Genomic DNA, 51,940 nt, shown 5'->3' with positions numbered 1-51,940 from the left:
TGAAGAGTGGCACCGATGTCAGAGGTACGGGTCGTCGTCATCGACTGGACGGAAACAGGCGCGTCCCCGCCCACCGGGACCGACCCGACCTGGATCTGACGGCTCTTGCGGCGTTCGGCGAGCTTGATCGGAACATCTGGCATCCCGAGCGAAATCGCGGTCATTGCGTGGCATCCCCAAGGTGTGGATCGAGGTCCCGCGTGGGCGGGCTCCGATAACCGAGGTTACGGCACCCCGCCCACGACCCACACGCCCCTCATCCCATTACGAACTCAGTTTGACGGGGTTGACCACGTCGGCGATCAGGACAAGCAAGGTGAAGGACACAAAGATTCCGGCCACGACATAGGCGATCGGCATGAGCTTGGCGACGTCGAAGGGGCCGGGGTCCGGCTTGCGGAAGACCTTGGCGGCCTTGCGCCGGACGGACTCCCACAGCGCGCCCGCGATGTGGCCGCCGTCCAGCGGCAGCAGCGGGAGCATGTTGAACAGGAACAGCGAGAGGTTGAAGCCGCCGACGAGCATGACCATGGTCATGACGCGGTTGATGGCGGGCTCCTGGAGCGCGAAGACCTCGCCGCCGACGCGGGCGGCGCCGACGACGCCCATCGGGGAGTCCGGCTTGCGCTGCGCGCCGTTGAAGGCCGCGTTCCACAGGTCGGGAATCCGCTTGGGCAGGCTGATCAGAGAATTCACGCCCTGTTTGGCCATGTCGCCCATGTGGTTCACGGAATCGGTGAAGCCCAGCGGCTGGATGTGGCTGGCCGGGCTGAAGCCGAGGAAGCCCGCCTTGACCGTGCCGTCCACGTAGTTGCCGTCGCTGTCGGTCTTGGCGACGGTGTTGGTGGTGATCGTGGGGTGCAGGGTGAGCCGCTGTCCGTCGCGGACCACGATGACGCTGGCCGGGCCGATGCCGTCGCGGATGTCCTTGGACAGGGCGTTCCAGTCGCCGACCGGGTGGCCGTTGAACTCCACGATCTTGTCGCCGGCCTTGAAGCCCGCGGTCTTGGCGGGCGCGACCGGGTCGGAGGGCAGGCACGGGTTGTTCACGTCGCGCTTGGCGGTGTCCGCCTGCGAGATCACACAGTCGCTGACCTGGCTGACCACGGTGGTGCGCATGCTGATGCCGAAGCCCATGAACACGCCGAGGAACAGCGCGACGGCCAGGATCAGGTTCATGAACGGTCCGGCGAACATCACGATGACGCGCTTCCACGGCTTGCGCGTGTAGAACATCCGCGTCTCGTCGCCGGGCTGGAGCTCCTCGTACGCCGCCGAGCGGGCGTCCTCGATCATGCTGCGCCACGGCGAGGTCGACCGGGCGGAGACCTTGCCGTCCGCCCCCGGCGGGAACATCCCGATCATGCGGATGTAGCCGCCGAGCGGCACGGCCTTGAAGCCGTACTCGGTCTCGCCCTTGTGCCGGGACCAGATCGTCGGGCCGAAGCCGACCATGTACTGCGGCACGCGGATCTTGAAGAGCTTGGCCGTGGAGAGGTGGCCCAGCTCGTGCCAGGCGATGGAGACCATCAGGCCCACGGCGAAGACCACTATGCCGAGGACCGTCATGAGAGCGGTCATACGCCTGCTGCCTCCGATGTCGACGCGCTCGTGTTCACGTTCCCGTTCACGTCCGCACTCCCGTTGTTCCCGTTCACGTTCGCGAGTTCCCTGGCACGGGCACGGGCCCACGCCTCCGCTTCGAGGACGTCCTCGACGGTCAGTCGAGTTCCCGTCCCGGGCACGCCGTGTTCCTCGACGACCTTCGCGACGGTGTCCACGATCCCGGTGAACGGCAGCCGGCCGGCGAGGAAGGCGTCGACGCACTCCTCGTTGGCCGCGTTGAACACCGCGGGCGCGGTGCCTCCGAGGCTACCCACATGTCGCGCCAATGCGACGGACGGGAACGCGTCGTCGTCGAGCGGGAAGAATTCCCATGTCGAGGCTTTCGACCAGTCGAAGGCGGGCGCGGCGTCCGGGACCCGGTCCGGCCAGCCGAGACCCAGCGCGATCGGCATCCGCATGTCGGGCGGGCTGGCCTGGGCGAGCGTCGATCCGTCCACGAATTCCACCATCGAGTGAATGTAGGACTGGGGGTGGACGACGACCTCGATCCGCTCGAACGGGATGTCGTAGAGCAGGTGCGCCTCGATGACCTCAAGGCCCTTGTTGACCAGGGTCGCGGAGTTGATGGTGATCACCGGGCCCATGTCCCAGGTGGGGTGCGCGAGGGCGTCGGCGGGCTTGACGTCGGCCAGCTCCTCGCGGGTACGGCCGCGGAAGGGGCCGCCGGAGGCGGTGACGACGAGCTTGCGGACCTCGGCGCGGCTGCCGCCGAGCATCGCCTGGAAGAGCGCGGAGTGCTCGGAGTCGACGGGCACGATCTGGCCGGGCTTCGCGACGGCCTTCACCAGGGGGCCGCCGACGATCAGCGACTCCTTGTTGGCGAGGATCAGCACCCGGTCGGCCTCCAGCGCCGCCAGCGTGGGCCGCAGGCCGATCGAGCCGGTGATGCCGTTGAGCACCGCGTGGCACTCCAGGGTCGCGGCCTGGGTGGCGGCTTCCGGGCCGACCAGCAGCTCCGGCCCGTTGCCGGGGCCGAAGTGCCTGGTCAGGGCCTGTCGCAGCGGCTCCACGGCGGCCTCGTCCGCGACCGCGACCGTATGCACCTGAAGCTGGTGCGCCTGTTCGGCGAGCAGTTCCGCGCGGCTGCCCGCGGCGGAGATGGCCACGACGCGGAAGCGGTCCGGGTTGCGGAGCACCACGTCGATGGCCTGGGTGCCGACAGAGCCGGTCGAGCCGAGGATCACGATGTCCCGTCGGCCGCCGGCCGCCGCCTCTCCGGTCGTGTACGGGCGGTAGTGCGGGTCTGCGAGAGCGTCCGTCATGGGGCCATTCTGTCCTGCCGTGGCGGCTGTCAGTGCACCGGTCGGCGGACGTTGTCCGCCCGCGACGGGCCGGGCTCGGCCTCCGCGATCCACGGGCCCTCGCGGCTGGCGTCGACGATTCCGGCTTCCAGCCAGGTGAGGTCGCCGTTGAGCACGGAGCGGGTGAGGCGGCGGTCGGTGCTGTCGGTGTTGGTCCACAGCCGGGCGAACAGCTCCTCGGTGCGGATGCGCGACTGGTGGCAGAAGGCGTCGGCCAGACGGCGGGCCTCCCGGCCGTGGTCGCCGGTCGCGGCCAGGTGCTGGGCGCGGACGCAGGCGGCGCTCATCGCGAAGAGTTCCGCGCCGATGTCGACGATCCGGGCGAGGAAGTTCTGCTTGGTCTCCATCCGGCCCTGCCAGCGCGACATCGCGTAGAAGGTGCAGCGGGCCAGCTTGCGCGCGCTGCGCTCCACGTACCGCAGGTGTCCGGCGAGCGGCCCGAATTCGGCGTACGCGTGGGGGAGCTGGCCCGGGCCCGCGACCAGTTTGGGCAGCCAGCGGGCGTAGAAGCCGCCTGCCTTGGCGCCCGCCTTGGCCTTGTCGCCCAGGGTGGTGTCGGGGTCGATGAGGTCGCCCGCCACGGACAGGTGGGCGTCGACGGCCTCGCGGGCGATCAGCAGGTGCATGATCTCGGTGGAGCCCTCGAAGATCCGGTTGATCCGCAGGTCACGGAGCATCTGCTCGGCCGGGACGGCGCGCTCGCCGCGGGCGGCCAGCGAGTCGGCGGTCTCGAAGCCGCGCCCGCCGCGGATCTGCACCAGTTCGTCGGCCATCAGCCAGGCGGCCTCCGAGCCGAAGAGCTTGGCCAGCGCGGCCTCGATCCGGATGTCGTTGCGGTCCTCGTCCGCCATCTGGGACGACAGGTCCAGTACGGCTTCGAGCGCGAACGTGGTGGCGGCGATGTACGCGATCTTCGCGCCGACGGCCTCGTGCTCGGCGATCGGCTTGCCCCACTGCTCACGGGCGGCCGACCACTCGCGGGCGATCTTCAGGCACCACTTGCCCGCGCCCGCGCACATGGCGGGCAGCGACAGGCGGCCGGTGTTCAGGGTGGTCAGCGCGATCTTCAGGCCCGCGCCCTCGGTGCCGATCCGGTTCGCTGCCGGGACCCGGACCTGGTGGAAGCGGGTGACGCCGTTCTCCAGACCGCGCAGGCCCATGAAGGCGTTGCGGTTCTCCACGGTGATGCCCGCGGAGTCGGCCTCCACGACGAAGGCGGTGATGCCGCCCCTGTGGTCCTCGTAGGTGTCGGCGCCGCCGTCCGGCTTCGGCACCCGGGCCATGACGACGAGCAGGTCCGCGATGACGCCGTTGGTGGTCCACAGCTTCACGCCGTCGAGTACGTAGTCGTCGCCGTCGCGGACCGCGCTGGTGGCCAGCCGCGCCGGGTCGGAGCCGACATCGGGCTCGGTGAGCAGGAAGGCGCTGATGTCGGTACGGGCGCAGCGCGGCAGGAACTTCTCCTTCTGCTCCCGCGTGCCGAACATCTTCAGCGGCTGCGGTACGCCGATCGACTGATGGGCCGACAGCAGCGCGCCGATCGCGGGGCTCGCGGAACCGGCGAGGGCCAGCGCCTTGTTGTAGTACACCTGGGTGAGGCCGAGGCCGCCGTACGCGGTGTCGATCTTCATCCCGAAGGCGCCGATTTCCTTCAGGCCCGCGATCGTCTCGTCGGGAATCCGCGCCTCGCGCTCGATCCTGGCGCCGTCGACCTTCGTCTCGCAGAAGCCCTTGAGCAGGTCGAGGAACGCCTCGCCCTTCTCCACCGCCTCGGCCGCGGGCAGCGGGTGGGGGTGGATCAGGTCGAGGCGGAAGCGGCCGAGGAACAGTTCCTTGGCGAAGCTGGGCTTGCGCCAGTCCTGTTCTCTGGCGGCCTCCGCCACCTGACGTGCTTCGCGCTCCGAGACCTTGCGTGCGGTGGGTGCGGACACGGTTGCGTCACCTCCGGGTAGCCGGTTACCAACCGGTGCTACTTGTCCGTACTACCCGAATCCGGCCGACCCGACCATCCGCGGCGCGAGGTCGGCCGAATCCCTCGGGCCCCGGAGGCCGGTGCCTGGAGGTCCCGTGTCTGGAGGTCCCGTGCCTGGAGGTCCCGCGCCTGGAGGTCCCGTGCCTGGAGGTCCTGTGTTTAAAGGTCCAGGCCGGTGAGGACCAGCACGCGCTCGTACGTGTAGTCGTCCATCGCGTACTTGACGCCTTCGCGCCCGGTGCCGGAGTCCTTCACACCGCCGTACGGCATCTGGTCGGCGCGGTAGGAGGGCGCGTCGCCGATGATGACGCCGCCGACCTCCAGTTCGCGGTGGGCGCGGAAGGCGGCCTGGAGGTCGTGGGTGAACACGCCGCTCTGGAGGCCGAAGCGGGAGTCGTTGACGGCGGCGAAAGCCTCGTCGGTGCCGTTCACCCGGTGCAGCGACAGGACGGGGCCGAATGCCTCGGCCGAGGCGAGGACGGCGTCGGCGGGCAGGTCGGCCAGGACGGTCGGGGCGTAGCTCGCGCCGTCCCGCACCCCGCCGGTCAGCAGCTTGGCGCCCTTGCCGACGGCGTCGTCGACCCAGGAGGCGACGCGCTCGGCGGCGGCCTCGCTGACCAGCGGACCGACGTCGGTCGCGTCGTCGGCGGGGTCGCCGACCGCCTGCGCGCGCACCTTGGCGACGATCTTCTCGGCGAGCGCGTCGTAGACGGCGGTGTCGGCGATGACACGCTGCACCGAGATGCAGGACTGGCCCGCCTGGTAGTTGGCGAAGGTGGCGATCCGGCTCGCCGCCCAGTCCAGGTCGGCCTCGGACGACCAGTCGGCGAGGACGACGGCGGCGGCGTTGCCGCCGAGTTCGAGGGTGACGTGCTTGCGCGGCACGGAGTCCATGATCTGGTAGCCGACGGTGTCGGAGCCGGTGAAGGAGATCACCGGCAGCCGCGGGTCCTGGACCAGCGAGGACATCCGGTCGTTCGCCACCGGCAGCACGCTCCAGGCGCCCTCGGGCAGGCCGGTGGTCTCGGCGAGGAGTTCGCCGAGCAGCAGCGCGGACAGCGGGGTCGCGGGGGCGGGCTTGAGGATGATCGGCGTGCCGACCGCGATGGCCGGGGCGATCTTGTGGGCCACCAGGTTGAGCGGGAAGTTGAACGGCGCGATGCCGAGCACCGGGCCGCGGCTGAAGCGGCGGGTCAGCGCGAGCCGCCCGACGCCGCCGGCGTCGGTGTCCAGCCGCTGCGCCTCGCCGCTGTTGAAGCGGCGGGCCTCCTCCGCGGCCCAGCGGAAGACGGACACGGCGCGGCCGACCTCGCCGCGCGACCACTTCATCGGCTTGCCGTTCTCCGCCGTGATCAGCCGGGCGACCTCCTCCGACCGCTCCGCGAGCCGCTTCGACACGTGGTCGAGCGCCGCCGCGCGCACATGGGCGGGCGTCGCCGAGAACGCGTCCTGCGCCGCCGCTGCCGCCGCCACCGCCTCCTCGACCTGCGCGTCCGTCGGCACGCTCACCCGGCCGACCGCCGCGCCGTCCCACGGGCTGGTCACATCGAAGGTGTCCGTACCGGTGGCCTCACGGCCCGCCAGCCAGAACGCGTACGCGGCTGCGCCTGTCGTTGTCACGGTGAGTCCCGCCCTTCAGAGGTTCGATTGTGCTGCCGTCCCGTCTCTCACGGTAGGCGCGCCCGCGGACACCGCACGTTGTCCACGACGTAGTACGTGCCCACTGACGCGCGCCGTAATGGCCGGAATGGCCCGGCGCTGCGAGGGGGTCCGGGCTTACGTGGACCGCCGGGGGCCGGCGGCGGCGGTGCCGGGGACGGCAGGGGCCGGGCTTATGGGGACCGGCCGCGTTCGGCAGGGGCCCGGCGGGGCGACTGGAAGCCTTCCGACGGCGGCTGGCGAGCCTCCGGCCGGGGGCCGCGCGGGCGGACGGCGTCGGGTACGGCCCCAGGAGGGCCGGGGTACGGCCGGTCGGCGGCAGCGGCTTCGGCCGGGGGGGCAGGTGGGGAAAGCCGCACGGCGTGCCCTCGGGCGCCTCTATCCTGCTGGCGGGACGGGGAGGGAACGCCATGACGGAGACCGTGACGATCGACCTGGGCGACGGCTCGACGGTGGAGGCCGAGGTCATCGGCGACCTCACCTTCCGGCAGCCCGGTGAGGCCGCCTCCGGCGCGGGCGGCGCCGACGCGTACGGCGACGTCGGTGTCGACGTCGGCCGCCGCGCCGCCGCGCTGGGCTCGGCCGTCGCCCTGAGCCTCGGCCAGGTGCGCGACACCGTCCGCAGTGTCGGCCGCTGGGCGGCCGAAACGGTGACGGAGGGCGGCGCCGCCGGTTCCCCCGACGCCTTCGAGGTCGAATTCGGCCTCAATCTGGCCGTGAAGTCCGGCCAGCTCTTCGGGATCATCGCGGAGGCGGGCAGCGAGGCCAGCCTGACCGTACGGCTCTCCTGGGACCTGGCGGCGCGCAGAGCCCGCGCGGAAGCGGCCGAGGCGGCCGTGGCGGCTGAAGCGGCTGAAGCGGCTGAAGCGGCCGTCACGGCGGTGGTCGGAGCCGCCGCGGACGGGACCGGCCCGGCCGGGGACACGGGCTCCGGGTCCGGCGGACAGCCGTGAGCGCTGGGGCCGTCGCCTGGTGGGGCGCCGGGCCGCTGGGCGGCGAGGCGCACTTACGCGCGGTGTGGCTGGAGATCGGCGGGACCTTCCGGGGCAGCGGCTTCCTCGTACGGGACGGGCTCGTCGTCACCGCCGCGCACGTGGTGGCCGGAGCGGCCGGAATCGTCGTACGTCACCCGTCCGGCGGTGGTCCCGTGGCGGCGGACGGCGTACGGGCGGTGCCTCCGCACAGCGACGGCGGGCGCTTCCACCCGTATCCGGACCTGGCGCTGCTGACCGTGGCCGGGTGGTCCGGGCACCCCGTCGCGTCGCTCGCGGCCAGCGACCCCGAGCCGGGCACCGAGGTGACGGCGCTCGGCTACTCGGAGTTCACCCCCTCCCCCGGCGTCCAGCCGGACTCGCTCGCGCTGCGCACAGGAGCCAGGTCAGGCGACTTCTTCCGGGTGCTGGGCGACGGCGTCCGCGAGGGCTTCAGCGGCAGCATGCTGCTCGACCGGGCCGGTCTCGTGGTCGGTGTGGTGAAGGGCAGCCGCTCGTACCGGGACGACCGGGGCGGCTGGTGCACCCCGGTCTCGGCCCTGCGCGGCCTCCTCGGTATCGCCGACGCCCCGGCCGGCTCCGCCGCGACGGCCGCCGCGCCCGGCCCGCCGCCCACCGACATGGAACTGGTCGACGCCCTGCTGGCGTTCCCCTCTCTGGGACGCGCGGACAACCGCTACGACCTGCTCGACCGGATGGGCGACCACCTCGGCCTGCCGTACTCCTTCGAGGTGGAGGAGCGGCCGGGCCGCCGGGACCACCTCTTCCGGCTGGTGCTGAGCTGCCGCCGGTTCCGGGACGAGGGGGCCGCGTGGCGCGCCCTGTTCACGGCGATGGAGGAGATCGTGCCGGACGACCGGGCCCTGGAGCGGCTGCGCGACCTGGTCGGGCGGGCGATCGGCGGCTGGGGGGACGCGTAGCGCGATGGGTTCCGTGGAGGGGAAGTGGACGGCGAAGCGCCTGCTGGCCAAGGTCGGCAGGGCCGGGGACGGTCCCGGTCCGGCGGCCGACGGGGGTCCGTGGCCGGTCGGCGCGGCCGAGCTGCTGGGTGAACTGCTGGAGGACTTCCCGCAGTTGTCCCGGCACGGCGACCGGCTCGACCTGCTCCAGCGGATGGACGAGGCGGCGGAGCGCCACGAGCCGCGGCCGTACGGTCCGGGCGGCGTGCGGGGCGCGCGCCGGGCCCGCTTCCGGCTCGACGTCCGCGAGGAGTTCGTCGCCCGCGCCCACCTGCGCAATCTCGTCGGCGCGATCGAGACCCGCCCCGACCCCGACGCGGCACTGGACGCGCTGCGGGCGGCGCTGCGCGGTCAGGCGCCGTACGACAAGGCCCTGCCGTGGCTGGAGTTGGCCGTCCTGGGCCTGACCGGCGCGGCGCCCCTGCCGCCCGACGCCTCGCTCACCGTCCTCACCGCGCTGCGCGCGGACCTCCCGCATCTCCCCTCCCCCGCCCAGCTCGCGCGCCATGTCCCGCACGGCGCGCCCGGCACCGCGCTGCTCACCGGCCGCGAGACCCTGCCGGAGATCCTGGTGCGCCTGTCCGACCTGCGGGGCGGCGGCCCCGGCGGCGACGCGGGCCGGGCGGTACCGCTGCTGCGCTTCCTCGGCTCCGTCACGGCCGACACCGACCTTGCCGCGTACGCCCGTTGGGCGGCGCTGCGCGACCTGCTCGGCGCGCTGGGCGGCGGCCGGGCCGGGGACACCGGGACGGCCGGCGGCGGAGCGGAGAGCCCGGAGGCCGCCGACCGGCTGATCGTGCAGATCCGCGTCGAGGCCGCGGGCCCCGAGCATGTCGAGGACGGCAGCTACGAACTGCGCGGCGCCTACTACCGGCAGGCCGTGCACGGCGGCCCGCTGCGCCGGGTGGCGGCGCTGCCGCCCAGCGAGCCCTTCCGCCGCAGCGAGCTGACCGGCGCGGGCAGCGCCCGGATGTCGGCGTGGACGGAACTGGCCCGCGAGGTCCGCGGCGCGGGCGGCGGTGTACGGGTCGAATTCCTGCTGCCCGAGGCCCTGTTGGGCTACAGCGCCGAGCTGTGGTCGGCCGGGCCGACCCGTACCCCGCTCGGCCAGCACCACCCCGTCGTCGTACGGTCCCTGGAGCGGTACACCGACTCCTGGGTCATCGGCGCGTGGCGGCAGCGCTGGCAGCACCTGCGCCGGGACCCGCAGCGAGCGGCGGCGGCCCCGCTCGGCGGCGGGAACGGCGACACGGCCGGAACCGGGGCTCGGGAGCCGGACCCGGCGGACGACGCGCTCGGCAGGATCTCCTGGCCCCGGCTGCACGGGCGGTCCGCCGCGACTGAGCTGACCGAATCCCTCGTACGGCAGCCCGAGTTGGCCTGCCTCGGCCTGACCGTGCCGTACGACCGGCTCTCGGCGCACCTGCTCGCGGCCGTGAAGGACGCGCTGTACACCGAGGGCGTGCCCGTCATGCTGTGGCGGCGCGACCCCGGCGACCCGCGCGAGCTGGTGACGGCGCTGCGCGCCCACCCCCCGGCCCGGCTGCTCGACCTGCCGGAGACCGTGCACCGCTGCCGCAAGTACGGCAGGACGGCGGGCGCCGACGACGTGCGGAACAACATCACGCTGCTCTGGGACGACCCGGACAGCGTGGACGCCGACCAGGACACGCCGTACGCGGGGATGGCCTGACATGCGGACGACGCGCACAGGACGCACAGGACGCAGAGGACAAGGAGCGGTGCGGTGACGGCGAACGGCGACGACTGGTGGGTGTACCGGGGTACCGGCACCCCGCACGACGGCATCGACGGCCTGCCGGAGGCCCCCGCCTGGCGGGCCTTCGGCACCGAGTACGGCGACCCCGGCGAACTGCCCCCGCCGCCCGCCGACGGCACGGGACCGGGCGCGGACGGCGCGACCGCCCGGCGGCTCGGCCGCGACCGCCAGGCCGTCGCCTATCAGGCCGACCGGCGCGAGGTGCAGCTCGTCAACCTGGCCCTGCACCTGCGCCGCCCCCTGCTCATCACGGGCAAGCCGGGAGTCGGCAAGTCGACACTCGCCTACGCGGTCGCCCACGAACTGCGCCTCGGTCCCGTGCTGCGCTGGCCGATCACCAGCCGCGCCACCTTGCGCGACGGCCTGTACGCGTACGACGCGATCGGCCGTCTGCACGACGCGGGCTTGGGACGCGGTCCGGCGGGGAGCACGGGCGGCGCGGGGAGAGACGGCACCGGGGGCGGCACCGGCAGGGAGGAGCCGCCGCCCGTCGGCCGCTATCTGCGGCTCGGTCCCCTCGGCACGGCGCTGCTGCCCTGGCGGCACCCGCGGGTGCTGCTCATCGACGAGATCGACAAGAGTGATCTCGATCTGCCCAATGACCTGCTGAACGTCTTCGAGGAAGGCGAATTCGGGATTCCGGAACTCGCCCGGCTGGGGCCGGGTGATCAGGAAGTCATGACCGCGGACGGTGCGCGGACGGCCACCGTCACTGGCGGGACGGTGCGCTGTGCTCAGTTCCCCTTCACCGTCTTGACGAGCAACGCCGAGCGGGAGTTCCCGGCCGCGTTCCTGCGTCGCTGCGTCCGGCTGGAGATCCAGCCGCCGGACGCGGACCGGCTCGCCGCGATGGTCACCGCGCACCTGGGACCCGGCGCCCCCGGCGCGGCGGCCGAACGCGCCGCGGTCATCGCGGAGTTCCTGCGCCGCCAGCGCGAGGAGGGCGCGGAGCTCGCCAACGACCAGCTCCTGAACGCCCTGTTGATGGCCGACCGCGGCCTGTGGTCGGGCCGGCAGGACCGCGAGTTCATCGAGAGCGTCCTCCTCCGCCCCCTCAACGAGTCCTGACCCGCGCCCGCCATGCCCCCACCGCCACCGCCACCGCCGCGGCCACCCGAGCACTCCGACGGGCTCAGGGCCGTACTGGCCGGGCTCCTCGGCGGCCACGAGGACGGCCCCACGGCTGTCGAAATGGCCGATGTGGTGTGGCTGGCACGGCTGGCCGGACTGACGGCGGAAGACGGGGCCGACGAGGTGGACGGCAGCCCGGAGGAGCCGCCGCGGGCGGTCGCACCGGAACCGGAACCCGTACGGCCGGACCCCGAACCGGCGGAGCGGGAGCGCGCACCGGACCCCGTACCCGGACCGCGCCGCCCACCGGCCGCGCCCGCCACCCCCGCCCCGCGCGTCGGCCTGCACTCGCTCACCAAGGCCGCGCCCGCGCCCGGCGGCCCCGCCGCGCATGTCGTGCGGGTCACCCAGCCGCCCGCGCTCAGCGGTTCCCTGGACCTCGCCCGGGCCCTGCGCCCGCTGCGCCAGTCCGTGTCCGCGCCGGGACCCGCGGTCCTCGACGAGGAGGCCACCGCCCAGGCGACCGGCGAGGCGGAGTATCTGCTGCCGGTCTGGCGGCCGGCGAGCGAACGCCGGTTCTCCGTCGACCTGTTGATCGACACCGGCGCCACGATGGCGGTCTGGCACCGCCTGGCCACCGAGCTGTGCACAGTGCTGGAGCGGCACGGCGCCTTCGCCGACGTACGGTGCTGGTCGCTGTCGACCGACGGCCCCGCGCCGCGCCTGTCCCCCTTCCGCCGCCGCAAGTCCGCCCGCCCGGCGGCCCCGGCGGGTCCCGCGGGCCCGCGCTGGAGCCGCGCCCTGGAGGACCCCACCGGCCGGGCGCTGCTGCTCGTGCTCACCGACGGCGTCGGCCCCGCCTGGTACGGCGACGACCTGCCCGAATTCCTGGCCCGCGCGGGCCGGGAACGCCCGGTGGCCGCGCTCCAGGTCCTGCCGCGCAGGCTGTGGCACCGCACCGCGCTGCGTACGGCACCGGTCGAGCTGCGGGTGCCCGACGCGGCGCGGCCGGTCGCCGAGGTACGGACGGCCGCCGCCGTGCCGGGCCTGCCGCGCGGCGCCCGCCCGCACGGGGTGCGCTGGCTGCCGGTGATGGAGGTGGACGGCGCCTGGCTGGCACCCTGGGCCGGTCTGGTCGCGGGCCGCGTGCCCGGCTGGTCCCCGATGCTGGCGGCGCCCGTACGCGGCGCGCCCCGGCCCGCGCGCGCCGCCGTCCCCTCGGAGCCGCCGGGCCCCGCGGAGCGCGTCGCCCGCTTCCGTTCCGGCTGCTCCCCCGACGCCTTCCGCCTCGCCTGCCACCTCGCGGCGGCCCCGCTGAGCCTGCCCGTCATGCGGCTCGTCCAGCAGGCCACCGTCCCCGGCTCCGGCCAGACCGACCTCGCCGAACTCTTCCTCTCCGGCCTGATCGAGCGCCGCGGCCCCGCCCCCGATGACGCGCCCGCGCCCGCACCGCCCACCGACCCCGACGAGGTCGTCTACGACTTCGCCCCCGGCGTCCGCGACGCGCTGCTCGCCGAGCTGACCCGTACCGAATCCCTGCACGTCCTGGACGACGTCCTCGCGCGCGTCTCCGGCCGCGTCGCCGCGACCTTCGGCGGCACCCTGGACTTCCGGGCGCTGGCCTCCCTGGCCGTCGACGCCGCCTCGGCCCCCGCGGCGGCCCCCGAGAACGGCGCCTCCGGCCGGCTCCTGCCCGAACGCAGCCTCCCCTTCGCCGAGGTCGCCGCCGCCGTCCTCAGCGGCGCGGGCGGCCAGCACCGGGCGCTGGCACGGCAGTTGACGGCAGCGGCCGAGGGACGCGCCCTGGACGTGCTCGACGCCGGGCCGCACGAGGGGGCGGCAGCGACGCCGCACGCCTCCACCGTCCCGCACCCCGAACACCTCCTCCCCGTCCCGCCGGTCACCACCCCGCCCGATCCCGAGCGGATGATCGGCCGCGCCCCCGAACTGGACACCCTGAAAAGGACGTTGCGACCCTCCCCCGCCGACCGCACGGCGGACCGCGGCTGGAGCATGCCCTCGGTGGCCGTCGTCGTCGGCGCGAACGGGTCGGGCCGCACCCGCCTGGTGCAGGAGTACGTCCGCACGTACGGGCCCCGGCACAGCTTCGTCCACCGGATCGACGCACGGACCCGGCAGAGCCTGCGCGAAGGGCTGACCGCGCTGGAGTCCGCGCTCACCCCGGACCGGGAGCACCGCTCCGCGCCCCCCACGGACCTGTGGGCACGCCTGGGCGCACACCGCGACTGGCTGCTGATCTTCGACCGGGTCCGGTCCTACGGCGAGGGCCTGCGCGAGGCGCTGGAGGGATGCCTTCCCCCGTACGGCCGGGGCTCCGTGCTGTTCACCGTGGCCTCCCTCGACGGCGTTCGCGACCCGTCGAGCCTGGGCACCGTCGTCACCCTCGGCGAGCTGACCCGCGCCGAGATCATGGACCACCTCACCGCGAACATCGAGCCCGACCTGCTGGCGCTGGACCGCTCCACCCCGAGCAGGCTCTACGAACTGGCCCAGCGCATGCCGACCAACCCCGGCGCGCTCCAGGCGATCGACGTACGGGCCGAGTTCGGCCGCCTGTTCGGCAGCCCCGACGAACCGGTCCTGCCGCTGTACGAGTGGGCCACCGCCAAGGGCGACCGGGGCCTTGCCGGTTACGTCTGGGGCGGCAGCGTGTGGCTGGTGGCGGCCGGTTACGGCCAGGGCGCGCACCTGTGGGACGCGGCCGGGAGCGCGGGCCCGGGCGTACCGCTGGAGGGCGGCCCCGACGCCGTGCAGACGCTCACCGTCTTCCCCGACGCGAACGGCCGTCCGCAGGCCGCCGTCGCGGGGATCGGCGGCGCCGTCTCCCTCTGGGACCTCCTTGCGGGCACACGGACGCGCACCCTCGTCGCCGGCCCGTCGTCCGGGGCGCACCTCCTGACGACCTTCACCGACGCGGACGGACGGCTCGTCCTGGTCACGGCGGGCCCTGACGTCGCCCTGCGCTGCTGGGACCCCGGGACCGGCACCGAATTCGGCTCGGCCCTCACCCCCCTGGTGGGCCGCGTCCGCGCCCTCACCTTCTTCACCGGCCCCGGCGCACGGCCGCTCTGCCTCCACGTGACCGGGGACCACCCGCCGGAGAACCGCACCGTCCACGTCAGGGACGCCGCCAGCGGCGAGGAGGTCGACAGCGACCTGCCCGCACGGCTCGGACAGGTGGAGGCGCTCACCACCGTCCACGTCCACGGCCGGCCCGACCTGGTCGCGGCGATCGACGCCGAGGGCACGGTCACGCTCTGGGACACCGCGTCCGCTCAGCCGGTCGGCACCGTCGCCACCGGGGACACCAGCCGTGTGGTGGCCGTCGCCGCCTTCAACGGCACTTACGGCAGGCCCCTGTTGGCCACGGCCTCGTCCTTCGGCCGCGCGCGGATCTGGGACGTGGCGTCGGTGACGGCGGGTTTCACGGCGCGGGAGGCGGCCGACGCCGGTCCGTTCTCCCCGGTGCTTCCCCTCAGCCCCGACCTGCTGCTCACTCTGTGGCTGCTGGACTTCCTCGACACCGGCGACGGCGTCACAGGAGCCACGGTGTCCGCGCTGTGGGCGTCGTGGCCGGAGGGACGTGGTCCGTCCTCCGAACTCCCCGTCGACACCGCACGGTTGGTGGAAGGCAATCTGGCCGAGGTCGTTGGGACGGCGCTGCGACTGACCGAGTCGGCCCGTACCGCCGTGCGGGCCCGGGTGACCCGCCAGGACGCCGCGCGCTTCCGGCGCGCGCTGGTCGGGACCCTGTCCCGCTTCTACCCGGAGCCGACCCCCGATCCCGCGACCTGGGCCGCGTACGAAAGTGGGCCGCCGTTCGGCGAGTTGGTCGGGCGGGTCATGGATACCCGCGAGGACCAGGTGCTCCCCACCACCGACCCCATCCTCACGCTGCTCGTGAACTGGAGCCGGTATCAGCTGCTGCACGGCTCCGCGGCGGAGGCCGAACGGCTGGCCCTGATCGCGCTGGGCGACGACAGGCCCCTGTCGAGGTCGCTGTTCATCCCCAACGAGCGCCAGAGTTGGCGGATCATCTCCCTGCGGGCACGGATGGCGCGCGGCCTGGTGCGGCAGGCACTGGAGCGCTGCACCGAGATCGAGGCGGCTCCCGGCGCCGGGCGCGGTTCGCCTTCCGCGAAGGAGGAGGCCGCGCTGGCCAGAGCCGAACTCGCGCTGTGGTGTGGCTCGTTGGATGCGGCGAAGGAGGAATACCTGAGGCTGGAGCCGACGGTGTCTCAGCGTGGTCGGCGCCTTGTCGGCCAGGGTCTCCTGAGGCACGGGTTCGTGACCGGCGACCTCAGCCGGGCGTCCCGGTCGTACGGCCGGTCGGCGGAGCCGTCGTCCTGGGGAGGTCGCAGGGACGACATGACGGCGGAACTCCTCGACAGCTGCCGGGACTCGTTCCTCGACGCCTCGATCGCGGCCGCCAGGGACGACGTGTCATCGTCCGCCATCGGTGCCGCTGTACCGCTGGCGGAGGAGGCACTCCTGCGGTTGCGCCTCGGCGCCGCCGACAGCGGCACCGAGGCCGACCTCGCGTCTCTGGCCACGGCCGCGACACGCGAGCACTTCGATCTGTACCTGGCCCTCACCGAATTGCTCGCGACAAGCCTCGCGCAGTACGCGTCCGGCTCGCAGTGGGCCGAGCGGGAACCGTACAGCGACGACCGGTGGTATCCGGCCATCACCCGGGCCCAACGGCACATCGATGCGATGCGGCCCTTCGTGGAGCGCGCGAACGTCGAACGGCCGCATCTCTACGCGCGGTTCAGGACGGCGGAGGGCCATGTGCTGCTGGCGGCCGGGGACGTCCAGGCGGCGGCGGTCCAACTGCTGCGCGCGCGCGACGCCACCGTGGACGTCTACGGCTCCCGGTGCCCGCTGCTGCCGCGCCTGGAACTGCTGCTGGCCCGCGCCCGTGAACTGGCGGGTGACCGGTCGCGGGCCGAGGGGCACCTGTCCGCCGCCGAGTCGCTGCTGGACAGCCTCTTCGCCGACCGCCCGCATCAGGACCGGGTGACCGCGCTGCGGGCCAAGTCCCTGCTGGCGAGGCGGCGTTCGGACGCGCGGGACGCCGAGCGGCAGGCGCAGAGCATGGCCGCGCGGCTGCTGGCCGACAACCGGCGGGGCTGACCGCGGGTCAGCGCCTCACGGCCCGGTCTTCAGCGCCAGCCACAGCTCCATCCGCACGTCCGGGTCGTCCAGCGAGCGGCCCAGGATTTCCTCGACGCGCCGCATGCGGTAGCGGAGCGTGTGGCGGTGGACGCCCAGGTCGGCGGCGGCGGCGTCCCATTGGCCGTGGTGGGAGAGCCAGGCGTGCAGGGAGGCGACGAGGTCGCCGCGGGAGGTGGCGTCGTGGTCGCGCAGCGGCCGCAGCAGACCTTCGGAGAAGGCGCGGACGGCGTCGTCGGCGAGGAGGGGCAGGACGGAGCCCGCGCCGACCTCGCCGTGCTCGACGAGGTTGCGGCCGCGGCGCAGGGCGACGGCGAGGGCGCGTTCGGCCTGGCGGTGGGCCTCGGGGACCTCGGCGGGGAGTACGGGCGCGGACAGTCCCGCGGCCAGCGCGTCCTCGGCCTCGGCGAGGTCGGCGGCGGTGGACAGGGCCATGGACTCCTCGGCGGCCAGCACGATCAGCCGGGGGCCCTCGCGGACGGCGAGGAGGGCGTCGCCGGAGCGGGAGGCGACGGCCTCGGCGCGTTCGCCGAGGAGGGTGACGGCGTCGGCGCCCGCGGTGGCGTGGGCCTCGGCCGGTTCGGCGATGAGCACGCGGACCGGGTGGTCGAGGAGGGTGCCGTAGAGCTTGCCCGCGACGCTGCGGGCGTGGCCAGGCTCCCCGGCGAGCAGCATCCGCAACAGGGCCGCGGCCAGGCGCTGTTCGGCGTCCTGGAGGGTGCGGGACTGTTCGAGGGAGAGGGTGAGCAGGGCGACGGCGGCGTGCACGACGTAGCGCGCGGCGGTGTCGAGGCGTTCCTCGGTGCCGACGGCGAGGAAGCCGCGGGGGCGGCGGCCGGTGCCCAGCGACTGGAGTTCGACGCGGTCCTCGCTGCCCGCGGGTCCCGCGACGGCGGCGCTGGCCGGGGCGGGGGTGTCGCGCAGCCGGTCGATCTCGCCCGCGAGCCGGGCCGCCCTGCGGCCCGCCCAGTCGGGGGCCGCGGCCAGGACGGCTCCTGAGGCGTCGTAGAGCGCGGCCCAGCCGTCGAGGTGCTGGGCGAGGCGGCTGAGGAGCGCGGCGGTGCCGTCGGGGGCGAGGGCGGCGCGGGTCAGTTCGCGCTGGGCCTCGAAGCCCGCCGTGACGGCCTTGTACTGGTCGGCGGCGACGGCCGCGGAGACGGCTTTGCTGATGGCGATGAACGGGGTCTTGCGCGGCACCTCGAACAGCGGCAGCCGGGCGGTCTCCGCCGCGGCCACCAGGGCGGGGGGCACGGCGTCGTGGCCGACCCCGACGCCGAAGCCGAGGCCGACGACTCCGGCCGCCGCCAGCCGCGTCACGTACGCGCGTATGTGCTCCGCGTCGTCCACGGGCAGTTTCAGGCCGGTGGTGAGCAGCAGTTCGCCGCCCTCCAGGTACGGTCCCGGGTCGTCCAGCTCGCTGGTGTGGACCCAGCGCACTTCGGTGTCCCCCAGCCGGTCGCCTCCGGCGAGGACGGTGAGCTTGAGGACCGAGTGATGGGCGAGGGACGCGAGCGTGAGGGGCATAGGTGCCTGGTACGGGAGAAGGCCGATTTTTGGCCGACCGGGAGCGGTCGCCACCCCCAATTGTGCCGCACCGTCCAGCGCTGCCCTGACGCCAGCCGCCAATACCGGACACGCACGCCCCTCCGCCGCCCGACCCAACCGGGCCCGCACGCCCTGCCGGTGCCACCGGCGCCCGGGCCGCACGCCATCCGCCGCCCCCGGTGCCGGGCCCGCACGCCCTCGGTGCTACCCCCGCAGGTCCACCAGGACCGGCGGGGCGCTCTCCCCCGCGGTGGTCGTGAGCGAGACGACGGCCTGCCCGGCGGGCACGGTGTGGGCGAGGTCGGAGGCCGACCAGCGTTCGCGCTCGACCTCGCGGACGGTGACGGCGTCGGCGGTGACGACCCGGCCGGTGATCATCCGGCGTGCCACGCGGTTGACGCGCTGCGCCATGCCGCCCGATTGGTCGGCGCGGGTGACCTCGCGGGTCTCCACCCGCGTGGTGCCCCAGGACTCGGCGAAGAACTTGCCGTCCCACGGCGTGACCCCGGCCAGGGACATCCGGCAGCCCGCGGCGGCGACGAGCGGGCCGCGCAGGTGCTCGGGCACGTCGGCCAGGGTGCGCAGGCCGAGGACCATGCCCGCCGTGGTGGACGGCAGGGCCGCCAGCGCGCGGACGGTCTCCGCGGTGACGGCCTGGCCGATGTCGTCGACGATCAGGCAGACGAAGCGGGTCCAGGTGCGCTGGGCGCGGACGGCGGCGGTGAACTGGGCGAGCAGCAGCCGGACGAGGATCCGGGAGGCTTCGGCGTGGCCGCGTTCGGGCAGTTCGATCCGCACCCGGATGGGGTGGACGAGCGCTTCCATCGAGAACGGCCGGGCCCGGTCGGGGGCGCCGAAGGAGCCGGCGAAGGCGGGCCGGTCGAGCAGCGCGATCCGGTTGGCGAGGTCGCCGCCGATGTCCCCGGTGCGGGCGGACTGCCGCTGCCTGGCGTCGAGTTCGCGCAGCAGCGCGGGCGCGCCCGCCGCGTCCACGGCGCGGCGCAGGTCCTCGTACGCCTCGGGGGCGCCGTCCAGCAGTTCGCGGAGCACCGGCACCGGGGGGAAACGGCCGTGCGCGGCGGCGTAGGGGCCGAGGAGCTGGCCGAGGGCGGCGACGGCGCGGCGCTGTTCGGCCTCGGGGCCGTCGACGAGGGCTTCGGCGAGCAGCCAGGCGGCCATGTCGGGGTCGGTGGTGCCGCCGTACAGGTCGAGGCTGTAGCGGGAGGCCGGGTCGCCGGGCGCGATGACGACGTCGTACGCCTCGTGCGGTCCGAGGTCGGTGTCCGCGCCGGCCACGACGACCACGGCGGCGGTGCCGGTGAGCGCCTGGAGGCAGAGCGACTCGGCCGCCGGGCGCATGACGCGGCGGGTCCTGTCGGCGCCGGGCGGGCCGACGACGAGCAGTCCCGTACCGAGCAGTGCGGGGTCGAGGGCCATGCCGGAGCCGCGGTACTGGAAGCCGTTGCGGTCGTCCTCGACGCCGCGGCCGATCCTGACCTGGCCGCCGAGCAGGTCGTGCGGGGCGGTGCGGGCGGGCAGGTCGCGCTCGCCCGACGGGTGGAGGCAGGCGCCGCCGCCGAGGCGCCGGACCTCGTCGGTGAACGCCAGGACCTCGCGGGGGCGCTGCCGGGTCTCGTCCCACGCGTGCCGGACGCGGACGCAGTCCACGTCGTTCATCCGGCCCAGGCCCACATCCCGCGCCAGCCGGTCGGCCGCGTCGGAGCGCCCGGCCGCGCGCAGTTCCGGCCAGTCCGCGGGGGTCTCCCCGGAGGGGTCGGCGCCGGTGCGGGTGTACGAGGGGGCGGCGGGGCGCGCTCCCGCGGTGTCGTCGGGCTGCCAGCCGGGGATGCCGAACCAGCCGCCGAATGTGGCGCAGGGCCAGGCGATCAGCGCGGCGACGAGGGCGTAGATGGCGTAGGTGACCGCGGCGGCCCGGTTGGGGTTGCCGCCACCGCTTATCCACGAGTACGGGAAGAGGTCGAGCACCGTGTCGAGGAGGGGCACGTAGCCCGTCCAGCTCAGTTGCCACACCAGGGCGCCCGCGGCGAGCGCGAACCAGCCGCGGCGCGCGGGGGTGTTCAGGAAGCGGCGGGCCGCCTCGCCCCAGTTGCCGAGCCTGCCGGTGATCCAGACGATCACGGCGGCCGACAGCACGCTGTAGAGGTTCTGGGTGAAGACCTCGGGGCGGGACTGGTGGCCGCTGAAGGACCAGCTGTGCGGGGTCAGGATCTTGAGCGGGAACTGCCACCAGGGCAGGAAGCCGTTGTTGCGCAGGGACCAGATGAGGATTCCGGCGAGGAGGGCGAGTGCGGCGCGGCCGAGGACGCGGCCGTCGGGGACCCGGTCGGCTTCGTTGGGCACGTGTCCGTAGGCGTACACGCCGGGCGCGTCGGAGATCCGCGGGGTGCGCAGCCAGCGCTCGGTCTCGGACATCGGCGGTGCCTGTTTGGGCACGGGGGGCGCGGCGGCCGGGCGCGCCGGTGTCCCGGCGGGCCGGGGCGGCACCTCGGGCCGGTGGCCGTACCCGTGCGCGCCCTCGTGATCCATGGCATCCATGGTGCGTGCCCCTCGCCCCTCGTCGCCGACGATGCGCTCAATGTAGTCGAGCGGCTACCGCCGTAAAAGGATCTTGCCGGTGGCGGGCGGTGGCACGCCGCGGCGCGCGCACTGGCCGTTACGGCGAATCGTCGGTGGGCAGTGTTACCTATCGGCGTATGCGGGCGGGCCGGGACGCGGCCTAGCCTGCGGGAAGAGCTGAAAAGTCCGAAGAGATCCGAAGAGACACCGCACAGACACCGCCGCCCGGCTTGAGGAGAGCACCCGCCATGACCGCACTTCCGCAGGAACGCAAGCTGGTCACCAGCATTCCCGGCCCGAAGTCGCAGGAGCTGTCGGCGCGCAAGAGCGCCGCGGTCGCGAACGGGGTGGGGGTGACGCTGCCGGTGTACGTGACGCGCGCCGGGGGCGGCGTGGTGGAGGACGTGGACGGGAACCGGCTGATCGACTTCGGCTCCGGGATCGCGGTCACGTCGGTGGGCAACAGCGCGGAGGCCGTGGTGCGGCGGGCCACGGCGCAGCTCGCCGACTTCACGCACACCTGCTTCATGGTGACGCCGTACGAGGGGTACGTGGAGGTCGCCGAGGCGCTGAACGAGCTGACGCCCGGCAGCCACGCGAAGAAGACGGCGCTGTTCAACTCGGGGGCGGAGGCGGTGGAGAACGCGGTGAAGATCGCGCGTTCGTACACCAAGCGTCCGGCGGTCGTGGTGTTCGACCACGGCTATCACGGCCGGACGAATCTGACGATGGCGCTGACCGCGAAGAACATGCCGTACAAGGAGGGCTTCGGGCCGTTCGCGCCCGAGGTGTACCGGGTGCCGCTGGCGTACGGCTTCCGGTGGCTGACCGGGCCGGAGCACGCGGCGGAGGAGGCGGCGGCGCAGGCGATCGACATGATCACCAAGCAGATCGGCGCGGAGCACGTGGCGGCGATCGTGATCGAGCCGATCGCGGGCGAGGGCGGCTTCATCGAGCCCGCCAAGGGCTTCCTGCCGCGGATCGCGCAGTTCGCGAAGGACAACGGGATCGTGTTCGTCGCGGACGAGATCCAGACCGGCTTCTGCCGTACCGGTCAGTGGTTCGCGTGCGAGGACGAGGGCGTGGTGCCGGACCTGATCACGACGGCGAAGGGCATCGCGGGCGGTCTGCCGCTGGCGGCGGTGACCGGGCGCGCGGAGATCATGGACGCGGCGCACGCGGGCGGCCTCGGCGGCACCTACGGCGGCAACCCGGTGGCGTGCGCGGCGGCCCTGGGCGCGATCGAGACGATGAAGGAGCTGGACCTCGCGGCGAAGGCCCGGCGGATCGGCGAGGTGATGAAGGCGCGGCTGACCGCGCTCCAGGAGAAGTTCCCGGCGATCGGCGAGGTCCGCGGGCGCGGCGCGATGATCGCGGTGGAACTGGTCGAGCCGGGCACCACGACCCCGGACGCGGCGCTGACCGGCGCGATCGCCCGCGCGTGTCACAGTGCGGGCCTGGTTGTCCTCACTTGTGGCACCTACGGCAACGTGTTGCGTTTCCTCCCGCCGCTGGTTATCGGGGAGGATCTGCTCAACGAGGGCCTCGACATCATCGAGGGGGCCTTCGCCGGGGTGTGACCGGCGGTAAGGAATGGGGGGACGTGAAGAACGTGTGCGGGCCTGATGGCGGAGGGGTGATCCCTGGCCTTGTGGCCCTCCCGGTGACGTACGGTCTGAGCAGAACACCCCGCTCGGGGCGGTCTCCGAAGGAGATCATCACGGGCGACACCGCGCCGGTGTATCCCCAACACCGGCTCAGCAGTGCCCTCGCGCACGACACCGCCGGGACCGTAGGCCCCGGCACTCCTCGCCGATCGGTCGGCCGTTCGTCCCACACCCCCCGGGACGAGCGGCACGGCGGTCGCCCTGGCCGCCCCGGAACTCTCCCCCCTGTTCCGGGGCGGCTGACTTTTCTCCTGCTGCTGAGCGCCGTCGGCGCCGCCCTGTTCTCCCTGCTCACCTGGCAGGTCGAGACCGGCGGGCGGCTGGTCGGCCGCGACTGGACCGTACTCGGCTGGTTCCGGCGGGCGTCCGCCGCGCATCCGGGCGTGCACGGCACCGCGCAGGTCGTGAGCGACTTCGGCGACATCGAGGTGGCCGTGCCGGTCCTGCTCGTCGCGGTCGTGGCCGCCGCGGTGCTCGGGCGGCGGGCGGCCGTCGTCCGCTGGTGGCTGCCGCCGCTGGCCGCCTGCGTGGCCATGGCGCTGCTGCCGGTCGTGGTCGACACGGTCAAGTCCGCGGTGCACCGGCCCGCGCCCGGCCGCCTCCTGCCCCGGCTCGACGGCTACGGCTACTTCCCCTCCGGTCACGCCGCGACCTCCGCCGTCGCGTACGGCCTGGCCCTGCTGCTCCTGTTGCCGTATGTGCGCCGCCCCGCGGCCAGGACCGCGCTGACCGTTTTCACCCTCGCCCTCCAGGCGGCCGTGGGCGTCGCACTGGTGTGGTGCGACTACCACTGGCCGCTGGACGTGCTGGCGAGCTGGTTCCTGACGGTCACGCTGGTGGCGTGGGTGGCGGCGGCCGGGCTGTTCAGCCACGCGCCGGAAGCCGGCGAACCGGACGCCGACGGTTCGAGCGCCGACCGTCCGGGCGTCGGCGGACCGGACGCCGACGGTCCGGACGCCAACGGTCCGGACGCCGACGGACCGACGGTCAGCTATTCGTCGGGAAGCCCAGATTGATGCCCCCGTGCGAAGGGTCGAGCCAGCGCTGCGTGACGGCCTTGCCGCGGGTGAAGAAGCGGACCCCGTCCTCGCCGTAGGCGTGGGTGTCGCCGAAGAGCGAGGACTTCCAGCCGCCGAAGGAGTAGTACGCGACCGGCACCGGGATCGGCACGTTGATGCCGACCATGCCGACCTCGACCTCGTGCTGGAAGCGCCGCGCGGCGCCGCCGTCGTTGGTGAACAGCGCGGTCCCGTTGCCGTACGGGTTGGCGTTGATCAGCGCCAGGCCCTCCTCGTACGAGGAGACGCGGACGACGGAGAGCACCGGGCCGAAGATCTCGTCGTCGTAGACGGACATGCCGGGCGTGACGCGGTCGAAGAGGGTGGGGCCGAGCCAGAAGCCGTCTGCGGTCTCCGCGCCCGAGATCGGGTGCTTGCGGCCGTCGACGGCCAGTTCCGCGCCGTCCGCGACGCCGGAGTCCAGATACGCGGTCACCTTGTCGCGGTGCACGCCGGTGACCAGCGGGCCCATCTCGGAGCTGGCGGCGCAGCCGGGTCCCACGGTCAGACCCGCGACGCGCTGCTTGATCCGCTCGACCAGGCCGTCGCCGACCGGGTCGACGGCGACCAGCACGGAGACCGCCATGCAGCGTTCGCCCGCGGCGCCGAAGCCCGCGTTGACGGCGGCGTCGGCGGCCAGGTCCAGGTCCGCGTCGGGCAGGACCAGCATGTGGTTCTTGGCGCCGCCGAGGGCCTGGACGCGCTTGCCGTGCCGGGTGCCGGTCTCGTACACGTAGCGGGCGATGGGGGTGGAGCCGACGAAGGAGACGGCCTTGATGTCGGGGTGTTCCAGCAGGCGGTCGACGGCGGGCTTGTCGCCGTGCACGACGTTGAAGACGCCGTCGGGCAGGCCCGCCTCCTGCCAGAGCCCGGCCATGAAGTTGGCGGCGGAGGGGTCCTTCTCCGACGGCTTGACGACGACGGTGTTGCCCGCGGCGATGGCCAGCGGGAAGAACCACATCGGCACCATGGCGGGGAAGTTGAACGGCGAGATGATCGCGACCGGGCCGAGCGGCTGGCGGATCGAGTAGACGTCGATGCCGGTGGACGCCTGCTCGGTGAAGCCGCCCTTGATCAGTTGCGGGATGCCGCACGCGTACTCCACGACCTCGATGCCGCGGGCGACCTCGCCGAGGGCGTCGGAGTGCACCTTGCCGTGCTCGGCGACGATGATCGAGGCCAGTTCGTCGCGGCGGGCGTTGAGCAGTTCGCGGAAGGCGAAGAGGACGCCGGTGCGCTTGGCGATCGAGGTGTACCGCCACTGCTGGAACGCGTCGAGGGCGGCGTCGACCGCCGCGTCCACGACGTCGGCGGACGCGAGGTCCACCTGCCCGGTGATCGCGCCGGTCGCCGGGTCGTACACGTCTGCGTGCCGTTCCGCGCCGCCGGTCCAGCCCTTGCCTGCGATCCAGTGGGTGATGTGCTTGGTCGTCACGGGCTGACCCTTCCGTCGTTGTCTCATGTCAGTCTCCCCAGGCCGGGGAGGTGGTCACAAGCACCGCGCGGTGGGCTCGCTCCGCGGTGCGTCCTTCAGCCGCCGCCCGCGATCTGGGCGGCGGCCTCGTGCATGGCCAGTTCGAGCAGCACCGGGTCGGTGAGGTGCCCGCTGCCGTCCGGCGGCACCAGCCACCGCACCCCGCCGGTCGCCCGGCCCGGATACGGCACGACGATCCAGGTGCCGCGGCCCGCCGTCCGTACGCCGGTGGCCAGCCAGCGCGCCGCCGTGCCCGGCGGTACGAAGAACCCCATCCGGGAGTCGCCGAAGTCGGCGAGCACCGGGCCCGGTCGCTCCACGAGCCGGGTCAGGACGTCCAGGGTGGGGTAGCCGAGATCCCCGGTGAGGATCAGGACGTCCCACAGTTTCCCGGCGGGCAGCAGCGTGACCCCGAGGGGGTTGCGCTCCCACTCCCACCGGCAGCTCACCGGATCCACCGCCACCGACACCAGCCACTCGACCGCGCTCTTCGCACCGGTGCTGACCATGACCGGCTCCTCCGTCTCTTCCGCCCGACGACCGCTGTGGACGGTCGCTGTCATGGAAGAGAGCGGGTTGGGGGCCGATCATTACGCGGGTTTCGCTACTCATTGGTAGTGAAGTGGCTCACGCCGTATGCCGGTTGTGCGCCGGGGGATCACCGCGGGTCCGCGCCGGGCGGCCCCAGGGCCTGTCCGGCGGATCAGGCCCTAGCTGTCGAAGCCGAGCCCGGCGCGGTCCATCGCCTTCAGCCACAGATTGCGCCGCCCTCCCGACCGGTCGGCGCGGGCCAGCGACCACTGGGTGATGCCGATCCCGACGGTGGCCAGCGGCTCCGGCGGGAACGGCAGCGGCTTTTTGCGGACCATCTCCAGGCGGGTCCGCTCGGTCTCCTCCCCCGCCAGCAGGTCCAGCATCACGTCGGCGCCGAAGCGGGTGGCGCCCACGCCCAGCCCGGTGTACCCGGCCGCGTAGGCGACCCGGCCGCCGTACGCGGTGCCGAAGAAGGCGGAGAAGCGCGAGCAGGTGTCGATCGCGCCGCCCCAGGCGTGGGTGAAGCGGACGTCCTCCAACTGCGGGAAGCAGGTGCGGAAGTGCTCCGCCAGCTTCAGGAAGGTCTCGGGCCGCTGGTCGTACTCCGCGCGCATCCGGCCGCCGCGCGGATAGACCGCGTCGTAGCCGCCCCACAGGATGCGGTTGTCCGCGCTGAGCCGGAAGTAGTGGAAGTGGTTCGCGCTGTCGCTCAGTCCCTGGCGGCCCTGCCAGCCGATCGCCGCGAGCCGCTGTCCGGTCAGCGGCTCCGTCATCAGCGCGTAGTCGTAGACCGGCACGGTGTACGGGCGGGCCCGGCGGACCAGTGACGGGAAGACGTTGGTGCCGAGCGCCACCTGGCGGGCGGTCACCCTGCCGTACGGGGTGCGCACCCCCAGCGCCGTGCCATAGCCGGCCAGGTCGCGGGCCGGGGTGCGCTCGTAGATCCGTACGCCCGCGTCGGCGGCGGCGCGGGCCAGGCCCCAGGCGAGCTTGGCGGGGTGCAGCATGGCGACGCCGCGCCGGTTGTACAGGCCGCCGAGGAAGGTGGGCGAGTCGACTTCGGCGCGGACCTGGTCGCGGTCCAGCAGTTCCGCGTCCAGGCCGTGCTCGGCGCCTTCCTGGGCGGCCTCGCGCAGTTCGTCGTACTGGTGCGGCTCGGTGGCCACGTCGATCTCGCCGGTCCGCTCGAAGTCGCAGTCCAGGCCGTAGCGGGCGACGGCCTCCTCGATGGCGTCGAGATTGCGGTCGCCCAGCCGCTGGAGCGCGTCGAATTCGTCGGGCCAGCGGGCGAGTCCGTTGGCGGCGCCGTGGGTGAGGCTCGCGGCGCAGAAGCCGCCGTTGCGCCCGGAGGCGGCCCACCCGATCCTGTCCCCCTCGACCAGCACCACGTCCCGCTGCGGATCGCGCTCCTTGGCCAGCAGCGCGGTCCACAGCCCGCTGTAGCCGCCCCCGACCACCAGCAGGTCGCAACTGTCGTGGCCGGTGAGCGCGGGGTGCGCCTGCGGCCTGCCGGGGTCGTCCAGCCAGTACGGTCGGGGCTCGGCCTCGGCGAGCGAGCGGGCTGCGTCCATGGTTCTCACACCTTCGTGATGCGCGGGTCTGCGTCCGGAATACGGGGGCGGTACGGGTCAGGTGCGCGCCCTCCTGCGGCTGCTGCCGAGAAGCTGCCCGGCCAGTACGAGCAGCACCGCGATGACGAACATCGCCGTACCGATCACATTGACCTGTACGGGTGTGCCGCGCTGCGCGGAGCCCCAGACGAACATCGGGAAGGTGACGGTGTTGCCCGCGTTGAAGCTGGTGATGATGTAGTCGTCGAAGGAGAGCGCGAAGGACAGCAGGGCGCCCGCCGCGATACCGGGCGCGGCCAGCGGCAGCGTGATCCGCAGGAACGTCTGCGTCGGGGTGGCGTAGAGATCCTGCGCGGCCTGCTCCAGACGGGGGTCCATGCTCATCACGCGGGCCTTGACGGCGACGACGACGAAGCTCAGGCAGAACATGATGTGCGCGATGAGGATGGTCCAGAAGCCGAACTGGATGCGCATGTTGAGGAAGAGGGTGCCCAGCGAGGCGCCCATCACGACCTCGGGCATCGCCATCGGCAGGAAGATCAGCATGTTGGTGGTGGCGCGGCCCCTGAAGCGGTAGCGGGCCAGCGCGAAGGCGGTCATCGTGCCGAGCACGGTGGCGCCGATGGTCGAGTAGACGGCCAGCTTCAGGCTGAGCGTGAGGGATTCGCACATGCCCGCGACGTCGCAGGGGTGCTGCCAGGCGTCGGTGGAGAACCGCGTCCAGGTGTAGTTGTAGCGGCCGTTGGGCTTGTTGAAGGAGAAGAGCAGCACCACGAGGTTGGGCACGATCAGGTACGTCAGGGTGAGCACCCCGGCGATCACCACGAGGTTCTTGCGCAGCCAGCGGATCGGACGCATCAGACCAGTTCCTCCGTTCCCGCGCGGCGGACGTAGACCATGACGATCGCCAGGATGACCGCCATGAGGATGAACGACAGGGCGGCGGCCGTCGGGTAGTCCAGCACCCGCAGGAACTGCGACTGGATGACGCTGCCGATCATCTTCTGGTTGGTGGAGCCCAGCAACTCGGCGTTGATGTAGTCGCCGGAGGCCGGGATGAAGGTGAGCAGGGTGCCGGCCACCACGCCCGGCATGGACAGCGGGAAGGTCACCTTGCGGAAGGTGGTGAACGGGGTCGCGTACAGGTCGCCCGCCGCCTCGTGCAGCTTGCCGTCGACCCGCTCCAGGGACGTGTAGAGCGGCAGGATCATGAACGGCAGGAAGTTGTACGTCAGGCCGCAGACCACCGCCAGCGGGGTGGCCATCACCCGGTTGCCCTCGGTGATGCCGAGCGCGGACGTGACGTCCAGCAGGTGGATGTGGTTCAGGAACGACACCAGCGGGCTCTGGTCGGCGAGGATCGTCTCCCACGCCAGGGTGCGGATCAGGAAGCTGGTGAAGAAGGGCGCGATCACCAGGATCAGCACCAGATTGCGCCAGCGTCCGGCCCGGAAGGCGATGGTGTACGCCAGCGGGTAGCCGATGCCCAGGCACAGCACGGTGGCGATGCCGGAGTAGACCAGCGACTTCACGAACTGCGGCCAGTACTCGTGGAAGGCGTCCCAGTACGTGGCGAAGTGCCAGGTCACCTTGAAGCCGTCGTCGAGCGAGCCGGTCTGCACCGAGGTCGACGCCTGGTAGACCATCGGGGCCACGAAGAAGACCAGCAGCCAGGCGACGCCCGCGAGCAGCAGCAGATACGGGATGCGCCGCCGTCTGCGGGCGGCCCTCTTCAGGGCGGCGGGCAGCGGGGCCGCCTCGGCCGGGGCAGGCGGCCCGGTGACGGGCGCGGTCGCTGCGCTCATGCGGCGGCCTCCCCCTCGTCGGTGTCGGTACCGGCGTCGATGTCCTGGTCGGCGTCGAGGCCGAAGGTGTGCTCGGGGTTCCAGTGCAGGACGACGGGCGCGCCGGGCACCAGGCGGCCGTCGCGCTCCACGTTGGGCACGAAGACCTCCAGCTCCGGGCAGACCGGGCTGTCGATGACGTACTGCGTGGAGACGCCGATGAAGCTGGAGTCGACGATCCGGCCGCGCACCCGGTTGCGGCTCTCGGCTATCTCGTGCTCGTCGTCGCTGTGCGCCAGCGTGATCTTCTCGGGGCGGACCCCGGCCAGCACCCGGCCGCCGGTCGTCACGTCGACGCGACATCGGGCGGCGGGCAGGGTCAGCTTCTGTCCGGCGGCGGTGAGCTGGAGTTCGCCGCCGCTGACGCCGGTCACCTCGGTCTCGATGAGGTTGGAGGTGCCGAGGAAGTTGGCGACGAAGGTGGAGGCGGGGTTCTCGTAGAGGTCGGCGGGCGCGCCCATCTGCTCGACGCGTCCGGCGTTCATCACCGCGACGGTGTCGGCCATCGTCATGGCCTCCTCCTGGTCGTGGGTGACGTGGATGAAGGTGATGCCCACCTCGGTCTGGATGCGCTTGAGTTCGAGCTGCATCTGGCGGCGCAGCTTGAGGTCGAGTGCGCCGAGCGGTTCGTCGAGCAGCAGCACCTGCGGCTGGTTGATCAGCGCGCGGGCTACGGCGACGCGCTGCTGCTGGCCGCCGGAGAGCTGGTGCGGCTTGCGGCGGGCGAGCGCGCCGAGCTGGACGAGGTCCAGCATGTCGCCGACCTGCTTCTTGACGGATTTGATGCCGCGGCGGCGCAGTCCGAAGGCGACGTTCTCGTAGACGTCGAGGTGCGGGAAGAGCGCGTAGTTCTGGAAGACGGTGTTGACCGGGCGCTTGTACGGCGGCAGGGCGGTGACGTCCTGGCCGCCGAGGCGTACGGAGCCGGAGGAGGGGTCCTCCAGGCCCGCGATCATGCGCAAGGTGGTGGTCTTGCCGCATCCGGAGGCGCCGAGCAGTGCGAAGAAGGAACCGGCGGGCACGGCGAGGTCCAGCGGGTGGACGGCGGTGAAGGAGCCGTAGGTCTTGCTGATCCCGGTGAGGCTGACGGCGTCGTCGGCCGGGGTCTTGGGGGTCGTCATGAGGTGTCCCGGAAGTCGTCGGGGAGTGCGGGCTGCTGGAGCGCCGGTCAGGCGCCGGTGAGCTTGGAGAACTTCGCCTCGTACCGGGTGTCCTCGTCCTCGCTGAGCGAGCGGAAGGCGTGCGACGTGGCGTTCATCTGGGCGTTCGGGATGATCAGCGGGTTGGTGGCGAGCGACGGATCGATCTTGGCCAGTTCCTCGCGGACGCCCATCACCGGTGACACATAGGTGGTGTAGGCGGCCAGTTCGGCCGCGATCCGCGGCTGGTAGTACCAGTCGATCAGCCGCTCGGCGTTGGTCTTGTGCCGCGCCTTGGCGGGGATCAGCAGATTGTCCGTGGAGGTCATGTAACCGGCGGCCGGGAAGGCGTACTCGATGTTCGGGTCGTCGAGCCTGAGCTGCACCAGGTCACCGGCCCAGGCGATACAGGCGGCGATGTCGCCCTTGCTGAGGCCGTCGGTGTACTCGCCGCCGGTGAACTTGCGGATCTGCCCCTTGTCCACCGCGCCCTGGATGCGGTTGAGCGCGGCGTCGTACTCGTCGTCGGTGACGGTCTCCGGCTTCTTGCCCATGTCGAGCAGCGTCATCCCGACGGTGTCGCGCATCTCGGAGAGCATGGCGGCCTTGCCCTTGAGCGCGGGGTCGTCCAGCAGTTGCGACACCGAGGTGACCTTGCGGCCCTTGGTGACCTTCTTGTTGTAGGCGATGCAGGTGGGGATGCCGGCCCAGGGGTAGGAGTAGGCGCGGCCGGGGTCCCAGTCGGGGCTGCGGAAGCGCTGTTCCAGGTTGGCGAAGGCGTGCGGCAGGTTCGAGGGGTCGAGCTTCTGGACCCAGCCGAGCCGGATCATCCGGCCCGCGAGCCAGTCGGTGAGCACCATCAGGTCGCGGCCGGTGTCCTGGCCGGCGGACAGTTGCGGCTTGATCTTGCCGAAGAACTCGACGTTGTCGTTGATGTCCTCGGTGTAGTCGACCTTGATGCCGGTGGCCTTGGTGAACTGGTCGAGGCTCGGGCGGTGCTTGCCGTCGTCGGTGACGTCGATGTACTGGTCCCAGTTGGAGAAGTTCACGACCTTCTCCTGCGCCGAGTGGTCGGTCGACGCCGTGGTGTCGCCCTTGCGGCCCGCGGCCGGGATGCCGCACGCCGTCAGTCCCGCCGTGGCGACGGTGCCCAGCCCCGCGGCGCGCAGCAGCGTCCGGCGGCCGAGGGCGCCGCGCCCGCCGGTCATGCTGCGGAGTATCGCCGCGCGCACCGGCGGGGACAGGGTCTCGTACTGCTCCATGGGTGGTGCCCTTCCGCTATCGGTCTCCGAAGACGGTGCGGTGCCAGTCCTTGCGCGCCACCGCGGTGTTGTCGAACATCACGTGCTTGACCTGCGTGTACTCCTCGAAGGAGTACGTGGACATGTCCTTGCCGAAGCCCGAGGACTTCGCTCCGCCGTGCGGCATCTCGCTGACGATCGGGATGTGGTCGTTGATCCAGACGCAGCCCGCGGTGATCTCCCGCGCGGCCCGCCCGGCCCGGTAGACATCGCGGGTCCAGGCGGAGGCGGCCAGGCCGTACGGGGTGTCGTTGGCGTACGCCAGGCCCTGATCGTCGCTGTCGAACGGCAGCACCGCCAGTACCGGGCCGAAGATCTCCTGCTGGACGGCCTCGCTGTGCTGCGGCGCGCCGGTGAGCAGCGTGGGCCGGTAGTACGCGCCCGCCGCGAGCCCGCCGCCGGGCGCCGCGCCGCCGGTGACGACGGTGGCGTACGTACGGGCCCGCTCGACGACGGCCGCGACGCGGTCGCGGTGCGCGAAGGAGATGAGGGGGCCGAGGTCGGTGGCCGGGTCGGCGGGGTCGCCGAGCCGTACGGTGGCCATCAGGTCGGCGACGGCGGTCACGAAGGCGTCGTACAGCGGGCGCTGGACGTAGGCGCGGGTGGCGGCGGTGCAGTCCTGGCCGCTGTTGATCAGGGCGGCGGCGACCGCGCCGTGCACGGCCGCGTCGAGGTCGGCGTCGTCGAAGACCACGAAGGGGGCCTTGCCGCCGAGTTCGAGGTGCAGGCGCTTGACGGTGCCCGCGGTGAGCCGGGCGATCCGGGTGCCGACGGCGGTGGAGCCGGTGAAGGACGTCATGGCGACGTCGGGGTGGGTGACCAGGTGCTCGCCCGCGCCCTGCCCCGTGCCGGTGACGATGTTGAGCACGCCGTCCGGGATTCCGGCCTCGGTGGCGGCCTCGGCGAACATCAGGGCGGTCAGCGGGGTCAGCTCCGACGGCTTGAGCACGATGGTGTTGCCCGCCGCGACCGCCGGGAGGATCTTCCACCCGGCCATCTGGAGCGGGTAGTTCCAGGGGGCGATGGAGCCGATGACACCGACCGGCTCGCGGCGCACGTACGAGGTGTGGTCCGGGCTGTACTCGCCTGCCGCCTTGCCCTCCAGGTGGCGGGCGGCCCCGGCGAAGAACGCGGCGTTGTCCACGGTGCCCGGTACGTCGAATTCGGTGCTGAGCTTGATCGGCTTGCCGCACTGGAGGGTTTCGGCGCGGGCGAGTTCGTCGGCGCGCGCGTCGAGGGCGGCGGACAGCCGGTGCAGCGCGGCGGAGCGCTCGCCGGGCGCGGTGGCCGCCCAGCCGGGCAGCGCGGCCTTCGCGGCGGCGACGGCGGCGTCCACGTCGGCGGGTCCCGCGGTGGCGTACGTCCACACCGTGCGGCCCGTCGCCGGGTCCACGACGGAGTGCGTGTCGCCGCTGCCGCCGGTTCGCGGGCGGCCGTCGATGTACTGGGCTCCGCCCGCGAACCGTTTCGCCACGTCCGTCACGTGGTCCATCACGTTCTCCTCGCCTCCGCGCCCACTCCTGGCGGCGTGGCCAAACTCTGGATTGATCGCCGATCCTGGCAGAGGAGCTGTCCTTCAACAAGTGATTCCGTTGTTGCCTTTTGGTTACGCGACGAATTCTGTGTGAATCCGGCCGTCGCGGCGATCCCCGGCGGCGTGACCGGGGGACGTCTGGGGGCCATGGTGCGACGTCGGCCGTCCCCGCCCGCCGTCACGGCGTCGCCGCCCGCCGTCCCAGCGCCGTTTCCCGGTGCCGTTTACGATGAACCGCACCGATCGGACCCCTGGGAGGACCCCCGCATGCCCGACACCGCGCCCGGCTTCGGCTCCGGCCTCGACACCTTCATCGCCGGACTTCCGAAAGCCGAGTTGCATGTCCACCACGTCGGGTCCGCGTCACCGCGGATCGTCGCGGAACTGGCCGCCCGGCACCCGGACTCCGCGGTCCCCGCCGACCCCGCGGCCCTCGCCGACTTCTTCACCTTCAAGGACTTCGCGCACTTCATCCAGGTCTACCTGTCGGTGGTCGACCTGATCAGGGACGCCGAGGACGTACGGCTGCTCACCTTCGAGGTGGCCAGGGACATGGCGCGGCAGAACATCCGCTACGCGGAGCTGACCGTCACCCCGTTCAGCTCGACCCGGCGCGGCATCCACGAGCAGGCGTTCATGGAGGCCATCGAGGACGCGCGCAAGGCCGCGGAGTCCGAGCTGGGCGTGACCCTGCGCTGGTGCTTCGACATCCCCGGCGAGGCGGGTCTTGAGTCCGCCGAGCAGACCACGCACCTGGCGCTCGACCTGCGCCCCGAGGGCCTGGTCTCCTTCGGTCTGGGCGGACCGGAACTGGGCGTGCCGAGGCCGCAGTTCAAGCCGTACTTCGACCGGGCGCGCGCCGCCGGTCTGCACAGCGTGCCGCACGCGGGCGAGACGACGGGCCCCGAGACGATCTGGGACGCGATCAACGAACTGGGCGCGGAGCGCATCGGCCACGGCACCAGCGCGGTACGCGACCGGCGGCTGCTCGATCACCTCGCGGAGCAGCGCATCCCGCTGGAGGTCTGCCCCACCTCCAACATCGCCACCCGCGCGGTCACCGAGATCGACCAGCACCCGATCAGGGAGATGATCGACGCGGGCGTGCTGGTCACGGTCAACAGCGACGACCCGCCGATGTTCGGCACCGACCTCAACACCGAGTACGCGGTCGCCGCCCGGCTGCTGGAGCTGGACCACACCGGGGTCGCGGCGCTCGCCAAGAACGCCGTCGAGGTCTCCTTCCTCGACCCGGCGGGCAAGCGGGCGCTGGCCGCCGAGATCGACGCGTACACGGCGGCGTGGCGGTGACCGTCGCGGTCTCCCACCGGGGCGACCCGTACCACGAGCGCGAGAACACCCTGCCCTCCGTGCGGTCGGCGCTGCTCAAGGGCGCGGGCGCGGTGGAGGTCGACGTGAAGCTGACCGCCGACGGCGTGCCGGTGCTGCTGCACGACGAGACGCTGGAGCGGCTGTGGAAGGTGCCGGAGGCGGTCGGCGACCTGTCGCTGAACGATGTCGTGGACCTCACCGACGGCCGCGTGCCCACCCTGGCGGACGCCTTCGCCGAGCTGCTGCGGCACCCCGGCGGCGGCCGGATGATGCTGGACCTGACCTCGGTCGGCCAGGTGAAGGCGACCATGGCCGCGGTGGCGGAGGCGGGCGTCGGCGACCGCGTCTACTACTGCGGCGGGCTCGGCGCGATGCTGACGGTGCGCGACCTGGACGCGTCGGCGGAGATCGCCATGACCTGGACGACGGTGGCCCCGCCGCCGCGCTCGCTCCTGGACGAGCTGAAGCCGCGGTGGATCAATCTGCGCTTCGGGCTGATCGACGCCACGACCGTGCGGTGGGCCGCGGACAACGGGCTGCTGGTCGGCGCGTGGACGGCGGACTGGCAGCGCAACATGACCCGGCTGCTCGACCTGGGCGTGGACGCGATCACCACGAACCGGCTGGACGCCTTGCAGCGGCTGCTGCGGCGCCGCGCCTGACCGCCCCTCCCCCGCGGGCCCGCCCGCGGGGGAGGCCGGACGGCCGGCTCAGCCGTCCAGCGAGGTCATCACGTGCTTGATCCGCGTGTAGTCCTCGAAGCCGTAGCCCGACAGGTCCTTGCCGTAGCCGGACCGCTTGAAGCCGCCGTGCGGCATCTCGGCGACCAGCGGGATGTGGGTGTTGATCCACACGCAGCCGAAGTCCAGCCGCTTGGACATCCGCATGGCGCGCCCGTGGTCCTTGGTCCACACCGAGGAGGCCAGCGCGTAGTCCACGCCGTTGGCCCAGGCGACGGCCTGCTCCTCGTCGGTGAAGGACTGGACGGTGATGACGGGGCCGAAGACCTCGCGCTGGATGATCTCGTCGTCCTGCCGCAGCCCGGACACGACGGTCGGCGCGTAGAAGTAGCCGCGCTCGCCGACCCGGTGGCCGCCGGTCTCGACCTTGGCGTGCGCGGGCAGCCGCTCGATGAAGCCGCTGACCTGGGCGAGCTGGTTGGCGTTGTTCAGCGGCCCGTACAGCACGTCCTCGTCGTCCGGCAGGCCGGTCCTGGTCTCGGCGGCGGCCTTGGCGAGGGCGGCGGTGAACTCCGCGTGGATCGACTCCTGGACCAGGACGCGGGTGGCCGCGGTGCAGTCCTGCCCGGCGTTGAAGAATCCGGCGACGGCGATGTCCTCGACGGCCTTGGCGATGTCGGTGTCCTCGAAGACCACGACGGGGGCCTTGCCGCCCAGTTCGAGGTGGACCCGCTTGACGTCCTTGGCGGCCGATCCGGCGACCTCGATGCCCGCGCGTACCGAACCGGTGATGGAGGCCATCGCGGGCACCGGGTGCTCGACCATCGCCCGGCCGGTGTCCCGGTCGCCGCAGACGACGTTGAAGACGCCCTTGGGGAGGATGCCGCCGAGGATCTCGGCGAGCAGCACGGTGGAGGCGGGCGTGGTGTCGGACGGCTTGAGGACGACGGTGTTGCCCGCCGCGATGGCCGGGGCGAACTTCCACACGGCCATCATCATCGGGTAGTTCCAGGGCGCGACCTGCGCGCAGACGCCGACCGGCTCGCGCCGCACGATCGACGTCATGCCGTCCATGTACTCACCGGCCGAGCGGCCTTCGAGCATGCGCGCGGCGCCCGCGAAGAAGCGGATCTGGTCCACCATCGGCGGGATTTCCTCGCTGGCGGTCAGTCCGATCGGCTTGCCGGTGTTCTCGCTCTCCACCGCGATAAGCTCATCGGCGCGCGCCTCGATCGCGTCGGCGATCTTCAGCAGCGCCTTCTGCCGCTCCGACGGGGTGGCGTCGCGCCACGCGGGGAAGGCGGCCGCCGCGGCGGCCATCGCCGCGTCCACGTCGGCCGCGCCGGACAGCGGCGCGGTGGCGTACGCGTCGCCGGTCACCGGGCTGACCACCTCGGTGGTCCGGCCGTCCGCGGCGTCGCGGAACTCTCCGTCGATGTAATTGCGCAGAGTACGGAGTTCGGTCACGGCGCTTGCTCCCTGGTCGTACGAGTCCGGTGTCCACGGGCTGAGACGTTCCCCAGCTTAGCCGCAGGACTGCCGTATTCGACACACCCATCCCCCCTCAACAACCGATTCGGTACCACAGAGGGCCGTCGGCGACGATTTTCATCGTGAAGGGCTTGCGCGACCGTCGACCTCTCCTGCACAGTGGGGCGCGTGGCCACTCGGGACAAGAACGGCGGAGCGCCGTCGATAGACGCGGTGTCGAACGCGATCATCGAACAGCTCCAGCAGGACGGACGCCGTCCGTACGCGACGATCGGCAAGGCCGTGGGCCTGTCCGAGGCGGCGGTGCGGCAGCGCGTACAGAAGCTGCTCGACCAGGGCGTCATGCAGATCGTCGCCGTCACCGACCCGCTCACCGTGGGCTTCCGGCGGCAGGCGATGGTCGGCATCAACGTGGACGGCGACATCGACCCGGTCGCCGAGACCCTGACCGCGCTGGACGAGGTCGACTACGTCGTCATCACCGCCGGTTCCTTCGACCTGATGGTGGAGATCGTCTGCGAGGACGACGACCACCTGCTGGACCTGGTGAACAAGCGGATCCGGGCACTGCCCGGCGTCCGCTCCACCGAGACCTTCGTCTACCTCAAGCTGCGGAAGCAGACCTACACCTGGGGAACCAGATAGCCATGACCTCCACGAACCCCGCACCGTCCGCGACTGCCTCGGACTCCTCCAGGACCGCCCACGACCACCTGTGGATGCACTTCACCCGCATGTCGTCGTACGAGAACGCCCCCGTGCCGACCATCGTGCGCGGCGAGGGCACGTACATCTACGACGACCACGGCAAGCGGTACATCGACGGTCTGTCGGGGCTCTTCGTGGTCAACGCCGGTCACGGCAGGCACGAGCTGGCCGAGACCGCGTACAAGCAGGCCCAGGAGCTGGCCTTCTTCCCGATCTGGAGCTACGCGCACCCCAAGGCGATCGAACTGGCCGAGCGGCTCGCGCACTACGCGCCCGGCGACCTCAACAAGGTCTTCTTCACCACCGGCGGCGGCGAGGCCGTCGAGACGGCCTGGAAGCTCGCGAAGCAGTATCACAAGCTGACCGGCAACCACACCAAGTACAAGGTGATCTCACGGGCCGTCGCCTACCACGGCACCCCGCAGGGCGCCCTGTCGATCACCGGGCTGCCCGCCCTGAAGGCCCCCTTCGAGCCGCTGGTCCCCGGCGCGCGCAAGGTGCCCAACACCAACATCTACCGCGCCCCGATCCACGGTGACGACCCCGAGGCGTTCGGCCGCTGGGCCGCCGACCAGATCGAGCAGCAGATCCTCTTCGAGGGCCCCGACACCGTCGCCGCCGTCTTCCTGGAGCCGGTGCAGAACGCGGGCGGCTGCTTCCCGCCGCCCCCCGGATACTTCCGGCGCGTCCGCGAGATCTGCGACCAGTACGACGTGCTGCTCGTCTCCGACGAGGTCATCTGCGCCTTCGGGCGGCTCGGCACGATGTTCGCCTGCGACAAGTTCGACTTCGTGCCCGACATGATCACCTGCGCCAAGGGCATGACCTCCGGGTACTCCCCCATCGGCGCCTGCATCATCTCCGACCGGCTCGCCGAGCCCTTCTACAAGGGCAACAACACCTTCCTCCACGGGTACACCTTCGGCGGCCACCCCGTCTCGGCCGCCGTCGGCATCGCCAACCTCGACATCTTCGAGCGCGAGGGCCTCAACCAGCACGTCCTGGACAACGAGGGTGCCTTCTTCGACACCCTCAAGAAGCTCAACGACCTGCCGATAGTGGGCGACGTCCGCGGCAACGGCTTCTTCTACGGCATCGAACTCGTCAAGGACAAGGCCACCAAGGAGACCTTCACCGACGAGGAGACCGAGCGCGTCCTGTACGGCTTCCTCTCCAAGGAGCTGTACGCCGCCGGCCTCTACTGCCGCGCCGACGACCGCGGCGACCCCGTCGTCCAGCTCGCCCCGCCGCTCACCTCCGACCAGTCCCTCTTCAACGACATCGAGGCCATCCTGCGCGGCGTCCTGACCGAGGCGTGGACCAAGCTCTGACGCTTCCAGCGCGCTCCCGCGGCGTGAGACGCCATCGCCGTGCTTCTTTTGGGGGCGCGGGGAACTGGGGCACCCGCCTGCGTCAGGCAGGCGTCGGGGGCTTGTCACCCGGACGGGCGGCTCGCGGGGGACGTACGCCGTGCCTGCGGGCCGCGGGGGCTGACGGCGCCTAACCTCCCCGGAGGGGATTGGTTCGCGAACCGCGGAGGTAACGGCATGGTGGCCCCGCCGGACAATGACGTGTTGTGGGCCCGTTCGCTGCGCCACGCGCACGACGGGTCCCCCGCGCTGCTGGGTGTGTCGCTGGGCGTACGGCAGGGCGAGATCCTGGCCGTCGTGGGTCCGCGAGGCGCGGGCAAGTCGACGCTGCTGCGCTGCCTGTCGGGGCAATTGGTGCCGGACGAGGGCGAGGTGTGGTTCAACAGCGCCCCGGTCCACACCCTCCCCGAGACGGCCAGGGACGAGCTGCGCAGGGACCGCTTCGGCTGGGTCGGCAGCACCTCGCAACTGCTGCCCGAGCTGACGGCCTGGGAGAACGCGGCGCTGCCGCTGCTGCTGCGCGGCACCAAGTACCGCGCGGCCAGGGCCGCGGCGCAGGAGTGGCTTGACCGGCTCGACATCGGGGCCGCCGCCCGCAAGCGCCCGGCCGAACTCCTCCAGGCCGAGCGGCAGCGGATCGCGGTGGCCCGCGCCCTGGTCACCACCCCGGAGATCGTCTTCGCCGACGACCCGGGCGCGCCGCTGCACCGCCCCGACCGCGCCCTGGTGATGCGGACCCTCACCAGCGCGGCCCGCTCGCACGGCATCACCGTCGTGCTCAGCGCCTGCGACCACGACATCGCGCCCTTCGCGGACCGCGTGATCCCGCTGCTCGACGGCCGGGTCAACGCCGCGATGCCCGCGCAGGAGCGGGATTCCGAGCCGACCGCGACGACGACGCGGGCCGCGTCCGTATGACCTCGACTGTCCACACCGCCCGTGCCCTTACGGGTGCCCGCTTCGGCGGGGCCGGTGCCGTGGCCATGGCCCGTACGGGGCGGCGGCCCGTGTCGGAAGGGAGCCGGGCGTGCTGAGTTTTCGTGTCGTACGCGGGGCGCGGTACACCGCGCTGGTGCGGTGGGTGCTGGTCGCCGCCGCGTCGGCGGCCACCGGGCTGCTGCTGCTGGCCGCGCTGGGATACGCCCTCGGGCACCCGCACCGGCCGGCCGACGCCGCCGCGCGGCTGGCGTGGTGCGCGCTGCCGGTCGTGGTGACCGTGCAGTTCGCGGTGGCCGCGGGGCGGGCGGTGCCCGCGCGGTGGCCGCGTCCCGGACTGGCCGCGGTGGGCCTCGGCCGGGTCGGCGTGGCCCTGCTCGCCGCGTCGGCGACCGCCCTGACCTGCGCGGTCGGCAGCGCGGTGGCCCTGCTGGCGTTTCTGCACCTGCGCGGCGACCTGACGGGCGCGCTGCCCTTCCACGGCGCCGCCTCCGACCTCCTCGGCGGCGGCGAACAGGTGCCGCTCGCGGGCGCGTTGACGCTGCTCGCGCTGGTCCCGGTGAGCGCCGCCGTCATCGGCGCGGCCCAGTTGTGGCCACCGCGCACCGTCTCCACCGCGCCCGCCCCCGCGACCCGCAAGGTCTCCGCGGCCGATCCGCCCGGCGGCCTGCCCTGGGGCGTCGCCCTGATCGCCGTCGGGCTCGCCGCCGAGGTGGCCGCGCCGCACGGCCACGAGGTGCCGCTGCCCGGCGGTCTCGGCTCCATCGCGCCGCTCGCGCTCGGCGGCTGGGTCGTCGCCACCGCGGGCATGGTCCTCGCGGGTCCCGGCCTCGTGCACGCCTGCGGACGGCTGCTCGCCGCCTTCCGCCCCGGCGCGCTCCGGCTGCTGGCCGGACGGGCCCTCCAGGAGGAGGCCGGTGCGATCGGCCGCCCGCTCGGCGCCCTGTGCGCCACCGCCGCCGCGGCCCTGGCCGCGTACGACCTGCACCGCGGCGGCGCTCGCCCCTTCGGCCCCCTCACCGCCCTGGCCGGTGTCCTGATCGTGGTGTGCGTGCTGGCCACCGCGGGCACCGCGCTGCTGGAGGCCCGGCGCGGCCGGGAGCCCGCGATGGCCGCCCTGCGCCAGATCGGCGCCTCCCCCGCGCTCCTGCGCGGCGCGGTCGCGCTGCGGGCGGGCGTCCTGCTGGCCGCCGCCGTCCCCCTCACGGCCCTGGTCGCCGTACTCACCACCGTCCCGCCGGGCCGGTGAGCCGCACCGAGGACTATCGTTCAGACGTGCCCGCCGACATCCCGCCCGCAGCGCCCGACACTCCCCGAACTCCCGGACGGGACAGGGAAGTTGAGTCGCTGGCCGAATTCGACCAGGTCGCCCTGAGCGGTTCCTTCGCCGGATACCGCGTACAGGCCGTCGACCTGACCGACCGTACGTTCGCGCTCCTCGTCACCGACACCTCGCAGGCCGTCTTCCTCGGCTGCCCGATGGAGCCGCAGGCCCTCGCCCATGTGCGCGCGGGCGGCGCGCTGGTCTTCCCGCCCGTCCCCGACCTGCCCTTCGACCCGTACCGGGGCGCGCTCTACAGCCCCGACGAGCTGTACGCGGGCCTCGACGAGGACGGTTACGAGCGGACGCCGGACGCCCGTACGCACGCCTGGGCGCGCTCCGCCGCGGCGGAGGGCGACATACTCGCCTCGATGCTGCGCTCGATCCACGACGACGCCGTGTCCGACGCCCTCGACGAGCGCCTGCGCGGCCTCAGCGTGGTCGGCGTCATGGGCGGCCACGCCATGGAGCGCGGCTCCGACGCCTACGCGGGCGCCGCACGGCTCGGCCGCGACCTCGCCAGGGCCGGGCACACCGTCGCCACCGGCGGCGGCCCCGGCGCGATGGAGGCCGCCAACTTCGGCGCCTACGCCGCGCCCTACGACGACCTGATGCTCCGCAAGGCCCTCGCCGTCCTGGCCGGCGTCCCGTCCTTCGCGCCCTCCGTCGGCGACTGGGCCCGTACCGCCTTCGAGGTACGCGACCGCTGGCCGGACGGCGGACCCTCCTACGGGCTGCCCACCTGGTTCTACGGCCACGAGCCGCCGAACGCCTTCGCCTCCGGCATCGCCAAGTTCTTCGCCAACGCGACCCGCGAGGACGGGTTGCTCTCGCGCTGCACCGGCGGGGTCGTCTTCCTCCCCGGCGCCGCCGGGACCGTCCAGGAGATCTTCGACGCCGCCACCCCCGACTACTACTCCTCCCGAGGGGTTCCCGTTCCCCTTGTCCTCGTCGACCGCGTCCACTGGACCACCACTCTCCCCGCCTGGCCCCTCCTGACCGCCCTCGCCTCCGGCCGCCCCATGTCCCCCCTCCTCGCCCTCGTCGACTCCGTCGCGGAAGTCCCCGCCGCCCTGTCCAAGCTGGCCGCCCCCTAGAACGGCTCTCTGACCGAGACGGTCAGCGGTCTTCTTCCCCAACGGGGCGGATCGGTTGTCGTCGGACCACCGGCCGGTGGCGGGTTGCTCGCGCGGTTCCCCGCGCCCCTGAAGGACCGGTCCTAGGGGCGGTGGGGGGCGTCCGCGAGGAGGACGACCTCTTCGGGGGCGAAGGTCACGGCGACCTCGGCGCCGACCTCGGGTGCCGCCCGCCAAGGGCACCCGGCTTCGAGGCGCGGCCCCGCCTCCGGCGCCAGGACGAGCGTGATGTGATCGCCACGAAACGTGCGGGCGACGACAGTGCAGCGAAGCCCGGACTCGAGTCCGGTGAGGCGCACCCCGGCGGGCCGGATGAGCAGGTGGCAGGGCCCCTGCGGGGTGCCGGAGGGCACCGGCACCTTCCCCCAGGGCGTATCGGCGACGCCACCCCCGACGCTGGCGTCCACGATGTTGTCGAAGCCGAGGAAGCGTGCCACGAAGGGCGACACCGGCCGCTGCCAGACCTCCAGCGGCGTACCGGACTGCGCGATGCGCCCGTCGCGCATCACCACGACCCGGTCCGCGAGGGCGAACGCCTCGCTCTGGTCGTGCGTGACGGCCAGGACCGTCGTCCCCAGGCGACGGAAGAGTTCGCGCAGCTCCACGACGAGCCGTTCGCGCAGCGCCCGGTCGAGCTGTCCCAGCGGCTCGTCGAGCATGAGCAGCCGCGGCTCGGGGGCGAGGGCGCGGGCCAGGGCGACCCGCTGCTGCTCCCCGCCGGAGAGCGTGGCGACGCCGCGCCCGCCCGCGCCGGGCAGCCCGACGAGGTCGAGCAGTTCGCGCACCCGCTCCTCGCGCCGCTCGCGCGGCACCTTGTGCATGCGCGGCCCGAAGGCGACATTGCCGCCGACGTCGCGCTGCGGAAAGAGCTGGTGGTCCTGGAACATCAGGCCGACGCCGCGCCGGTGCGCGGGAACGCCCGCCTGGTCGGCGCCGTCGAGCAGCACCCGTCCGCCGTCCAGCGGCTGGAGTCCGGCGACGGCCCGCAGCAGCGTGGACTTGCCGCTGCCGCTGGGCCCGAGCACGCACACCGTCTCGTGCGCGGCCACCTCCAGCGTGACGGCGTCCAGCGCGGCCCGCGCGCCGAACCGTACGGTCGCGTCCTCGACTCGCAGCAGCGTCATCAGAACTCCCCGGGTGAGGGGTCGGCGCCCCGGCCGCGCGGGCGCAGATTCTCCAGCACCAGCAGCGACGCGGCGCAGACCAGCATGAGGATGGTGCTCAGTGCCATGGCCTGGCCGTACGTGGACGGGCCCGCGCGGCCGAGCAGCCGGGCGACGGCGACCGGGAGCGTGGGGCTGTCGGGGCGGGCGATGAAGACGGTGGCGCCGAACTCGCCGAGCGACACGGCGAAGGCGAAGCCCGCGGCGACGGCCAGCGCCCTTCCGACGAGCGGGAGTTCGACCTCGCGCCAGACCCGTAGCGGTGACGCGCCGAGCACCGCGGCGGCCTCCCGCAACCGGTCGTCCACGGCGCGCAGCACCGGCAGCATGACGCGTACGACGAACGGCACACCGACCAGCGCCTGGGCGAGCGGCACCAGGATCCAGGAGGACCGCAGGTCGAGCGGCGGCTTGTCGAGGGTGATCAGGAAGCCGAAGCCGACGGTGACGGCGGAGGTGCCGAGCGGCAGCATCAGCAGCGCGTCGAAGCCGCGGACCAGCCGTCCCGCCCTGCGGACCAGGGCCGCGGCGGCGAGCCCGCCGACCGTCAAGGCGATGACGGTGGCGACGGCGGCGTACCGCAGCGAATTCCAGACCGTCTCCAGCGGGGCGACGGTGAAGGTGCCGCCGCTCCGACCCGAGCCGACGGAGCCGAGCGAGCGGTAGAAGGCGAAGCCGTAGCCGTCCGGGCCGTCCAGCGAGCGGGCGACGAGCACGCCCAGCGGCAGCAGGATCAGCAGCGCGATGACGGCGAGCACTCCGGCGAGCAGCGTCCGCTCCCCCCTGCCGCGCGGCCGGTGCGCGGTGGTGGCCGCGTCGACCAGCCGCAGCGTGGACTCCCGGCGGCGTACGGTCCAGGCGTGCACGGCGAGGATCGCGGCGACGGCGGCGAATTGCAGCAGGGTCAGCACGGCGGCGGTCGGCAGGTCGAGGAGTTCCGCGGTCTGCCGGTAGATCTCCACTTCGAGGGTGGAGTACAGCGGGCCGCCGAGGATCTGGATCACGCCGAAGGAGGTGAAGGTGAACAGGAACACCATCAGCCCGGCGGCGGCCACCGAGGGGCCGAGCGCGGGCAGCGTGACCCGCCGCCAGGCGGCGAGCCGGCTCGCGCCGAGCATCCGCGCGGCCTCTTCCTGGCGCGGGTCGAGCTGCGCCCACAGACCGCCGACGGTGCGGACGACCACCGCGTAGTTGAAGAAGACGTGCGCGATGAGGATCGCCCACACGGTGGTGTCCAGGCGGACGCCCCACAGCGAGTCGGTGAAGCCGCCGCGGCCGAGCAGCGCGAGGAAGGCCGAACCGGCGACCACGGTCGGCAGCACGAAGGGCACGGTGACGACGGCCCGCAGCAGCCGCTTGCCGGGGAAGTCGAGCCGCGCGAAGACGTACGCGCCGGGCAGGGCGACGGCCAGGGTCAGCGCGGTGGACGCGGCGGCCTGCCAGCAGGTGAACCACAGCACGTGCCGGATGGAGCCGTCGCCGAGGACGTCGCCGATCCGGCCGAGCTGCCACCGGCCGCCCTGGTGCAGGCCGCGGCCGACGATGGAGATCACGGGGTAGGCGAAGAACACCCCGAAGAAGGCGGCGGGCACGGCCATCAGGGCGAGCCGGATCGCGGTGCCGCGACCGGGTACGAGCGACCGGATCCTGCCGCGTACCGCCGATGCCGTGCCGGTCGTGTCCGTCGTATCGGTCGCGTCCGCCGTGCCGGTCGTGTCCGCCGTATCGGCGTGGCCCGACGTATCGGCCGCGTCCGTCTTTTCGGCGCCGGGCGTCACTTGAGGACGATCGACGACCATGCCTTGACCCACTCGTCGCGCTTGGCGGCGATCTTGTCGGGCGCCAGCGTCTTCGGGTCGGTGATCTTCGCGCCGTATTTGGTGAACACCTCGGGCTCGGTGGCGTCCTTGCGCACCGGGTCGACGTACATCTGGAGGGGCATGTCCTCCTGGAACGCCCTGCTCAGCAGGAAGTCGATCAGCGCCTGGCCGCCCGCGGTGTTCTTCGCGCCGTGCAGCAGCCCGGCGAATTCGATCTGGCGGAAGCAGGTGCCGGTGGAGACCCCGGTCGGGGACTGGGCGGGCGCGGGGGTGACGCCCACGACCTCGGCGGGCGGGCTGGACGCGTACGACACGACCAGCGGCTTGTCGCCCTTGGCCTTCTTGCCTGCCGAGGAGCCGGAGAAGCGGTCGTTGTACGCCTGCTCCCAACCGTCCACGACCTCGACGCCGTTGGCCTTGAGCTTCTTCCAGTACGACTGCCAGTCGGAGTCCCCGTAGGCGGCGGCGCTGCCGAGAAGGAAGGCCAGACCGGGCGAGGACGTCGCGGCGTTCTCGGTGACCAGCAGGTTCTTGTACTCCGGCTTGACCAGGTCCGCGAAGGTGGCGGGCGGGGCCAGCTTGTGCGCGGTGAAATACGCCCGGTCGTAGTTGACGCAGACGTCACCGGAGTCGATGGGCGTCACCCGGTGCTTGGCCGCGTCGAGTTGGAGGTCGGCGGGCACCTGGTCGAGGCCCTTGGCCGCGTACGGGGTGAACAGGCCGTTGTCGAGCGCGCGGGACAGCAGCGTGTTGTCGACGCCGAAGAAGACGTCGCCCTGCGGGTGGTCCTTGGTGAGGATCGCCTGGTTGACGGCCGCGCCCGCGTCTCCGCCGCGCAGTACCTTGACCGTGTAGCCGGTCTCCTTGGTGAAGTCCTTGAGCACGGCGTCGGACGCCGCGAAGGAGTCGTGGCTGACCAGCGTCACGGTCTTGGACGTGCTGCCGCCGCTGGTCTTGGTGCCGCCCGAGTCGCTGCCGCACGCGGCGAGCGCGGTGGCGCCGACCGTGGCCAGGACGAGCGCGCCGATGGCACGCCGACGGATGGTGTTCATCTGTGCAGACTCCCTACGCCGGTATGACCCGGATCAGGTCCGAGGGTCTGCGGTCTCGTGGGCCGCACTCTCAGCGCCGTCTCAGGCGCTCCCCTGTCGGAATGTTCACTTGTACGTACTTGTGTGATTGCACGAGCACGATAGCAGCAGGTGCGAAAGGGCTGGTCAGCGCCGGGCCCCTATCGCGCCCGGCGCCTCAGCGCTCCGAGGCCGCGAGCTGGCCGCACGCGCCGTCGATCTCCTGGCCGCGGGTGTCCCGTACGGTCACGGGCACGCCGTGGGACTCGAGCGCGGCGACGAACGCCCGCTCGTCCTCCGGCCGGGAGGCCGTCCACTTGGAGCCGGGCGTGGGGTTGAGCGGGATCAGATTGACGTGCACCCGGTGGTTCTTCAGCATCCGGCCGAGCCGGTCCGCGCGCCACGCCTGGTCGTTGATGTCCCGGATCAGCGCGTACTCGATGGAGATCCGGCGGCCGGAGACCTCGGCGTAGTGCCAGGCCGCGTCCAGCACCTCGCGGACCTTCCAGCGGGTGTTGACCGGCACCAGGGTGTCGCGCAGCTCGTCGTCGGGCGCGTGCAGCGAGACCGCGAGGCGGCACTTCAGCCCCTCGTCGGCGAACCGGTAGATCGCCGGGACCAGGCCGACCGTGGAGACGGTGATGCCGCGCTGCGACAGGCCGAGGCCGTCCGGCTCGGGGTCGGTGAGGCGGCGGATCGCGCCGATCACGCGCTTGTAGTTGGCCAGCGGCTCGCCCATCCCCATGAAGACGATGTTCGACAGCCGCGCGGGCCCCCCGGGCACCTCGCCGTCGCGCAGGCTCTTCATGCCCGCGACGATCTGGTGCACGATCTCGGCGGTGGACAGATTCCGGTCGAGACCGGCCTGCCCGGTCGCGCAGAACGGGCAGTTCATGCCGCAGCCCGCCTGCGAGGAGATGCACATCGTGACCCGGTCCGGGTACCGCATCAGCACCGACTCGACGAGCGTCCCGTCGAACAGCTTCCACAGCGTCTTACGGGTGTCCCCGTCGTCGCACGACGCGTGCCGCACCACCGTCATCAGCTCCGGCAGCAGGTCCTCCGCCAGCTTCCCCCGCGCCGCGGCCGGAATGTCCGTCCACGCCGCCGGATCGTCGGCGTACCGCGCGAAGTAGTGCTGCGACAGTTGCTTCGCCCGGAACGGCTTCTCCCCGAGCGCGGCCACCGCCTCCCGCCGCTCGACGGGAGTGAGGTCGGCAAGGTGCCGCGGCGGCTTCTTGGCCCCACGCGGCGCGGCAAAAGTGAGTTCTCCGGGTACAGGCATGATCTGACAAGTGTCGCAGATCGAAATGGGTCGGCCGGTCGCCCGCTGGTCCGGGGGCTGTCGCTCGGGCGGCGGGCCGTCGGGGTCAGCCGGTGCCGACGAAGACGGCCAGGAGGAGCCAGACCACGGGGGCGGTGGGGAGCAGGGAGTCGAGGCGGTCCATGATGCCGCCGTGGCCCGGCAGGAGGGTGCCCATGTCCTTGATGCCGAGGTCGCGCTTGATCATGGATTCGCCGAGGTCGCCGAGGGTGGCGCTGACGGCGGCGGCGAGGCCGAGGAGGAGGCCCTGCCACCAGCGGCCGTCGTCGATGACGTACTGCATGAGCAGGGCGCCCGCGACCATGGCGAAGGAGATCGCGCCGAGCAGGCCCTCGCGGGTCTTGCCGGGGCTGATGCGGGGCGCGAGCTTGTGCTTGCCGAAGCGCCAGCCGACGGCGTAGGCGCCGGTGTCGCTGATCACGGTGAGCAGCAGGAAGACCAGGACGCGCCGCGGGCCGTCGTCGGCGGCGAGCATCATGACCACGAAGGTGGCCAGGAAGGGCACGTAGAAGGCGGCGAAGACGCCGGCGGTGACATCGCGCAGGTAGTTCTCGGGCGGCTCCGTCATGCGCCACACGAGGATGGCGAGCGCGGTGAGGGCCATCGCCACCCAGGCGCCGTCCGCGCCGCGCAGATACCCGGCGATGATCATCGCCGTACCGCCGGCCGCGATCGGGATCAGCGGGGCGCGGATGCCCTTGCGCTCCGCCAGCCGCGAGGTCAGCTCCCAGACGCCGACGGCGGCGGCGACGACCACGACGCCGACGAACACCGCCTTCACGATGAAGAGCGAGGCGACGATGACCGCGCCGAGGCCGAGGCCGACCCCTATCGCCGCGCGCAGATTCCGCCCTGCGGACTTCTTCGCGGGGGGCTGCGGCGGCGGTGTCGGCTCCGGGGCGGTTGGCATAGGAGGAGTCTTCCTGCCGCGCCCGGAATCGGGTGCGGAACCCGCCGGATAGATGATCGTGTCATCCGCAATCGAGCCGTCGGCCGCGCCGTTGGTGACCGTGTCCTCGGGCGCTCCCCAGTGACCGGCGCGTGGCGAAGCGCCCCAGGAAGAGTCGTTCACTGAGCTTCGCCTCGCGTCGTCGTGTGTCGGCCGGGAAGGGCTGAGGGCGGGATCGTGCATACGGTCGTACTGCCGGTGTCCGGACGGGCGTCAGGAACGGTGCCCGGACAGGCGTGTCCGGACGGACTGAGATGTCCGGGGCGGTGTTTCCGGGGCGGGCCCGGGGGCCCGGCCCGGTCAGACCTCCAGCAGCTCGGCTTCCTTGTGCTTGAGCAGCTCGTCGACCTGGGCGACGTACTTCGACGTCGTGTCGTCCAGCTCCTTCTCCGCGCGGCGCACCTCGTCCTCGCCCGACTCGCCGTCCTTGACGAGCTTGTCGAGGGTCTCCTTGGCCTTGCGGCGGACGCTGCGGATCGAGATCTTGGCGTCCTCGCCCTTGGTCTTGGCGACCTTGATGTACTCCCGGCGCCGCTCCTCGGTGAGCTGGGGGAACGCCACCCGGATGATCCGGCCGTCGTTGCTCGGGTTGACGCCGAGGTCGGAGTTGCGGATCGCCTCCTCGATGTTGCGCAGACTGCTGCTGTCGAAGGGGGTGATCACCGCCATCCGCGGCTCGGGCACCGCGAACGAGGCGAGCTGGTTGATCGGGGTGGGCGCGCCGTAGTACTCGGCCACGATCTTGTTGAACATCGCGGGGTGCGCCCGGCCGGTACGGATCGCCGCGAAGTCCTCCTTGGCGACGACGACGGCCTTCTCCATCTTCTCCTCGGCCTCGAGGAGGGTCTCTTCAATCACCATGTGCTCCTGGTATTCAGAAGGCGGAGCCTGACGGTCGGGCCCCTGCGCGCGTCTTTCCTGCACGGTGTCCGACCGGCAGCCTGTTGTCCATCCCCGGACCGGGCGAACCGGGACGTGTCACCACCCGGCGCTCGGGCGGTCATTAAGCCCTGGAGCCCCGGTCGTTGACCAGCGTGCCGATCTTCTCACCCTTCACGGCCCGCGCGATGTTCCCTTCGGCGAGCAGCTCGAAGACGAGGATCGGCAGCTTGTTGTCCTGGCAGAGGGTGATCGCGGTGAGGTCGGCGACCCGCAGGTCGCGGGTGATGACCTCGCCGTACTCCAGGGCGTCGAACTTCACCGCGTCCGGGTTCAGCTTGGGGTCGGAGTCGTAGACCCCGTCGACCCCGTTCTTGCCCATCAGCATGGCCGCCGCGTCGATCTCCAGGGCCCGCTGGGCGGCGGTGGTGTCGGTGGAGAAGTACGGCATGCCCATACCGGCGCCGAAGATGACGACGCGGCCCTTCTCCAGATGCCGTACGGCCCGCAGCGGGATGTACGGCTCGGCGACCTGGCCCATGGTGATCGCGGTCTGCACGCGGGTCTCGACGCCCTCCTTCTCCAGGAAGTCCTGGAGGGCCAGGCAGTTCATGACCGTGCCGAGCATGCCCATGTAGTCCGAGCGGGCCCGGTCCATGCCGCGCTGCTGGAGTTCTGCGCCGCGGAAGAAGTTGCCGCCGCCGACGACGAGGGCGATCTCGTAGCCGTCCGCGACGACCGCGGCGATCTCGCGGGCGATGGCGTGCACGACGTCGGGATCGACTCCGAGACCGCCTCCCCCGGCGAACGCCTCGCCGGACAGCTTCAGCAGATAGCGGCGGTGGGCGGTGGTGTGGTGGGCCGTATCGGCGCCTTTGTCCATGGAGATCTCCTCGTGCACGTACGAAGGAGGCCATTGCCGCGGGTCCTCGTGGGTTCCCTGTACGGCAATGGCCTCCTCGTCACATCTGCGGCCGGTCGGCGGGCGGCCGACCGCGTACGACCCTAGCCGGGCCGTCGGTCATTCGCTGCTTTCGTGTCCAGCGCGATCAGACGCCGACGCGGAAACGCGCGAAACGCTTCAGCGTGACGCCGGCCTCGTCCAGCACCTTCTGGACGGTCTTCTTGGAGTCCTTCGCGAAGGCCTGCTCCAGGACGACGTTCTCCTTGAAGAAGCCGTTCACCCGGCCCTCGACGATGCGCGCCAGGGCGGCCTCGGGCTTGCCCTCCTCGCGGGCGGTGGCCTCGGCGACGCGACGCTCGTTCTCGACCTTCTCGGCCGGGATCTCGTCGCGGGACAGGGCGGTCGGCGCGAAGGCGGCGATGTGCTGGGCGACGTCCTTGGCGACCTGCGCGTCGGCCTTGTCCAGCTCGACCAGGACGCCGACCTGCGGGGGCAGGTCGGGGCTGGTGCGGTGCAGGTAGGAGGTCACGTAGGTGCCGGAGAACTGGGCGAAGCGGTCGAGCACGATCTTCTCGCCGAGGGTGGCGTTCGCCTCGTCCACGTACGCCTGGACGGTCTGGCCGTCCTTGATCTCGGAGCCGAGCAGCGCCGTGATGTCGGCCGGCTTGCTGGCGGCGACGTGGGCGGCGATGGCGTCGGCCACGGCGACGAACTTGTCGCCCTTGGCGACGAAGTCCGTCTCGCACTTCAGCTCGACGAGGACGCCCTCGGAGTTGTCGGCGGCGATCAGGGAGACGACCGCACCGTTGGAGGCCGAGCGGCCCTCGCGCTTGGTGACGCCCTTCTGGCCCTTGACCCGAAGGATCTCGACGGCCTTGTCCAGGTCGCCTTCGGCCTCCACAAGGGCGTTCTTGCAGTCCATCATGCCCGCGGCGGTCAGCTCGCGGAGCTTCTTGACGTCAGCGGCGGTGAAGTTCGCCATGGGTTTAAGTCTCTTCCCGAATGGTCGGTGGATCTACGGGTGGACGGCGGGGGCATGGGCCCCCGCCGTCGTCACGCGTGGTTCACGTCGTACGCGTCGTACGCGATACGCGTCCTGCTGCTGTGCGGTTGACCGGTGGTGCCGGTGTGCCGTCGGTACGGGTCGGAACAGGCTCAGGCCTGCTCGGACTCGCCCTCCGTGGCGGCCGGGGCGGCGTCGGCCGGAGCCTCGGCGGTCTCGGCGGCGGCCGGAGCGGCGTCGGCCGGAGCCTCGGCCTCGGCGGCGGGCGCCTCGGCAGCGGCGGCGGTCGCGTCGGCGGCGGGCGCCTCGTCGGCCTTCTTCTCGCCCTCGAGCAGGTCACGCTCCCACTCGGCGAGCGGCTCGGCGACGCCTTCGGCCTTCTTGTCACCGGTGGCGGCACCGGAGCGGGCGATGAGGCCCTCGGCGACGGCGTCGGCGATCACACGGGTGAGCAGCGTGACGGAACGGATCGCGTCGTCGTTGCCCGGGATCTTGTAGTCGACCTCGTCGGGGTCGCAGTTGGTGTCGAGGATCGCGACGACCGGGATGCGGAGCTTGCGCGCCTCACCGACGGCGATGTGCTCCTTCTTGGTGTCGACGATCCAGACGGCGCTCGGCACCTTCTGCATCTCGCGGATGCCGCCGAGGGTCTTCTCCAGCTTGTCCTTCTCGCGGGAGAGGACCAGCAGCTCCTTCTTCGTGAGGCCGGACGCGGCCACGTCGTCGAAGTCGATCTCCTCGAGCTCCTTCAGGCGCTGGAGGCGCTTGTAGACGGTCGAGAAGTTGGTGAGCATGCCGCCCAGCCAGCGCTGGTTGACGTAGGGCATGCCGACGCGGGAGGCCTGCTCCGCGATGGCTTCCTGCGCCTGCTTCTTGGTGCCGACGAACATGATGGAGCCGCCGTGCGCGACGGTCTCCTTGACGAACTCGTAGGCGCGGTCGATGTACGACAGCGACTGGAGCAGGTCGATGATGTAGATGCCATTGCGCTCGGTGAAGATGAAGCGCTTCATCTTCGGGTTCCAGCGACGGGTCTGGTGCCCGAAGTGGACGC

The 51,940-nt window shown here is 72.5% G+C and carries 39 protein-coding genes and 1 riboswitch (1 of these 40 only partly in view); of the genes, 14 read left to right on the top strand and 25 right to left on the bottom strand.

Annotation, left to right across the window (positions count from 1 at the left end; genetic code table 11):
- The 5 genes from ABZX65_RS29530 to ABZX65_RS29510 all read right to left on the bottom strand — a co-directional run.
- A partial coding sequence (locus ABZX65_RS29530; RefSeq protein ID WP_355346602.1) for a flavodoxin-dependent (E)-4-hydroxy-3-methylbut-2-enyl-diphosphate synthase occupies window positions 1-164 on the bottom strand: 164 nt, incomplete at its 3' end.
- A gap of 100 nt (window positions 165-264) precedes the next feature.
- Window positions 265-1,581 (bottom strand): site-2 protease family protein, encoded by a 1,317-nt coding sequence (locus ABZX65_RS29525; RefSeq protein WP_355346592.1) that lies wholly within the window; start codon window positions 1,579-1,581, stop codon window positions 265-267.
- Complete coding sequence (gene dxr, locus ABZX65_RS29520) at window positions 1,578-2,888, bottom strand: 1-deoxy-D-xylulose-5-phosphate reductoisomerase (RefSeq protein ID WP_355346589.1); 1,311 nt, start codon at window positions 2,886-2,888, stop codon at window positions 1,578-1,580. The genes ABZX65_RS29525 and dxr overlap by 4 nt, the downstream gene beginning before the upstream one ends.
- 29 nt (window positions 2,889-2,917) lie before the next feature.
- A complete protein-coding gene (locus ABZX65_RS29515) occupies window positions 2,918-4,858 on the bottom strand; it encodes an acyl-CoA dehydrogenase family protein (protein ID WP_355346586.1) in 1,941 nt (646 codons plus the stop codon).
- A 200-nt stretch (window positions 4,859-5,058) separates the two neighbouring features.
- Window positions 5,059-6,519 (bottom strand): aldehyde dehydrogenase family protein, encoded by a 1,461-nt coding sequence (locus ABZX65_RS29510; RefSeq protein WP_355346583.1) that lies wholly within the window; start codon window positions 6,517-6,519, stop codon window positions 5,059-5,061.
- Window positions 6,520-6,968: 449 nt separating this feature from the next.
- On the opposite strand from ABZX65_RS29510, the gene ABZX65_RS29505 reads away from it, so the two are divergent.
- Genes ABZX65_RS29505 through ABZX65_RS29485 form a run of 5 tightly spaced genes read left to right on the top strand, consistent with a single transcriptional unit; the run spans window position 6,969 to window position 16,517 of the window.
- Window positions 6,969-7,511, top strand: a complete 543-nt coding sequence (locus ABZX65_RS29505; protein WP_355346580.1) for a CU044_2847 family protein — start codon at window positions 6,969-6,971, stop codon at window positions 7,509-7,511.
- The gene (locus ABZX65_RS29500; RefSeq protein ID WP_355346577.1) at window positions 7,508-8,470 is read left to right on the top strand and encodes a trypsin-like peptidase domain-containing protein; all 963 of its coding nucleotides are present in this window, start codon (window positions 7,508-7,510) and stop codon (window positions 8,468-8,470) included. Before ABZX65_RS29505 ends, ABZX65_RS29500 begins: the two co-directional genes overlap by 4 nt.
- A 4-nt stretch (window positions 8,471-8,474) precedes the next feature.
- Window positions 8,475-10,202, top strand: coding sequence for a hypothetical protein (locus ABZX65_RS29495; RefSeq protein ID WP_355346574.1), 1,728 nt, complete (start codon window positions 8,475-8,477; stop codon window positions 10,200-10,202).
- A 54-nt stretch (window positions 10,203-10,256) separates the two neighbouring features.
- On the top strand, window positions 10,257-11,357 hold the full coding sequence (locus tag ABZX65_RS29490; RefSeq protein ID WP_355346571.1) for a MoxR family ATPase: 1,101 nt from the start codon (window positions 10,257-10,259) through the stop codon (window positions 11,355-11,357).
- A gap of 12 nt (window positions 11,358-11,369) precedes the next feature.
- Window positions 11,370-16,517, top strand: coding sequence for an SAV_2336 N-terminal domain-related protein (locus ABZX65_RS29485; protein WP_355346568.1), 5,148 nt, complete (start codon window positions 11,370-11,372; stop codon window positions 16,515-16,517).
- 15 nt (window positions 16,518-16,532) lie between these two features.
- Here the strand turns inward: ABZX65_RS29485 and ABZX65_RS29480 are convergent, their stop codons facing one another.
- Together ABZX65_RS29480 and ABZX65_RS29475 are read right to left on the bottom strand one after the other, a co-directional pair.
- Window positions 16,533-18,080, bottom strand: coding sequence for a PucR family transcriptional regulator ligand-binding domain-containing protein (locus tag ABZX65_RS29480; protein ID WP_355346565.1), 1,548 nt, complete (start codon window positions 18,078-18,080; stop codon window positions 16,533-16,535).
- A gap of 225 nt (window positions 18,081-18,305) precedes the next feature.
- The gene (locus tag ABZX65_RS29475; RefSeq protein ID WP_355346562.1) at window positions 18,306-20,648 is read right to left on the bottom strand and encodes an ATP/GTP-binding protein; all 2,343 of its coding nucleotides are present in this window, start codon (window positions 20,646-20,648) and stop codon (window positions 18,306-18,308) included.
- 278 nt (window positions 20,649-20,926) lie between these two features.
- Here ABZX65_RS29475 and gabT point away from each other — a divergent pair, with 278 nt between their 5' ends.
- Window positions 20,927-22,258 (top strand): 4-aminobutyrate--2-oxoglutarate transaminase, encoded by a 1,332-nt coding sequence (gene gabT, locus ABZX65_RS29470; RefSeq protein WP_355346559.1) that lies wholly within the window; start codon window positions 20,927-20,929, stop codon window positions 22,256-22,258.
- A 56-nt stretch (window positions 22,259-22,314) separates the two neighbouring features.
- Window positions 22,315-23,361: a phosphatase PAP2 family protein gene (locus ABZX65_RS29465; RefSeq protein ID WP_355346556.1), complete on the top strand. Its 1,047-nt coding sequence runs from the start codon at window positions 22,315-22,317 to the stop codon at window positions 23,359-23,361.
- Here the strand turns inward: ABZX65_RS29465 and ABZX65_RS29460 are convergent.
- The 8 genes from ABZX65_RS29460 to ABZX65_RS29425 form a co-directional block, all read right to left on the bottom strand.
- The gene (locus tag ABZX65_RS29460; protein WP_355346553.1) at window positions 23,333-24,838 is read right to left on the bottom strand and encodes a CoA-acylating methylmalonate-semialdehyde dehydrogenase; all 1,506 of its coding nucleotides are present in this window, start codon (window positions 24,836-24,838) and stop codon (window positions 23,333-23,335) included. The genes ABZX65_RS29465 and ABZX65_RS29460 overlap by 29 nt on opposite strands.
- 95 nt (window positions 24,839-24,933) lie before the next feature.
- Window positions 24,934-25,386, bottom strand: a complete 453-nt coding sequence (locus ABZX65_RS29455; protein ID WP_355346550.1) for a hypothetical protein — start codon at window positions 25,384-25,386, stop codon at window positions 24,934-24,936.
- A gap of 201 nt (window positions 25,387-25,587) precedes the next feature.
- The gene (locus tag ABZX65_RS29450) at window positions 25,588-26,982 is read right to left on the bottom strand and encodes an FAD-dependent oxidoreductase (RefSeq protein WP_355346547.1); all 1,395 of its coding nucleotides are present in this window, start codon (window positions 26,980-26,982) and stop codon (window positions 25,588-25,590) included.
- Window positions 26,983-27,039: 57 nt separating this feature from the next.
- On the bottom strand, window positions 27,040-27,840 hold the full coding sequence (locus ABZX65_RS29445) for an ABC transporter permease (RefSeq protein ID WP_355346544.1): 801 nt from the start codon (window positions 27,838-27,840) through the stop codon (window positions 27,040-27,042).
- Window positions 27,840-28,787: an ABC transporter permease gene (locus ABZX65_RS29440; protein ID WP_355346541.1), complete on the bottom strand. Its 948-nt coding sequence runs from the start codon at window positions 28,785-28,787 to the stop codon at window positions 27,840-27,842. Before ABZX65_RS29440 ends, ABZX65_RS29445 begins: the two co-directional genes overlap by 1 nt.
- Complete coding sequence (locus ABZX65_RS29435) at window positions 28,784-29,947, bottom strand: ABC transporter ATP-binding protein (protein WP_188280859.1); 1,164 nt, start codon at window positions 29,945-29,947, stop codon at window positions 28,784-28,786. The genes ABZX65_RS29440 and ABZX65_RS29435 overlap by 4 nt, the downstream gene beginning before the upstream one ends.
- Before the next feature lie 47 nt (window positions 29,948-29,994).
- Window positions 29,995-31,227 carry a spermidine/putrescine ABC transporter substrate-binding protein gene (locus ABZX65_RS29430; RefSeq protein WP_355346537.1) on the bottom strand — a complete coding sequence of 411 codons (1,233 nt, stop codon included), beginning with the start codon at window positions 31,225-31,227 and terminating at the stop codon, window positions 29,995-29,997.
- 16 nt (window positions 31,228-31,243) lie between these two features.
- A complete protein-coding gene (locus ABZX65_RS29425; protein ID WP_355346534.1) occupies window positions 31,244-32,758 on the bottom strand; it encodes a gamma-aminobutyraldehyde dehydrogenase in 1,515 nt (504 codons plus the stop codon).
- A gap of 309 nt (window positions 32,759-33,067) precedes the next feature.
- On the opposite strand from ABZX65_RS29425, the gene ABZX65_RS29420 reads away from it, so the two are divergent.
- Window positions 33,068-34,111, top strand: coding sequence for an adenosine deaminase (locus ABZX65_RS29420; protein WP_355346531.1), 1,044 nt, complete (start codon window positions 33,068-33,070; stop codon window positions 34,109-34,111).
- Window positions 34,102-34,794: a glycerophosphodiester phosphodiesterase gene (locus ABZX65_RS29415; RefSeq protein WP_355346528.1), complete on the top strand. Its 693-nt coding sequence runs from the start codon at window positions 34,102-34,104 to the stop codon at window positions 34,792-34,794. Before ABZX65_RS29420 ends, ABZX65_RS29415 begins: the two co-directional genes overlap by 10 nt.
- Before the next feature lie 48 nt (window positions 34,795-34,842).
- Here the strand turns inward: ABZX65_RS29415 and ABZX65_RS29410 are convergent, their stop codons facing one another.
- Window positions 34,843-36,279 (bottom strand): gamma-aminobutyraldehyde dehydrogenase, encoded by a 1,437-nt coding sequence (locus ABZX65_RS29410; protein ID WP_355346525.1) that lies wholly within the window; start codon window positions 36,277-36,279, stop codon window positions 34,843-34,845.
- Window positions 36,280-36,471: 192 nt separating this feature from the next.
- On the opposite strand from ABZX65_RS29410, the gene ABZX65_RS29405 reads away from it, so the two are divergent.
- The 5 genes from ABZX65_RS29405 (at window position 36,472) to ABZX65_RS29385 (ending at window position 41,735) form a co-directional block, all read left to right on the top strand.
- A complete protein-coding gene (locus ABZX65_RS29405) occupies window positions 36,472-36,948 on the top strand; it encodes an Lrp/AsnC family transcriptional regulator (protein WP_355346522.1) in 477 nt (158 codons plus the stop codon).
- 2 nt (window positions 36,949-36,950) lie between these two features.
- Window positions 36,951-38,342 carry an aspartate aminotransferase family protein gene (locus tag ABZX65_RS29400; RefSeq protein ID WP_355346519.1) on the top strand — a complete coding sequence of 464 codons (1,392 nt, stop codon included), beginning with the start codon at window positions 36,951-36,953 and terminating at the stop codon, window positions 38,340-38,342.
- Window positions 38,343-38,558: 216 nt separating this feature from the next.
- On the top strand, window positions 38,559-39,299 hold the full coding sequence (locus tag ABZX65_RS29395) for an ATP-binding cassette domain-containing protein (protein WP_355346516.1): 741 nt from the start codon (window positions 38,559-38,561) through the stop codon (window positions 39,297-39,299).
- A 109-nt stretch (window positions 39,300-39,408) separates the two neighbouring features.
- Window positions 39,409-40,566: a hypothetical protein gene (locus ABZX65_RS29390; protein ID WP_355346513.1), complete on the top strand. Its 1,158-nt coding sequence runs from the start codon at window positions 39,409-39,411 to the stop codon at window positions 40,564-40,566.
- Window positions 40,567-40,592: 26 nt separating this feature from the next.
- On the top strand, window positions 40,593-41,735 hold the full coding sequence (locus ABZX65_RS29385) for a Rossmann fold nucleotide-binding protein (RefSeq protein WP_355346510.1): 1,143 nt from the start codon (window positions 40,593-40,595) through the stop codon (window positions 41,733-41,735).
- A gap of 122 nt (window positions 41,736-41,857) precedes the next feature.
- On the opposite strand, the gene ABZX65_RS29380 is transcribed toward ABZX65_RS29385, so the two are convergent.
- The 9 genes from ABZX65_RS29380 to rpsB form a co-directional block, all read right to left on the bottom strand.
- Window positions 41,858-42,898 (bottom strand): ABC transporter ATP-binding protein, encoded by a 1,041-nt coding sequence (locus ABZX65_RS29380; protein WP_355346507.1) that lies wholly within the window; start codon window positions 42,896-42,898, stop codon window positions 41,858-41,860.
- Window positions 42,898-44,535 (bottom strand): iron ABC transporter permease, encoded by a 1,638-nt coding sequence (locus ABZX65_RS29375; protein ID WP_355346599.1) that lies wholly within the window; start codon window positions 44,533-44,535, stop codon window positions 42,898-42,900. Before ABZX65_RS29375 ends, ABZX65_RS29380 begins: the two co-directional genes overlap by 1 nt.
- Window positions 44,536-44,711: 176 nt before the next feature.
- Window positions 44,712-45,809 (bottom strand): thiamine ABC transporter substrate-binding protein, encoded by a 1,098-nt coding sequence (locus ABZX65_RS29370; protein WP_355346504.1) that lies wholly within the window; start codon window positions 45,807-45,809, stop codon window positions 44,712-44,714.
- Window positions 45,803-45,914: riboswitch (TPP riboswitch) on the bottom strand. Its footprint overlaps the gene before it by 7 nt.
- A 91-nt stretch (window positions 45,915-46,005) precedes the next feature.
- Window positions 46,006-47,112, bottom strand: coding sequence for a 23S rRNA (adenine(2503)-C(2))-methyltransferase RlmN (gene rlmN / locus ABZX65_RS29365; protein WP_355346501.1), 1,107 nt, complete (start codon window positions 47,110-47,112; stop codon window positions 46,006-46,008).
- A gap of 85 nt (window positions 47,113-47,197) precedes the next feature.
- Entirely contained in the window at window positions 47,198-48,223 is a 1,026-nt protein-coding gene (locus ABZX65_RS29360) for a phosphatidate cytidylyltransferase (protein WP_355346498.1), read from the bottom strand.
- A 177-nt stretch (window positions 48,224-48,400) separates the two neighbouring features.
- Window positions 48,401-48,958 (bottom strand): ribosome recycling factor, encoded by a 558-nt coding sequence (frr, locus tag ABZX65_RS29355; RefSeq protein WP_188281238.1) that lies wholly within the window; start codon window positions 48,956-48,958, stop codon window positions 48,401-48,403.
- 145 nt (window positions 48,959-49,103) lie between these two features.
- The gene (gene pyrH / locus ABZX65_RS29350; RefSeq protein ID WP_355346495.1) at window positions 49,104-49,862 is read right to left on the bottom strand and encodes a UMP kinase; all 759 of its coding nucleotides are present in this window, start codon (window positions 49,860-49,862) and stop codon (window positions 49,104-49,106) included.
- Between the two features lie 166 nt (window positions 49,863-50,028).
- Window positions 50,029-50,865 carry a translation elongation factor Ts gene (tsf, locus tag ABZX65_RS29345; protein ID WP_355346492.1) on the bottom strand — a complete coding sequence of 279 codons (837 nt, stop codon included), beginning with the start codon at window positions 50,863-50,865 and terminating at the stop codon, window positions 50,029-50,031.
- Window positions 50,866-51,038: 173 nt separating this feature from the next.
- Window positions 51,039-51,940 carry the 3' portion of a 30S ribosomal protein S2 gene (gene rpsB / locus ABZX65_RS29340; protein ID WP_355346489.1) on the bottom strand. It continues 37 nt past the right edge of the window, so the window shows 902 of its 939 coding nt (coding positions 38-939); its start codon lies beyond the right edge, outside the window; its stop codon occupies window positions 51,039-51,041.

It is taken from the genome of Streptomyces sp. NPDC003300 (genome assembly GCF_040610915.1).
In the GTDB taxonomy this organism is placed as follows: domain Bacteria; phylum Actinomycetota; class Actinomycetes; order Streptomycetales; family Streptomycetaceae; genus Actinacidiphila.
The sequence above is the reverse complement of the archived record's forward strand: the minus strand, read 5'-3'. Positions and strand labels throughout refer to the sequence as shown.

What these genes read in the sequence shown, in the direction of transcription:
- ABZX65_RS29525 (WP_355346592.1), bottom strand. Translation starts at nt 1,581, where the DNA reads ATGACCGCTCTCATGACGGTCCTCGGCATAGTGGTCTTCGCCGTGGGC.
- dxr (WP_355346589.1), bottom strand. Translation starts at nt 2,888, where the DNA reads ATGACGGACGCTCTCGCAGACCCGCACTACCGCCCGTACACGACCGGA.
- ABZX65_RS29505 (WP_355346580.1), top strand. Translation starts at nt 6,969, where the DNA reads ATGACGGAGACCGTGACGATCGACCTGGGCGACGGCTCGACGGTGGAG.
- ABZX65_RS29495 (WP_355346574.1), top strand. Translation starts at nt 8,475, where the DNA reads ATGGGTTCCGTGGAGGGGAAGTGGACGGCGAAGCGCCTGCTGGCCAAG.
- ABZX65_RS29485 (WP_355346568.1), top strand. Translation starts at nt 11,370, where the DNA reads ATGCCCCCACCGCCACCGCCACCGCCGCGGCCACCCGAGCACTCCGAC.
- ABZX65_RS29480 (WP_355346565.1), bottom strand. Translation starts at nt 18,080, where the DNA reads ATGCCCCTCACGCTCGCGTCCCTCGCCCATCACTCGGTCCTCAAGCTC.
- ABZX65_RS29475 (WP_355346562.1), bottom strand. Translation starts at nt 20,648, where the DNA reads ATGGATCACGAGGGCGCGCACGGGTACGGCCACCGGCCCGAGGTGCCG.
- gabT (WP_355346559.1), top strand. Translation starts at nt 20,927, where the DNA reads ATGACCGCACTTCCGCAGGAACGCAAGCTGGTCACCAGCATTCCCGGC.
- ABZX65_RS29455 (WP_355346550.1), bottom strand. Translation starts at nt 25,386, where the DNA reads ATGGTCAGCACCGGTGCGAAGAGCGCGGTCGAGTGGCTGGTGTCGGTG.
- ABZX65_RS29450 (WP_355346547.1), bottom strand. Translation starts at nt 26,982, where the DNA reads ATGGACGCAGCCCGCTCGCTCGCCGAGGCCGAGCCCCGACCGTACTGG.
- ABZX65_RS29445 (WP_355346544.1), bottom strand. Translation starts at nt 27,840, where the DNA reads ATGCGTCCGATCCGCTGGCTGCGCAAGAACCTCGTGGTGATCGCCGGG.
- ABZX65_RS29440 (WP_355346541.1), bottom strand. Translation starts at nt 28,787, where the DNA reads ATGAGCGCAGCGACCGCGCCCGTCACCGGGCCGCCTGCCCCGGCCGAG.
- ABZX65_RS29435 (WP_188280859.1), bottom strand. Translation starts at nt 29,947, where the DNA reads ATGACGACCCCCAAGACCCCGGCCGACGACGCCGTCAGCCTCACCGGG.
- ABZX65_RS29430 (WP_355346537.1), bottom strand. Translation starts at nt 31,227, where the DNA reads ATGGAGCAGTACGAGACCCTGTCCCCGCCGGTGCGCGCGGCGATACTC.
- ABZX65_RS29425 (WP_355346534.1), bottom strand. Translation starts at nt 32,758, where the DNA reads ATGGACCACGTGACGGACGTGGCGAAACGGTTCGCGGGCGGAGCCCAG.
- ABZX65_RS29420 (WP_355346531.1), top strand. Translation starts at nt 33,068, where the DNA reads ATGCCCGACACCGCGCCCGGCTTCGGCTCCGGCCTCGACACCTTCATC.
- ABZX65_RS29400 (WP_355346519.1), top strand. Translation starts at nt 36,951, where the DNA reads ATGACCTCCACGAACCCCGCACCGTCCGCGACTGCCTCGGACTCCTCC.
- ABZX65_RS29395 (WP_355346516.1), top strand. Translation starts at nt 38,559, where the DNA reads ATGGTGGCCCCGCCGGACAATGACGTGTTGTGGGCCCGTTCGCTGCGC.
- ABZX65_RS29380 (WP_355346507.1), bottom strand. Translation starts at nt 42,898, where the DNA reads ATGACGCTGCTGCGAGTCGAGGACGCGACCGTACGGTTCGGCGCGCGG.
- ABZX65_RS29375 (WP_355346599.1), bottom strand. Translation starts at nt 44,535, where the DNA reads ATGGCCGTGCCCGCCGCCTTCTTCGGGGTGTTCTTCGCCTACCCCGTG.
- ABZX65_RS29370 (WP_355346504.1), bottom strand. Translation starts at nt 45,809, where the DNA reads ATGAACACCATCCGTCGGCGTGCCATCGGCGCGCTCGTCCTGGCCACG.
- rlmN (WP_355346501.1), bottom strand. Translation starts at nt 47,112, where the DNA reads ATGCCTGTACCCGGAGAACTCACTTTTGCCGCGCCGCGTGGGGCCAAG.
- pyrH (WP_355346495.1), bottom strand. Translation starts at nt 49,862, where the DNA reads ATGGACAAAGGCGCCGATACGGCCCACCACACCACCGCCCACCGCCGC.
- tsf (WP_355346492.1), bottom strand. Translation starts at nt 50,865, where the DNA reads ATGGCGAACTTCACCGCCGCTGACGTCAAGAAGCTCCGCGAGCTGACC.